We start from the raw sequence: 56,402 nt of genomic DNA, 5'->3' as shown, positions 1-56,402 counted from the left end.
GATTGTGCAGGCTGACCGTCTCCCGGACGGTCACCGCGTGCAGTTCCGCGAGCACCGGACGCAGCGCCTCGACCGCACGCAAGCCGCCGGACATCCCGCCGTAGGAGACGAATCCGACCGGTTTCGCGCGCAATTCGGGCCCGAGCATGTCGATGGCGGTCTTGAGCGGCCCCGGATAGCTGTGGTTGTACTCGGGCGTGATCACGATGAGGGCGTCCGCGCGGCCGATGCGTTCGGTGAGGGACGCGAAATCAGCGTCGGCGCCCATCGAGTGCGGGATCGTCGTCGCGGCCAGATCGAGGAGGTCGACGTCGAGGCCCGCGCCGGTCAGCCGATCGTGCACCCACGCGCCGATCCGGGCGCCGAAGCGGCCGTCGCGGACGCTGCCGATGAGTGCGGCCACTCGCAGATCGTGCACTGCGGTCTCAGGATTCATCAGATACCTTCGCTGGTCGGAGGGTTGTTCGACGGCGTTCGACCGTCACCGGCAACGGTAGAAGCTCAACAATTGTTGAGGTCAAGTCGCTGGTGCTTGCTCCGCTTGCGTCGGCCTTGCGGCGCCCACGCAATCGCGGTGCAAGCTCGGTGCAAGCAGCCCCGCGCACAGTCGTCGGCATGACTGATTACGCATCGACCGGCCCCCTCGCCATCGAGGCCGACGGCCTGGTCAAGATGTTCGGCGCCCAGCGCGCCGTCGACGGGGTGAGTCTGGCCGTGCCGCAGGGCGCGGTGTACGGGGTGCTCGGCCCGAACGGCGCCGGCAAGACCACCACCATCCGCATGCTCGCGACCCTGCTGCGCCCCGACGGCGGCAGCGCCCGCATCTTCGGCCACGACGTGCTCGCCGAACCGGACGCGGTGCGTTCGCTGATCGGCGTCACCGGGCAGTACGCCTCTGTCGACGAGGATCTGACCGCCTCGGAGAATCTGATGATCTTCTCCAGGCTGCTCGGGCTCTCCCGCGCCGAAGCGCGCCGCAAGACCGCGGACCTGCTCGACGAATTCGACCTGACCGAGGCCGCCGACAAGGCGTTGAAGAACTTCTCCGGCGGTATGCGCAGGCGACTGGATCTGGCCGCGAGCCTGATCTCCACCCCGCCGCTGCTGTTCCTGGACGAACCGACTACCGGCCTGGATCCGCGCACCCGCGCCCAGATGTGGGAGACCATCCGCCGGCTGGTCCGCGAGGGCGCGACGGTGCTGCTCACCACCCAGTACCTGGACGAGGCCGATCAGCTGGCCGACCGGATCGCGGTGATCGACCGGGGCCGGGTGATCGCCGATGGCACCGCCGACGAACTCAAATCCTCGGTCGGCCAGTCCTCGCTGCACCTGACCCTGACCGACAGCGATCAGATCGCCGAGGCCCGCCGGATCATCGGCGATTTCCTCGGCACCGATGCCGCCGTCTCGCCGGAAGCCGGGCGTCTCACCGCCGCCCTGCCCGATCCCGGTGTCACCGCGGATCTGCTGATCCGGCTGCGCGAATGGGAGATCGGCGTCGAGGAGATCTCGGTCAGCAAGCCGAGCCTGGACGAGGTCTTCCTCACCATCACCGGCCATCCGGCCGAGGACAACACCGACGACATCGAACTCGAACGGAGTGTGGCATGACCACTACCCTCACGGCGCCGGCGCGGACCACACCGGTCCCGCAGCCCGCCGGCCCCATCACCCTGAAACAGACCTTCGACAACACCCTCACCATGGCCTACCGGGGTCTGCTGAAGATCAAGCACAACCCGGAGCAACTGTTCGATGTGGTGATCCAGCCGATCATCTTCACGCTGATGTTCACCTACATCTTCGGCGGCGCCATCTCCGGTGACGTGCGCAGCTACCTGCCGGTCATCATCCCGGGCATCCTGGTGCAGACGGTCATCATGACCTCCATCGTCACCGGCGTACAGCTCAAGGAGGACATGGAGAAGGGCGTCTTCGATCGCTTCAAATCCCTGCCCATCGCCCGCATCTCGGCGCTGTCCGGTGCGCTGACCGCCGATATGGTCCGTTACGCCATCGCCTCGGTGCTGACCCTGGTCATGGGCCTGATCATGGGATTCCGGCCCGATCCGCTCGGTGCGATCGCCGGTATCGCGCTGGTGATCGTGTGCTCGTTCGCGACCAGCTGGATCTGGGCGTTCTTCGGCGTCATCGCCAACAAGGCCTCGGCCGTCCAGGGCTATTCGATGCTGGTGATGTTCCCGCTGACCTTCGCCTCCCCGGCGTTCGTGCCGAAGGAGACCATGCCGGGCTGGTTGCAGGCTTTCATCGACGTCAACCCGATCTCGCATCTGGTGTGGGCGTGCCGTGACCTGATGAACGACGGTCATGTCGGCTCGCATGTCGTGTGGTCGCTGGTGGGCGCCGCGGTGATCATGGTGATCTTCGCGCCGCTGACCGTGCGCGCCTACATGCGGCGGGTCTGAGCCCGTGCCCTACCCGACCGGGCCCGTTCGCGCGTCATCGTGCGAGCGGGCCCGGTGCGCGTGCGACCACCTTCAGCAGGGTCATGATCCGATCCGCCGCGACCAGCCTGCGCAATCCGGCCACCTCCGCCGTCGCCCGATCGATGCGGTCGCAGCCGACGGTGTCGCGGTGCAGTTCGCGATGCCGCGCCAGCGCCATCACCGGGTAGTCCTGCCTGGCCTTCGCGGCGGGGGCCAGCGCGAGCAGCTCGAGCCCGATCGCGCAGGCCGGATCCAGGCTGAGCCGCTGTGATCCCACCGCGCAGGCCACCGCGCCGATCTGCGGCACATCCCAGAACTGGATGAGCCGTTCCACCGCGATATCGGCCAGTTGCGCGGTCATCGCCGTCATGTCGGCGGCCTGCCCGTAGAGGGTGTGCGCGTCGAGCGTGGCGCTGCACAACATCATCACGCCGGGACCCGGCACGAACTCGCGGCCGGGCCAGCCGACCAGTTCGAGCGCACGACGGAACAGCTCGAGGCCACGCCCGCTGTTGCCCTCCGCCAGCTCGATCTCGGCCAGGCTCGCCGCGACGGTCGAGAGCCGGTGATTGCGCCGGACGCCGGGATCGTCGAGGGCGGCCAGCCGGGAGGCGCCGGAGTCGGTGAGCCCGAGCGCGATCTCCAGTTCGGCCCGCGCCCGCACCGTCTGCCCGGACGCGGTGAGCGAGGCGGCCAGGAAACTGCGCATCTCCAGGCTTTCCTCGTAGGCGCCCAGCCGCCGCAACTGCTCGGCGGCCAGCTCGTAATATCCGACGGACTCGGCGTAGCGCCCGTTCTGCCCGGCCAGGCCGCCGAGATGCTGGTTGATCATGGCGCCGGACCACACGTCGTTGTCGGAGATCATCGATGCCGCGATCATCGCGTCCCGCGTCGAGCCACGCAGTTGACCCGAGTTCTCCCAGGAGTTGGCGCGCACGATCAGCGCGGCCAGCGCGGTATCCCGGTCGGCCGAGCGAGTGGCGTCCGCGAGCAGGCGCGAGACGGTCCAGCCGTCGATCGGGCAGGTGATGAATCTGCCTAAGAACCGGGCCAATTCGCTGAGTTCGCCGTCACGACGCAGCAACCGCCGCGCGCGGGTGCGCACCGTCGCCGCGTCGCGCAGTTCGCTCTCCATGTACATCAGATGCAGGCCGCTGTAGACGTATCCGAGCATTTCCAGATCGGCATCGATGCCCCGGCTCTCCGGCGGGTCCATGGCGAGCATCCGGTGCACCCAGCCGACGAGTTCCATATGCGCGCCGCGCATCACCCACAGCATCGCGCACACCGGGAAGACGGTGTACATGGTGTGCGCGTCGCGGCGCTCGTCGGCCAGCCGCAGCACGGCGGTGAGGTTGTCCATTTCGGCGGCGACGGTGAGCACCAGCGCCACCTGGCCGTCGTCGTGGTCGTGGTAGCGGCGGACGGCGGTCAAGGCGAATTCGCGCGCCCAGCCGCACATTCGGGTGGCCACCAGATCCGCCTCGGCCCGCGGATCACTCGGTTCGGTGGGGCCGGCACAGGGCGACGCGGCGAGTTGCTCCTCGCCGAACTCGCGAACGGTCTCCAGCATCCGATACCGCAGCGGCAGGCTCACATCGGGATCGGGCCGATCGTCCTCGAGCACGGTGAGCAACGACTGCCCGACCAGCCCCTCCACCGCGGCGACCACATCGCCGACCTCCGGGCCACCGGCCACGAACTCCGCCGCCTCCAACGTGAACCCGGCCGGGAATCGGCACAGCCGGCGCAACGCGATCTGCTGCGGCTCGTCGAGCAGGTTCCAGCTCCAGGCGATCACCGCGTGCAGGGTGCGGTGGCGTTCCGGCGAGGACCGGTCGCCGCTGCGCAATAGAGCGAAGCGGTGTTCGAGCCTGGTGTCGATCTCCTCGACGCTCATCGAGCGGACCCGCGCCGCGGCCAGCTCGATAGCCAGCGGCAAACCGTCGAGCCGATGGCACAGCCGCGCCACCACCTCGGGGTTCAGCCGCGCGGTCGGGCGCACCGCCGTGGCGCGGGCGATGAACAGTTCAGTGGCCGGTGAGCCCGCCGCGTCGATCGTCAACGGGGCCAGCGGATACACGGTCTCGGCGGTGATGGCCAGCGGCGCGCGGCTGGTGGTGAGCACCGTCAGCTGCGCACAGCTGCCCACCAGATCGGCCACCACTTCGGCCACGGCGTCGACCAGATGTTCGCAGTTGTCCAGGATGAGCAGCATCGGCCGCTCCGAGAGCGCGTCCCGCAGCCGCTCGCGCAGTTCGATCCGGATGCCCGCCCGGATCAGCACCGGGTCACGGGCGAAATCACCGAGCCCGAGGATCGCCCCGATCGCCGCCTCGACCTCGCCGCACGCATCAGCACCGCCCTCGGCCCGCACCGAGGCGAGTTCGACCAGCACGACCGGCTGTTCACGGGCCATCCGCGCACCGAGTTCATTGGCGATTCTGGTCTTACCCGTGCCGCCCGGGCCGAGCACGGTGGCGACGCGCGAGTTGCGCAGCAGGTCCTCGAGCGCCGTCAGGTCGTCCGCTCGGCCCAGCAGGGCGTTCGGCGCCGCGCGCACCCCGATCGCGCTCGGACGCTGCGCGGAACGGGAATGCGGCTCGGCAGCGGGCACCCGTGCGGCTTCTGCGTCCGTGCGATGAACGGCGGATCCCGATGAATCGTCCACCCGCGCGCTGTACCGGTCCGGCAGGCCGAGCGACTTCGATTGCTCGGCTCGGCGCGACAATTCGGCGTGCCCACCGGGCGCGCGCTCGGCGCGGCGGTGCACCGTCCACTGCGAGGGCCGCAGGGACTCGGGATGCTCGGTGACCCCGTTTCGTTCGGCGGGACCGATCGCGGTGATCGATCGAGCGGCGTCATCGCCGGCCGGCGGAAAATCGCCACGCAGGATCGCGGTGTTCAGCTCGGCCAGCGCCGGACCGGGATCGGTGCCGAGGTGGTCGGCGAGCGTGGCGCGGATGGTGGCGAAGACATCGAGGGCCTCGTTGGGGTGGCCGGCGGCGGCCAGCAGGCGCATCAGGGTGCGGGCGTTCGGTTCGCTGAGCGGGTCCGCCGCGAATGCTTCACGCGCGAGGGCGATGGCGCCGTCCAGGTCGCCGATCGCTTCACGGGCGCTGAGTTCCAGCGCGTCCAGCTCGGCCCGGAGATCGGCCGCTGCGCCGGCGAGTTCGTCGGCCAGCGGGCCGGCAGTGAGATCGGCTCCCGGTTCGCCGCGCCACAGCGCCCTTGCCTCGGCCACCACGCCGAGACAGCGGGCGTGATCGTTCCCGGCACGAGCCTCGCGAGCCTGCTCGAGCAACATCGACACGGCAGTGAGATCGACCTGTTCGGCGGTGAGCCGCAGTCGATAGCCTGCCGGGCCGATCTCCACGGCACCGTCGGGAAGTGCGGTGCGCAGCCGGGACACCTGCGTGTGCAGCGCGTTCATGGGCGCGCGCGGCGGCTGCTCACCCCACACCTCATCGATCAGCGCCGGTGCGCTGCGGCTGCGGCCCGGCGTCACCGCCAGTGCGGCGAGCAGCATTCGGGCCCGGACGCCCGGCACCGCCGTGAGCGCACCGCCGCGGCGCAGCGAAACCTCGCCCAGCAGTCCGACCACCACCGATTCTGCGGGCGTCACCACTGGTCTTCGGCCGCTCGGACCGTTCAACTCGGAAACCATGCCGTGGTCATCGTATGCGCTGGTCCGGCCATGAAGCGCAGCGAATTACCTGCGGTCCGACCGGTCGGTCGCCTACGCTGGGCCAATGGCCGAATTCGAGGTGGTGCGCCAGATCGTCATCGCGGCCGAACCGGCACGCGTGCACGAGTTGATCAACGACTTCCACAACTGGGTCGAGTGGTCGCCATGGGAAGATCTCGACCCGGAGTTGCGCCGCATGTACAGCGGCCCCGACGCCGGAGTCGGAGCGCGCTACGCCTGGGAGGGCAACCGCAAGGCCGGGCGCGGGACGATGGAGATCACCTCGAGCACCGAGCAGGAGATCCGCGTCAAGCTCGACTTCGAGAAACCGTTCAAAGCCAGCAACAATGTCGTGTTCTCGCTCACCCCCGCCGAAGGGGGCGGCACCCAGGTGGTGTGGCGGATGAACGGTGAACAGCGCGGGCTGATGGCGCTGATGGGCAAGGTCATCTCGATGGACAGCCTGATCGGCAAGGATTTCGAGAAGGGTCTCGGCCGGCTGCGGCTGGCCGCCGAAGCCGCGTCCCGGTAGCACGCCGATTAGGCTGCGGACATGGCTACCGCAGCGCAATGGATCGAGGGCGCCCGGCCCCGCACTCTGCCGAACGCTATCGCCCCGGTCATCGCCGGCACCGGAGCCGCCGCGTCCATCGACGGCCTGGTGTGGTGGAAAGCGATTCTCGCGCTGCTCGTCTCGCTGGCGCTCATCATCGGCGTGAACTACGCCAACGACTACTCCGACGGGATCCGCGGCACCGATGACGAACGCGTCGGCCCGCTACGGCTGGTCGGCTCGGGCCTGGCCTCGCCCGCCGCGGTCCGCACCGCGGCCATCGTCAGCCTTGGCGTCGGCGCCGTCTTCGGCCTGATCCTGGTAGTGCTGACCGCGTGGTGGCTCGTCCTCATCGGCGCCGCCTGCCTGGCCGGCGCCTGGTTCTACACCGGCGGCAGCAAGCCCTACGGTTACAGCGGTTTCGGCGAGATCGCCGTCTTCGTCTTCTTCGGCCTGATCGGCGTGCTCGGCACCCAGTTCGTTCAGGCCGAACGCATCGACTGGGTCGGTGCGGTGCTTGCCGTCGCCGTCGGCGCCTTCTCCAGCGCGGTCCTGGTGGCGAACAACCTGCGCGATATCCGCACCGACACCGAATCCGGCAAGGTCACCCTCGCCGTGAAGCTCGGCGATCCGCGCACCCGCGCATTGCACCTGGTGCTGCTGGCCGTGCCGTTCGTGGCGACGCTGCTGCTGGTCGCGCGCTCACCGTTCGCCCTCGTCGGCCTGCTCGCGATCCCGCTCGCCGTCCGCGCCAACGCCCCGGTACGTGGCGGACGCGGTGGCCTCGAACTGATTCCGGCGCTGCGTGATTCCGGATTGGCGTTGCTGGCGTGGTCGGTGCTGACGGCAGGTGCGCTCGGGCTGGCGTCGCTCTGACGTTGTCGACCTCGCACAGGTTGTGACTACTGCACACAGGTTATCGACGCCTGCTGAACCCATAACTTGTGTGAAGTACCGACACCTATGTGACGAACGAACGCGGGCCGCCCGGGTTGCGGCGATGGGCCGGCGCGGGATCGGCGCAGCCTGGGCGACGGTCCGGTTCCGCGACATGTCCGGACCGAGGTGGCGACGGCCGCTGCGAGCCTGAATCTGCCGCACCCGTCGCGGCCGGGGCACGACCGATGGCAGTCCCGAATTCCCGGTGCAGGCGAATCGATCGCACACGAAAAGCGTGGCAGCGCCGTACTGTTGAAGCAGGGGCGAGGGGCTCGACGGTATGGCGCTCAGCGGTCCCGTCATCACGAGGAGGGACCATGTCGGAGGCCGACGACCGCGAAAAACGCGCGCAGCAACCCGATTCGCCGCCTCCGCCGCCGGAGTCGAGACCGCCGGATTCGCCGGCGACCGCCGAATCGAGCTCGACCACGTCGATCGGACCGTCGGGCACCAGTGCGATGCCGCCGGAACCGGCCGACTCGCCCCACGGCCCGGGGCTGCCCGCTAACCCGGATAGCGCCGATCAGAACCGGCCCGCGATACCGCAGCCACAGACGCCACCGCCCGGGCAGCGTCCGCCGATGGGATCACCGTCGCCGGCTTCCGGCCCGCCTCCTGACCACCAGCCGCCCGAGCCCAACCAGCCCCCTCCGCCCGTGCCGCCGGGCTCCTACCCGCCCGGCCCGGCGGGACCGGGCTCGTACCAGGCTCCGGTGCAAGGACATTCGGCGCCGACTCCCCCGTCGATCCCGCCGTCCGGCGAATACTGGCCGGGCGGTGAGCCGTTCCCACCGCGACCCAGCGGACAGCCACCAGCCAGCGGACCACGCCCAGCGCAACCCGGCGAACACACGCCGCCCAGCGCGCCCTTCCCGCCGCACCCCGGACCGCAGGCGCAGCACGCTGCGCCGTACCCACCACAATCCGGCGGATGGATGCCGGTCAGCGGGCCATATCCCCCGCAGCCCGGCGGCCAGAGCCCCAGCGGCCCGAATCCCCCACAGCCAGGTGGGCAGAGTCCCGACAATCCCTATCCCCCGCAGCCCGGCGGCCACGCACCCATCGGCGCACCGCCGCCACCGCAACCCGGCAGCCAGAACCCGGGCGATCCCCTTCCCCCGCAGCCCGGCGGGCAGAGTCCGGGCGGCCTCTATTCCCCGCACACCAGAGGACCGGGGCCCGGCGGTCCCTATCCACAGCATCCTGGCCCGCCTGGTCAGGGCGGACCGTTCGGCTCGCATCCTGATCCGGGATTCGGGTTCGATCCGCAGCGTGGTGCGCCGATGCTCGGCGCGGGCACGCCGGTGCGGGCGCGGCGGCGGCCTTGGATCATCGCGTCGCTGGTGATCCTGGTCGTGGCGGCGATCGGGGTGGGCAGTGCGGTGTTCGTGCTGCGCACCGGCGATGGGCCCACCGTCGAGCAGCGCGGCCGGTCGGCGTTGGCGTCCGCGCAGTTGCGGTTGCTGGATACGCCCGCCACGCATTTCACCGGGACGGTGAAACCGACAGGGGCGTCGGCCGGGCGGCTTCGGGTGGATCTCACGGTCACCAACGTCGGTGATGCGACGGGCACGGTGTCGGTGCGTGAGGGCATCGGCATGGACTACCTCGGTGTCGGCGGGAAATCCTTCCTGTGGGGCAGCGAGCAGGCGTGGCTCGCGCTCGGCGAATCCGCCGAGGACGCCGCGCGATACAAAGACGTGCCGGTGCTGATCGGGCCGGAGCGCTTCGGGTTCGATCTCGCGAGCACCCTGGCACCGGCACGGCTGGCGCTGGCGCTCGATCCCGAGGCCGAGCGCAGCGCCGACGTCACCGTGGGTGACCCGATCGAGATCGACGGGCACCCATCGACGCCGATCACCAGCGGCTCCATCACCACCTATGTGCGCAATTTCGATGCGGCAGGCGAATCGAGCGACGCGTCCGAGCCGCCGGTCATCGACCGGATCGTCAGCGCGTCCTCGTCCGGCGACTCCGCCGACTCCGGCGACGGGGACCCTGAACTACCCGAGTTCACCCTCGAACCGGAATCCGGCGAGGCCGACGACGCCCTCGGCATCTACGAGGAACTGCCGGGCCGGGTGAACGACCTCGGCAACGCGGTGGATTCGCGGATCTCGGTGGGCGGCAATATCAACGGCCAGTTCTTACAGAACCCCTGCCTCGGCGTCTGCACGATCCAGTTCGTCATCACCAATACGGTGAACACCTCGCGGGATATCCGGGTCACCACCGTCAGGTTCGACTACAGCGTCACCATGCAGTCGTCGGTGCCGGTGGCGCTCGGGGCCGGCTGCAACGGGAGCGGCACCATGCCCGCCAATGGCTCGACGACGCTGTCGTGCAGCGCGACCTACGATCCACAGCTGATCCCCGCCGGTCAGACCCGGCCGATCACGGCCACCATCCAGGTCACCGTGCGTGCCCTCGATCCGCAGCAGGTCACCGAACTCCAGGACAAGACCGTCGACCGGGGCCGCCAGGTCAAGGACATCTCCCAGGACGCCCCGAACAGCTACCGCCGCTACACCGAGACCGGTGGCACGCTGCCCCAGCCGAAGTGGACGCAGCGCTATGACCGGACGAGCAGTTCGGCCCAGGAGCGTGGCGGTGCGGGGAAGCCGATGCGCGAGGATCAGGTCGCGGCGGTGTCGAGCGTCATGGATCGCCTCGGTGTTTCCGGGCCCGATAAACAGAAAACGATTCAGGCTCTGCGCAATGCGAACAGCAGCCCGATGGGCGCCGAGGCCGCCGATATCATCGGCAAGGGGCATCTCGCCGGGTCGGAGGGCTTCAAAGATCTGGTGTCGAAGTTCCGCGGGCCGTCCGCGGCCCGGCCGGCGGCCATGCAGGAACTGCGCCTCGGTGACGAGTTGTATCGGCGCGGCCATCACGATCTGGTGTTCGGCCGGACGAAGGAGGGCCAGGGGCGCTTCGATATCGACGTCGGCATCAAGGGGCCCGACGGTCGGGTGACCTTCGCCTACCAGGCGAAAGAGGTCGCCTCGATCAAGGGCTTGCGGTCGGCGACGGCCTCGGTGGTCAAACAATTGGTGGACGCGCCCGCCGAGCGGAAGGTGGGTGTGCTCGAGGTCGCCGCGCCGTCGACGGCCCTGGATACCGATACGCTGCGTTCGCTGCACGACCGCTCCGCCTCCAGCGGCATCGCGTTCGTGCTGCGCTTTTCCGACGACAAGGAGCTGATCATTCCCGACGGCGCGAAAGTCTTCCCGGAATGACCGCGGCCGAACCGCTTCGGGCGCCGGCGTTCTCGTTCGTCTGGACCTGGTGGCCGACCGGTGTCGGACGAGGGGTGGCCGCGCAGTTCGAGCTGGCGGACCGGCTTACGAGTTGCGCAGGCAGGCACGGTCTGTTGACGGCGTCGCGGGTGAGTTGCCGCTGGCTGGTCGAGGGGCGGATCGTGCCGGGAGCGCAATCCGCGGTTGCGCTGGCCGCCGGTCTCGCCGATCCCACCGTGCCCGCGCTGCTCGATGCCGCCCGCCCGGCCGACGTTCCCGGCCATGCGACGATCGGTGCGCTCACCGTCGCTGGGCCGGGCACCCGATTCGACGCCGCCGGATCCCCGCACACCGAGGACGATCTGGTGCGCGTGGGGGTGGATCTGACCGGCACGGAACCTGTCGTCGATCTCGAGGTCCACCACGACATCTGGCTGACCCACGACTTCCGTGGCCGGGCGCAACCGGAGATCCACCGCGGCAATGCGCCCCGGCTGGCCGCTACCCTCGCCGACTTCGACGCGTTGCTGGATGTCGCCGTCGAACCCGGACCGCCCTCGAATTTCGGAACCCCGCGATCGCGCGGCATCGAGCCGCCGCTCGACGATGACGGTGCGCCCATGGACGTCACCGAGTGGTTGTGAACCGCGGGCACGGTCACGCACGAATACCAGCCAGGGCGAATAGACCTGGGCGCCCGCCCGCACCGCCGGGTAGCGGGATTCTCAGTCCCGATCGGGCACGAGCACACCCAGCAGCCAGTTCACCACCGTGACGATGATCGCGCCCCAGAACGCGGCCCAGAAGCCGTCGATGCGCAGGCCGTAATCGGTGAATTCGGTGATCCAGGCCGTCAGCCACAGCATCAGGGCATTGACCACCAGCAGGAACAGCCCGAGGGTCACGATCACCAGTGGCAGCGACAGCAGCTGCACGATCGGCTTGACGAGGGCGTTCACCGCGGTGAACACGGCCGCGACCGCCAGCAGTGTGATGATCTTGGCGCCGTTGCCCTGATCCTCCGGGCTGATGATGTCGATCTTGTCGATCCACGTCGCGGCCAGCCAGATGGCGAAGGCGTTGATGACCAACCGAAGCACAAGCTGCATGGAGCCATGCTAGAGCCCGAATCTCGGATCCGGGCGGCACCGAGCCGAATCTTCGGTGTTCAGGCGGCCCGGTCCAGTAGCGCGTGCACCCGCGTGCGCAGCGCGTCCGCCTGCTCGTCGCCGCCGATCAACGCCGCCGTCGTGGCGTTCGGCGCCCGCAGAATCGCCAGCAGGATATGCCCGGATTCGATGCCCTTGTCCTTACGTGCCAACGCCTCCCGCAGCGCGAGCTCGAGCGTCTTCTTCGCCTCGCGGGAGAACCGGATATGGCCGAAGGCCATCCCGCCGCGCCCGAACCGTCCACGCGGCTGCGGTGGTTCGGCACGGTCGAGCGCGTCCTCGCCGAAGGTGGCCTCGAGACTGTCGCGTACCGCGTCGAGGTCGATGCCGATGGAGCGCAGGGCTTCGGCGTCGCGGTCGCCCAGCGGTGCGTTCTCTCCGTCCTCCGCCAGCGCCGCCGTCACTCGCTCGTGGGTGAGTCCGGCCGAGGCCAGCGCGTCCTTCATCACGGGCTCGGCCTGCGACAGCACACCGAGCAGTACGTGTTCGACGCGAATTTCGGGCGCACGCAGCTGCCTGGCCTCCTCTTGTGCCACGACGACGGCCATGCGCGCGTGTTTGCTGAACCGTTCGAACATCAGCGGCCCCTGCCTCTCCGGTTGTATTTCTGATGTACCGCCTGCTTGCTGACCTCGAGGGCATCCGCGATGGCCTGCCACGACCAGCCCTGATCCCTGGCGTTGGCCACCTGGATCGCTTCGAGCCGTTCGAGCAGCCTGCGCAATGCCAGCACGGCCCGCAGCCCGACCTCTGGATCGGGGCTGCCGGCCGCCGCTGCCAGCGTGGTTGCTTCCGTCATGACGTCAATTTTGATTGACGACACGGCCCTTGTCAACAAAAATTGACATCACCGGCGAAAAGAAAGCGCCCCTGCCGAATCTCGACGTTCACTCGCTTCCACCCGACGGGAAGGCGAGTCCGAGAGCCGAATACCGGGGCGCTGCCGATCGCAGCCGCCGCGATCAGCCTGTCGCCGCGCCGAACTGCTCGCGCAAGCGGTACTTCAGCACCTTGCCCGACGCATTGCGCGGTAGCGCGTCGACGAACTCCAGCCGCAACGGCACCTTGTATCCGGCCAGATCGCCGCGCGCGAATTCGCGCAACTCGTCCAGCGTGAGCGAGGCGCCGGGCTGGGTGGCGACGACGGCCGTCACCGCCTCACCCCACTTCTCGTGCGGCAGCCCGAGCACCGCCACCTCGGCCACCGCCGGATGCCGGTACAGAACGTTCTCCACCTCGGCCGGGTAGACGTTCTCGCCGCCGGTGATCACCATGTCCTTGACCCGGTCGACCACGTAGACGAAGCCGTCCTGGTCGGCCTGCCCGATATCACCGGTGTGGAACCAGCCCTCGGCATCGATGACCGCGTCGGTAGCCGCCTTGTTGTTCCAATAGCCCTTCATGACCTGCGGCCCGCGCACACAGATCTCGCCACGCTCGCCGTCGGGCACCGGGTTGTTGTCCAGATCGACCAGGCGCACATCCGACAGCGGCAACACCTTGTGCCCGGCGGCGCCGATCCGGGTGGCCACATCGTCGGTGGACAGCACCAGCGCCAGCGGCGCGGTTTCGGTCAGGCCATAGCCCTGGGCGAAGGGCACCCCACGCTCGCCGTAGCGGGTGATGAGCGCCTCCGGTACCGGCGCGCCACCACAGATGAAGGTCCGCACACTCGACAGATCCGTGGTCGCGAACTGTGGCACCTGGGCCATGAACAGATACATCGCCGGCACCCCGAACATGGTGGTGACCTTGTGCTCGGCGATCAGCGCCAGCGCCTGCGCCGGGTCGAACGCGGCCATCAGCACCAGGTGCGCGCCCTTCTGCAACGACACCAGCGTCGTCACATTCAGCCCGCCGATATGGAACAGCGGTGCGCAGACCAGCGAGACGTCGTCGTGGAGGGTGTCGAAGGAAAGCAGCGCGTTGACGTTGTTCCAGAACAGGTTTCCGTGGGTCAGCATCGCGCCCTTGGGCTTGCCGGTGGTGCCGGAGGTGTACATGATCACCGCTACGTCGTCGGCGTCTGGATGTTTCGGCTCGGCGATCGGTTCCCGGGCCGTCAGCAGCTCGTCGAGGACCTCCCACCCGGGGCGCGCGGTCAGCGAAATCGACCGGTTCACCCCGGATTCGGCGAGCACCGGGTCGACGATCTCGGCCCGGTCCGTATCGGCGATCAACGTGTGCACGCCGGCGTCGCCGAGGATGTAACCCAGCTCGGCGGCCGTCAGCCGGAAGTTGAGCGGGACGAACACCGCGCCCGCCCGCGACGCCGCGAACAATGTGACCAGGAAATCGGGATGGTTCAGTCCGAGGTAGCCGACCCGGTCGCCGGGCCGCACCCCGCCCGCGACCAGTTCCGCGGCCAGCCGGTCGACGCGTTCGAGGAGCGCGCCGTAGGTCAGCGTCTGCCCGTCGAAGGTGATGGCCGGGCGGGCCGGCCCGGAAGCGGCCCTGCGGGCAATCCAGGAACCGAGGTCGGTCGGCGGGGTGATCATCGGCATACCTCCAGGTCACCGTCGTGAGCGGCGCGGCCACTGTGACGGACATCGCAGCAATGTCGCGCCAGCCTATTACGGACGTGAACCGTCGTAAATAGGAAAATGAGACCGGTGCCACAATGTGTCGGTGGTTGACACGCGACGAGCCGGGCGTCCGCGCGATCCGGAGCTGGAACACCGCGCCCACCAGGCCGCCCGCACGGTCTATGCCGAACGCGGCTGGAGCGGGTTCACGCTGGACGAGGTGGCACGGCGCTCCGGCATCGGCAAAGGGTCGCTCTACCTGCGGTGGCCATCGAAAGAGGCGCTACTGGTGGACGCGGTGCGTTCGCGGATCCGGTTCATCGCCCATATCGACACCGGCGATCTGCGGACAGACCTGATCGAGTTCGCCACCAGCTGGCTGGCGCACGAAAGCACCGATGACGGATCACTGGCACGCCAGTTGTCGGCCGACGCGCATCGGGTCGCGAAACTCGCCGACACTCTCGCCGGCGATCCCTACCCGGAGCATCTGCGCGCCACCCGCGCGATCATCCGGCGCGGCATCGAACGCGGGGAGCTGCCACCGCAGACTTCGGTCGCCCTGGTCGCCGATCTGATCGCCGGAGCGGTGTCCAATCACGTCACCGCGACGCCGCCGCATCTGCGGGAACGGGCGAAAGCCGAATCCGCCGCCTATATCGCGGCTTTGGTGGACACGATCCTGGCCGGCGTCCGCGCGACCGCCGGCACAGGGCCCGAGTCGACCGGCCGGTCGACATCGAAGGCAGGCAGGTCCGCGCGCGATCGGCAGAGCGCGGCGCGATCCGGCTAGGCCGGGACACGTGAGGAGGGCAGCCGATCAGCCGCGCCAGATGCCCGTCGCGGTGAAATCGGCCAGTACGGCGGCCGGTTCGTCCAGGTCCAGGCCCTGTCGGGCCACCCAGTCGTCGTCGAAATACGTGCCCGCGTACCGGTCACCGCCGTCGCAGAGCAGGGTGACCACGCTGCCGGTGCGACCCTGCGCCAGCATCTCGGCGATCAGCGCGAACGCGCCCCACAGATTGGTGCCGGTGGAACCACCGACGCGCCGGCCGAGCACCCGGCTCGCATGACGCGCGGTGGCGATGGAGGCGGCGTCGGGCACCTCGATCATCCGGTCCACCACCTGCGCGATGAACGACGGCTCCACCCGCGGGCGCCCGATGCCCTCGATCCGCGACGACATGCCCGTCTGGTAGCCGGGATCACCGGTTTCGTAACCGCCGTAGAACGCCGAGTTCTCCGGGTCCACGATCGCCAGTTTCGTGGCGTGCCTGCGGTAGCGGATGTAGCGCCCGATGGTGGCGCCGGTACCGCCGGTGCCCGCGCCGGTGACGATCCACTCCGGCACCGAGTGATTCTCCAGTTTCAGCTGCTCGAAGATGGATTCGGCGATGTTGTTGTTGCCGCGCCAGTCCGTCGCCCGCTCGGCATGGGTGAACTGGTCCATGTAGTGACCACCGCACTCGGCGGCCAGCCGCGCGGCCTCGGTGTACATCTCCGGTGGGCGTTGCACGAAATGGCAGCGTCCGCCCTGCGCCTCGATCAACGCGATCTTCTGCGGCGAGGTACTGGCGGGCATCACGGCGACGAAATCCAGGCCGAGCAGTTTCGCGAAGTAGGCCTCGCTCACCGCCGTCGACCCGGACGACGCCTCGACCACGGTGGTGTTCTCGGTGATCCAGCCATTGCACAGGGCGTACAGGAACAGCGAACGTGCCAGCCGGTGCTTGAGGCTGCCGGTGATGTGAGTGGACTCGTCCTTCAGATAGAGCTGGATATCCCACTCGACCGGCAGCGGATACCGCAGCAGATGGGTGTCGGCGCTGCGCTGGGTGTCGGCGTCGATGAGCCGGACGGCATTGTCGACCCAGGCACGCGGGGCGCTCCGGTCGACGTACTTCACGCCTTCGACCCGCCCTGATCGCCCGGCTCGTCACCACGCAGCCGAGCCCGCAACTGCGCCTTGTCCTGCCTGCGACGCTCGTCGACCACGGCGATGTCCTCGTTGACCTTGGTGCGCAGGCCCTTGAACAGGATCAGCGACAGCGGCATCGCGATGATGAGCGCGAACAGCGCGGCCACCACCAGCGGGATCTGCACGTCGATGAGCTTCGCCGCGACCACGATCACCGCGGTGATCAGCGCGACCAGGCCGAGCCGGGCCACGGTGTACAGGGCCAGGTTGCGGGCCAGCCGCCCACCCGTCGAACCACTGGTTTGCCGGGCGGATGCCCCTTCCGGTCGCGATGCGTCACTCACGATGTCCAGAGTAAGCGGAGGTCCTTCGGGCACTCGACCCGGCGCTCCCCCGACCTCGTTGGCCTACGGGGTCCGCTGCGGCGATCATCGCGCGGTCCGATGCGCACAATATCCGATTTGTCTATTACCTCCCCTTTACCAACAGTAGGTCATTCGAGTACCTGGGGGTCGCGGTGCGACTATGGCGGCATCTTGATGAGGGATAGTTACTGTCGAGAACGGAGAGTTTGCTATGACCGCGATCACCGTCGGCGGCCAGGACACCCTGCTGACGCCCGGCCAGGTTGCCGCCCTGTTCCATGTCGATCCGAAGACCGTCACCCGGTGGGCGCACGCCGGTCGGCTCGGGTCGCTGCGCACCCCGGGTGGGCACCGCCGGTTCCGTGAGTCCGAGGTCATGCAGCTGCTGAAGTCGCTCACCACCGAGGCCACCACGCGCTGATCGGTCTCGATCCGCCCGCCACGACACGGTCCGTCCGCAGCTGTCGTGGCGGGTATCGCACGTCTCGATGCGCGCGGGCCCGGCGCGGGTCTACCCTCGGTAGCAGGAGGTGAGCGACGTGACGTACCTGTTGGCACTCATCGCGGTCGTGGCGATCGCGGTGCTGTGCTGGAAGGCGTTCGGCCCCGACCGAGGTGCGGGTATGCCCGCGCCACCGCGACGCGCCCCCAAGCGTGTCCTCGGCCCGGATGACGACCCCGAATTCCTCTGGCGCATCTCGCGTCAGCAGCACCCGGACGGCGACCCCGGGCCCGCCGAGCACTGACGCTCGGATCAGTCGCGCGCGTGTGACGAGTCGACGTGGCCGTCCCGGTCGATTCTCGGTGCGGGCCCGTCACCGTCCTCCCGCAGCTCACCCGCGTCATCCAAGAGCGGTAATCCCTCACTGACGCGCAGCCGATCGGCGATCATCACCAGATACCGCTGCGCCTCCTCCGACAACCCGCTCGCCACCCGCACCAACCGCGCCAGGGCGCTATCGCCCGGTCTCTGTCCGAACGATTCCCCCGCGAAGTCCGCAGCATCCACGCGCAACCCTCCTCGAGCTCCCGCACGCACCGGCACAGCGCGCTATCTCGAACGACACGCTCACCCGGGCAACGGCACGCCAGATGATCTGTGATACATGTCACTCACAGTCGCGTTAATCTCCGCGCGGGGATCGCCGGGTTACCGCGCCCCGATCGGCTTACCGAAGAACGAGGCGAAGGTTTCGCCGAGCATGGAGCCCATGAAATCCAGCTGGCCCGGGGTGCCGAGCATCGAGGGGACGTCGGTGGTTGTGCAGCCGCGGGTGGCGGGGACGCCGTTGAGGCGGTCGCGCATCCACACCAGCGCGGCGGGGCCGCCGGTGACCTCGGCGACGATGTGTTCGCTCGCATGGTCGCGGGTGTAGGTGACCTGGGCGTTCGGGTCCGTGCAGTAGGTGTCGACCAGCTGGTCGGTCGCGTGCAGCGGCAAAATCTCATCCCAGGCGGAATGCCAGATGAACACGGGCATTGCGGGGACCGAGCGGCCCATGCGGGTGTCGTCGAGCATCGCCGCGACGGCCGGATCGCGCATCGGGTCACCCTGGGTGCGCATCATGCCCTTCATGTTCAGGAACGGGAACAGGCTCGACTGATACTGCACGCACAGTGGGGCTTTGAGCGTCATCAAGGTCTTGCCCAAGGGGTCGAGGTTGCGGTCGAGAAACGCGGCGAACTCGGGGTATTCGCGGGAGAGCCCCATCACCGCGGCGAAGACGAGGCCCGAGGTGGCCTGGTTGTTCGACATCTCCAGCGCCGCACCGAGATCGGCGCCGACGCCGCCCATCGCGGTCGCTGCGATGTTCAGTTCGGGCGCATAGGTCCGGTGCAGTTCGGCGGCGTGACCGGTGGCGATGGAACCGCCGGAGTAGCCGTACATGCCGACCGGTGCGTCCGGCCCGACCTCCAGCGGCGCGAACGAGGTGGCCGCGCGGATCCCGTCGAGGGTGATGCGCCCGGCCAGCGGTCCGGCCGCGTACGCCGAATTCGGGCCCTGATGGTCGGGGATCACGACCGCCCAGCCCTGTTGCAGTGCGGCCTGGGCGAAGAGGAACTCCGCGGGTGCGACGATCTGGCCGACGAACGGCGCGACCGAAAGATGTTGCAGCGCATAGGACGGCGTGCAGTAACCGGCGGTGGAATCCTCGGCGATCTGCACCGACAGCAGCTTGCGCGGTGTCGGCGCGGTGCCGCGCGGCTTGATCAGGGTGGCCACGGCCGGGATGGGCTCGTCGCGACTGTTGTTGGACCGGTAGGACACCTGCCAGGCGTCGACGTTGAGCGGGATGAGCCCGAAGTTGCCGACGTTCACCTGTCGCACCGCGATGATCTCACCGGGCGCCTTGGCGCCGAACACCTCGGCGGGCGGATGGTAGAAGCCCGGATCCAGTTCCGGCGGCAACGGCAGCACCCGAGCCGGTTCGATCGCCTGCGGCGCGGGCTCGGCAGCCGCCGGGGTGCCGACCACGGCGAATACGGCGACGGCGCTGAGGGACAACGTGCAGATCCGGCGAACCCACCCCGGTTTGGTCTTCATCGACCCACATCCTCACTTCAATTTGAGACGCCAACGTCTCAACTTCGGCGCCCACTATGGCACGGATGTGTCCCAGATCGCAATCAATCGGTCGCGGTACCAGGCAGGACCAGTGCGAGCAGCACCGTCGACAGCACCGCGAGCAGTTCGTCCACCGGCGGCCGCGGCCGCTGCTGACTCCACCGATGCACCGCGCCGTTCACCGCCCCGATGAACCCCGCCATGGCCAGCTGCCAGCCGCCCGGCGGGGTACTCACCGCGGGCACCGCCGACGCCGTTTCCGCGATCACCTCGCCCCATTCGTCACGCACCTGCGCCCGATGCCGTTCCACGGCGTCGCTGACGCCCACGATCTCCACGAACGCGACCTGCACGCAGCGCGGATCATCGGTGATCGCATGCACGTACGCGCGCAGACCCGCCTCGATCAGTGCCCGCGGTTCGGCGACGCCCGCGCTCGACAGCCCTTCCCGGAATGCCGCCCGCGCCCGCTGCTGCACGTGGTCGTACACGTCGACCAGCAGCTCTTCCCGCCCCGTGTACTGCTCATAGAACTGCCGCCGCGACAGCCCCGCCACGGCGCACACATCCGAGATCGAACTCGCGGCGTAGGTCTGCTCCGCGAAGACCGTCAGGCCCGCCTCGAGAAACAGCGCCCGGCGCTCGGCCCGCCGCTCCGCCACCGACCGCCCGGCATAGTTGTGCCTGGTCCGCGCCGTACTCACCGCCAGCGCCCGGCCTCAGTTCAGGCCGGCGTAGGAGTGCAGGCCGGAGACCACCATGTTGATGATGAACAGGTTGAACAGCATCGCCACGAAGGCGGCGACGTTGATCCAGGCGGCCTTGGTGTCGCGCCAGCCCGAGGTGGCGCGGGCGTGCAGGTAGGCGGCGTAGAGGACCCAGGCGATGAACGAGCAGGTCTCCTTGGGGTCCCAGCCCCAGAACCGGCCCCAGGCGGCTTCGGCCCAGATGGCGCCGAGGATGACGCCCGCACCGAACAGCGGGAAACCGATGATGGTGGTCTTGTAGGCGATCCGGTCCAGCGTGCGCGCGTCGGGCAGGCGACGGGCGATGGTGCCGAAGACGTTGTCCGACTCCTGGCCCTGCGGCTGCCGGATGCGGTACAGGAACAGCAGACTCGCCACACCCGACACCATGAACACACCGCTGCCGACGCTGACGATCGTCACGTGGATCGGCAGCCAGAACGATTTGAGCGCGGGCACGACGGGCGCTGCGTCGGCGTAGAGCACGGTGCCGGCCAGGAACATCAGGATCAGCAGCGGAACCAGCAGGAACACCCACATGGCCCGGTACTTCTGATCGCGCAGGAAGATCAGCCCCACCACGGCCGTTGCCGCCGTCGCCATGGTGACGAACTCGTACATGTTGCCCAGCGGGAACCGATGGGTGGCGAAGCCGCGCAGCACGATCGAGAGCACATGCAGTGCGACCGCGACGAAGAGCACCGAGAACGCCATATTGCCCAGGCGCTCCGACAGCGGCAGCCGCGGCGCTTCGACGATCTTGCCGGGGACCGCCGGATCGACGGCGACCGAACCACCGCCCGCGGCCACCAGCTCGCGCTCGACCACCTTGCGGGTGCGCACCGACGCGTACTGCACGATCAGCAGTACGAGCACCAACGCGTACACGAAGATCGCGGACATGTACGCGAAGTCGCTGTAGCGCGCGAGGGTTTCGTCGATCTGCATCATCTATCTCCCGTGGTCTTCCCGGTCGGCGTCGCCGCGTCGTCGGGCGCGCCCGCACCGAGCAGGCGTGCGCGCAACCGATCGAACTCCCCGCCCCACCCGGCCTGATCGGACCTGGCGAGTCCACCCATCTCTACTACGACGCGTCGTTGGTCAACGGTACCCGCTTCGGCCTCGGCCGGGTACACGCGCAGCCAGATTCGCCGGCGCGAGACCAGCAGCGACACCAACAGCCCTGCCATCATCGTCACCGCGCTCACCAGCACCCACTGCTGCGCCGGATCATGCGAGACCTGCAGGTTGACGAACTCCTCCGCGCCGTCGAAGGTCACCACGGTGCCGTTCGACAATGTCGTGGACTCGCCGGGACGCAGGTTGACCCTGGCTTCCTTGGTGAGCCGTTCCTGCCGGATCAGTTCCTGATCGAGCGCGAACAGCGACTGCGGACGCCCGGTGTCCAAGCCGGTGTCACCGCGGTAGATGTCGACGGCGACGGCCGGATCGTTCATCTCCGGATACGACGAGGTGAGCAGCGTGCCGTGCAGGTTGGCGGTCGGCGCGAACAGGCCCTCGATCGCGATCTGGTTGTCGCGGCGCTCCTGCTCGGTCGGGTACAGCCCGCCGGGCGGATCGAAGCGCAGGACACCACTGGACAGGAAGGTGGTGGCGTCGTCGGGGCGCCACTGCACGGTTTCGGTGCGGGTCTCGCCGTTCGGGAACTTCACCGTGAACGTCGGCGCGTAACCGTGGCCCTGCAGGTAGATGCGGTCGCCGGCGACACGCAGCGGGTGATTCACCCGGATCTCGGTCTCCCGCCAGGTATCGGTCGCGAAGTCCTCGCCGGCCTGATAGGCGATGTTGGAGCGGAACATCTCGGCCTGGCCGTTGTCGAGGTAGTCGGCGTGGAAATCCTTGACCCGCACGCAGATCGGCGTCATGCCGGTGCCGTCGTTGGCCGAACCGGTCCGGAACGAGTCGAACGCCGCGGGTGACGTACTGCAGAAACCGGGACCGTTGTTCGCGATGACGATGACGCTGCCCTCGTAGCCGAACAGCTTGCCCACCGCGATCGACACCAGCAGCCCGACCAGCGCCAGATGGAAGACCAGGTTGCCGAGCTCGCGCGAGTACCCCTTCTCCGCCGAGAGCGTCACCTCGCCGTCGCGGTCACCGTGTTCGGCTCGGCGCTCCCGGTGCCCTTCGTGGTTACGCGAGCTGCCGCCTTCGGGCCCGTCGCTCGCGCCCGGGCGCCGGACTACGGTGCGCCAGCGGCGCAGTTGGCCGGTCGCGGTGGCGATCACGTCGTCGGGGGTGCCGTCGACCGTCGCGGAGTAGTGGTGCGGCAACCGCTTCAGGTTGCGCGGCACCCGGACCGGCGGGGTGCGCAGCGCGCGGTAGTGGTCGACCGCGCGGGGCAGGATGCACCCGACCAGCGAGATGAACAGCAGCACGTAGATCGCGGTGAACCACGAACTGGAGAACACATCGAACAGCTGGAAGCGGTCCATCCAAGGGCCGAGCGTCGGCCGGTCGGCGATGTACTGGGCGACCTTCGACTCGTTGAGTTCCCGTTGCGGCAGTAGCGCGCCGGGGATGGCGGCCAGCGCCAGCAGGAACAGCAGCACCAGCGCGGTGCGCATGCTGGTGAGTCCGCGCCAGGTATTGCGCACGAAGGCCAGTACCCGACCTGGTAGCGATTGGCGCGGCGGTCGCGCCGGAGCGTCGGGACGGTCGATCACGGTCATATCGGCAGGGTCACCTCGGAAACGAACCCGTCGCGCACCCATGCCACGAACTGATCCCAGGCGCCGGTGACCAGCGCGATGCCGACGGCGACCAGCAGCAATCCGCCGATCACCTGGATGGTCCTGGAGTTGCGCCGCAGCCAGCCGACGCCGCGCAACGCGCTGGCCGACCCGAACGCCAGAATCACGAACGGCAGCCCGAGCCCCAGGCAGTACGCCACGATCAACGCGACGCCACGGGCCGCGGTGGTGCCCTCGGTGCCCGCCGCCACGGCCATCACGCCCGACAGCGTCGGACCGAGACACGGGGTCCAGCCGAGGGCGAACACACCGCCGAGCAGCGGGGCGCCGGCGATGCTGGTCAGTCTGCGCGGTTCCATCCTGGTGTCGCGCTGCAAAGCGGGAACCAGGCCGATGAACACCAGGCCCATCAGGATGGTGACCACACCGCCGAGGCGCATCAGCAACTCGCGATTGACGTTCAAGGTCTGGATGACGCCGAACACGGTGGCCGTCGCCAAGACGAACACCACGGTGAATCCGGCGACGAACAATCCGGCCGCGCCCGCGACCCGCATCCGAGCCGCCCGGACCGGGGCGCGCTGCGCCAGCGCGACCGACGACCCGGACGTGCCCTTCGCCTCGGCCACCGTCGCGGGCGGCGCCTCGGCCCCGACCAGCCCGGCCAGGTACGACAGATACCCCGGCACCAGCGGCACCACGCACGGCGAGGCGAACGAGACCAGTCCGGCGAGCAGGCAGGCGCCGAGTGCCAGCAGCAGCGGCCCGGTGGCCGCTGTCTGCTGGAACGAATCACCCACCCCGGCCAGAACCGTCACTGCTGCTCCGGATCGGGCGCCGTGTCGGCGGCCTCGTGGTCGTCATCGGGACGGGTGAGCGCCGCGGAGGCGGGGGCGGTGCGATACTCGAGCACCCAGTGGCCGAGCGAGGAGCGAACCATCACCTCCGCGCGCACACCGCGGGGCGGACGGGTCGACGGGTAGCGGCGGCGCACCGCCGTCCGGCTGCGGACCGGTTTCATCGTCTCTCCTGTGTGGCTTCCCGGAGGGTGTTCATCGCCCCTCCGGCGCTTGACTGACGGTCCCCCCGGCAGGTTCCTCGCGAGCGATGCTCTCGACGACAGGTTGTAGATCTTCGGCCAGCACCGCGCGCAGGAAGATGGCGGCCACCCGGTGCTGACGATCGAGGACCAGCGTCGTCGGGATGACGCTGGTGGGGAAGTTCCCGCCGAGCGCGAGCAGGGTGCGCATGGACGGGTCGTAGATCGACGGATAGCCGATCTTGTTGTCGACGACGAAATCCTGCGCCTTGTCGCGCTGCGGATCGCGGACATTGATACCGAGGAAGGCGACCCCGGAATCCTTGGTCTGCTCGTAGACCTGCTCCAACGCGGGTGCCTCCGCGCGGCAGGGCCCGCACCACTGGCCCCACAGATTCAGCACGACGACCTGCCCGGTGAAATCGGAGAGCGCGATATCGGCGCCCTCGTTCATCAGGTCGGGGCCGGACAGCTTCCCGATGGTGCCGCGTGAGCTGGGTGGGTTGTAGAAGATCTCGGTCCTACCGCCGGGCGAGACGAATTCGAAGGTGCCGCCGGAAGCCACCGCGTCGTCACCGGTCGCGCAACCGGTCACCGCCGCGGCGACCAGCGCCACGCAGGCCAGCAGGACCGGCATCAGCCGGGCCCGCCGTGACGACACCTTCCTTCTCATGCCCCGTGCACCGTGGGATCCGAACCGCCCGCGGGCTCGGAGTAGACGATGTCGACGAGGGTGTCGCCCTGATAGACCAGCGAGGTCAGCGACGCCAGCGAGCACTGGCGCTGGCGCGGATCGTGCCAGAGCCGCTGCCCCTGGAGGAAACGACGCAGCGTCCACACCGGCAGCTGATGCGAGACCAGCACCGCTTCCCGGCCGGTGGCCTCGGCGCGAGCCTTGTTCACCGCAGCCAGCATGCGGTGCGCGATCTGCAGGTAGGGCTCACCCCAGGACGGGGTGAACGGGTCGCGCAGCTTCCACCAGTGCCGTGGCTTGCGCAGCGCGCCGTCACCGACGGATACGCGCAGGCCCTCGAAGGTGTTGCCGGCCTCGATCAGGTTCTCGTCGGTGCGCACGATCAGCCCGTGCTGCGCCGCGATCGGCTCGGCGGTCTCCTGGGCACGCTGCAGCGGCGAGGCGATGACGGCGGCGATGTCGTGATCGGCCAGCGCCCGTGCCACCGCACCGGCCTGCGCCCGGCCCGACACCGACAGCCCGAATCCGGGCAGCCTGCCGTAGAGGATGCCCTTCGGGTTGTGCACTTCGCCGTGGCGCAGCACATGCACGATGGTCTCGACGGCGGCGCCGCCGTCGTGGATGCGCGGCTGGGTGGCGGCCACCGGCGCGGCATCGTCCTGGTCGTCGGCGGCGGATTCGGCGGCGGCCGCCGCGGCGGCGGCTTCGGCGGCGGCGGTCTCGGCAGCGGCCTCGGCGACCACGGCCTCGGCCATCGCGGTCTCGGCGGCGGTGGTCTGGGCGACGGCCTCGGCGATGACAGCGGGATCGGATTCCGCGGCGGCGACGGCAGCGGCGGTCTCGGCGACCGCCTTCGCGACCACGGCATCGGCGGCAGCGGTCTCGGCGACCGCCTTGGCCGCGGCGGCCTTGGCCGTGGCGGCTTCGACGGCCGACGCCGCGTCAGCGGTGTTGTCGGTGGGTTCGCGCTCGGAATCGGGCTGGCTCACGCGCGGGTTCCTTCGGGTGTGGCGGCCGCGGCCGCGTGTGCGGCGGCGGGCAGGGCGGCGGCGATACGGGCGAAAGCGTCCTCGTCGAGCGCCGCGGACACGAACCACGCTTCGAACGCGCTCGGCGGCGCGTACACACCGCCCTCCAGCAGGGCGTGGAAAAAGGCGGGATAACGCCAGGTCTGGCTCGCCTTGGCGGTGGCGTAGTCGATGACCGGGGAGTCGGCGAAGAACACGCTCACCATATTGCCTGCGAACTGAACCTGGTGCTCGACCCCTGCCTCACCCAGTGCCTCGGCGAACAGGATGCCGAGACGTTCGGAGTTGCGATCGAGCGTGGCGTACACCTCGTCGTCGGCGGCCCGCAGCGTCGCCAGGCCGGCGGCGACCGCCACCGGGTTACCGGACAGGGTGCCGGCCTGATAGACGGGACCGAGCGGGGCCAGATGATTCATGATCTCGGCGCGGCCGCCGAACGCCGCCGCGGGCAGGCCACCACTCATCACCTTGCCGAAGGTGTATAGATCCCCCGCGACGCCGTCGAGCCCGAACCAGCCGGAGGGGCTCACCCGGAAACCGGTCATCACCTCGTCCATGATCAGCAGCGCGCCGTGCTCGATGGTCAGCTTGCGCAGGCCCGCGTTGAAACCGGGCAGGGGGGCGACCGCACCCATGTTGCCGGCCGCCGCCTCGGTGATCACGCAGGCGATCTCGCCGGGGTTCGCGGCGAACGCGGCGGCGACGGCCTCGAGGTCGTTGTAGGGCAGCACGATGGTATCGGCGGCCTGAGCGCCGGTCACCCCTGGCGAAGTGGGCAGGCCCAGGGTGGCGACACCCGAGCCCGCGTCGGCCAGCAGCGCGTCCACGTGGCCGTGGTAGCAGCCGGCGAACTTGATGATCTTGGTGCGGCCGGTGTAGCCGCGGGCCAGCCGAACCGCGCTCATGGTGGCCTCGGTGCCGGAGTTCACCAGCCGGACCCGGTCCACCGGCGCGACCCGCCCGGCGATGTGTTCGGCGAGTTCGATCTCGGCCTCGGTCGGCGCACCGAAGGACAGGCCGCCGGTCGCCGCCTTCTGCACCGCCTCGACGACGGCGGGATGGGCGTGCCCGAGAATCATCGGGCCCCAGGAGCACACCAGATCGACGTAGTCGTTGCCGTCGGCGTCGGTGAGTGTGCAGCCGTTGGCGGAGGCGATGAAGCGGGGTGTGCCGCCGACCGAGTGGAAGGCCCGCACCGGCGAGTTGACACCGCCGGGAATCACCTCGGTGGCCCGTTCGAAGAGCTGAGCGGAAACCGGCACCGTTGCCCTGGTCACGCGCGGAGAAGAACTCACGCGTTCCAGTCTGGCAGCCCTACCCGATCGCGTCGACGACAGGGTGTAGTGGAGTGACCCACACCGCAGCCCGATCGGGCCGCGCTCAGGTGTACATGCAGGGCACGGAGGCGGAGATGGTGTGCAGCCAGCACATGAGGTTGTTGTAGACGCCCGCCGAACCGGTCTCCGGCGCGAACACCGCCGCCGGTGGTGCGGGCTCGAGCGGCAGCCCGGGGGCCGCGCTCGCGGGCGCGGCGGCGAACCCGATCGCGGCGATCACCGCTGCGGCCGCACAGGTCCTTGTTACCAGCCGATTCATGGCGTCATCCTTCGCTAGTGGTCCCCCGGGCCCAGACGGTAGCCGAATCGGATTGGGCCGCAAAAACATTCCGGTCGGAATCGTTTGCCCGGCGGGTACGCACGATCCGGGTGACGACATCGATCAGCGCCAGGCCCGCCGCCGCGATCAGCAGCGACGCCAGCACCAGCCACGGGCCCGAATAGCGGGTGGCGCTGAACCCGGGTACCTCACCCATCGGCGCGAACTCCGTGGTCTGCACGCCTTGACGCCAACTGAGCACGGCCGCAACGACACACACCACCACGATCAGCGCATCGACGGCCATCGCCACGATTCGTCGGTTCATCGCTCGGCTCCGTTCTCGTCGGGACGCGGCTCGGGCGTCGGGTCGGCGACCGCGCGTGGTCCCGCGTCGGCCTGCGCGCCGTCTTCGACGGGCCCGTCGCCGGCCCGCGGTCGCGGATCGGGCCTGCGCTCGTCCAGTGCGGTCGTCAACGCGGCGCGCAGGCCGCGATGATCGCGAGCCCACGCCTGCACCACGTCACCGTCGGTGCGCCGCAGCCCGATCCCGGTGCGGCGGCGCGGCACCCCCGACAGTTCGCCGAGCGCACGCGCGGACTCCCAGTGTTCATCGTCCCAGCTCTGCTCATCGGATTCGCCGAGGACGGCGTCGATGGCGTCGAGCGGCAGCGTCTCGGTGCCGTTACGCAGGGTTTCGGAAGTGAGTTCGACGCTGACGTGCCTGCGCGCGGCGACCACTTGCAGCGCGACGAAGCCGGCGATCAACACGCTGCAGAAGACGAGGGCGAACCAGTGCGGCGTACTTCCGGTGGCGAGTTCCAGGATGAGGATGAGCAGGCACAGCGCGGGCCCGTAGGCGACCGCGCGCCATCGTCCGCCTGGTTCGGCGAACAGGACGGTCCCGGAATCGTTCATGCAGCACCGCTCATGACGGCTGGGACCGGGACAGCGACAGCGGGGAGATCAGCCGAGGAGGCCGGGGATCAGCAGGACGGCGACGGTGACCAGACCGAACAGCACCAGCAGGCTCAACACGAGCAGATCCCGCCGAACGCTCTGTGGCTGTTGGATCACCACTCGCATTACTGCCTCCGATCTCCCGGAGCAGTCGCGACGTCCATATCCGAGCGTCGGGGCGACCACTTCGGGTTCCCACTCCTACTGTGACAACCCTCACGATACATGTCGGCGCGGCCCCGACAAACTCAGCCCCGGCCCCGACGACCGTTCACCGCCGGTTCATCTGGAAGTACCGGGTCGAGTCCGGACGGTGACTCAGATAGATCGCGCCGGCCGCGAGCACGCCCTGCACGATGGCCGCGCCACCGGCCACCAGCGAGGCGATTCCGCTCACCGCGTCCAGCGCGAACAACGACCCGATGGCCATGAAGACCAGCCACACACCGGCGAAGGTGAGCACCGCGCGCGCCCAGGCCTTGCCGCGAGCCAGCTGATGCACCACGAGCAGCCCGATCCCGGCGATCACCAGGCCGAACACCACGACGAGCGCGAACGCGATCGTCACCATGAGGTCGGCGGTCGCCTCGCTGAACTGCGGGTCGGTCGTCCGGGCCTGTTCGAGCATGTCCGCGGTGAAGCTGTCGCGCTGACCGATGGCGGTGATCACCGAGGCGATCAACTGCACCAGGCCCACCGCGATGGCGGCCCACCACAGCTGACGCGCGGTGCCGACGTCTTCGGGCATGACGGGCGCCGGGTCGGCGCCCGGCGGTTTCGGCATGTTCACGACAGCCAGTGCGCCGCCTCGGTCGCCCAGTAGGTGAGCACGATGTCCGCGCCCGCCCGGCGGATACCGATCAGCGATTCGATGATGGCGCCGCGACGGTCGATCCAGCCGCGTTCGGCGGCGGCGGTGATCATCGCGTATTCACCGGAGATCTGATAGGCGGCCACCGGCACCGTCGAGCGGTCGGCCACCTCGCGCAGGATGTCCAGGTAGGACATGGCCGGTTTCACCATGACCAGATCGGCGCCTTCGGCCAGATCCAGCTCGACCTCGCGCAGCGACTCGCGGCGATTGGCCGGATCCTGCTGGTAGGTGCGCCGATCGCCCTGGAGCGAGGAGCCGACGGCCTCACGGAAGGGGCCGTAGAAGGCAGAGGCGTATTTCGCCGCGTAGGCGAGGATGCCGGTATCGAGATGGCCGGTGGCGTCGAGACCGCCCCGGATCGCGGCGACTTGGCCGTCCATCATGCCGCTGGTACCGAGCAGATCCGCACCAGCCTCGGCCTGCGCGATGGCCATTTCCACATAGCGGTCGAGGGTGGCGTCGTTGTCGACGGAGCCGTCGGCGGCGAGCACACCGCAGTGGCCGTGATCGGTGAATTCGTCCAGGCAGGTGTCGGCCATGATCACCGTCGACGAGCCGACCTCCTCGGCCAGGGCGCGCAGGCCGCGGTTGAGGATGCCGTCCGGGTCGGTGGCCCCGCTGCCCGCGGCGTCCTTGTCCTCCGGACGCGGCACCCCGAACAACATCAGCCCGCCGACACCGGCCGAGACGGCCTCGACCGCGGCCTTGCGCAGCGAATCCAGCGAATGCTGCTGCACGCCCGGCATGGATCCGATCTCGCGCGGCTCATCGATGCCGTCGGCGACGAACATCGGCAGCACCAGATGCCGCGGCTCGAGTGAGGTCTCCGCCACCAGCCGCCGGATCGCAGGGGTACGCCGCAATCGTCGCGGACGTTCCGTTCCCGTCATAGCCCGCACGATACGCCTGCGGCGCCGGCCGCGTTCAGCCGCGTCGACGCACTCCGATCCCGGCGAGATGGGCCGAAACGGCCGGTCGGGCGGCCGAAAACCGTTGCGCACAACGAAGTTTGTCGGTGGCCGCGGGTAGAATCGAAGACATGTTCGAAGGGGCGCGCGTGCCCCGGATCACCACGGGAGGGATGTCAGATGGCTTCGAAGGCAGCTCACATCGACCACGTCCACACCGCGCCCGCACGGCGTCCGCTACCGGCCGGGCGCCCGCGCTCCTGGTACATCCTGCACAACCGGCGCCGCAAGGCGATGCGGCTGGCCATCGCTCTGCTCGATTCGGGTGTGTACGCGCCGGGCTATGCCACCGACCGCAAGATCAGGGCCGCCGCGGAGATCGCGGGCGTGCGGCCACCCTCGGATGCCACCTGCGAGCTGGTGCGCACTCTGCTACGTCAGCACCGCTGAGCGGCGGTGGGCCTGCGCCGCATCGGCCGCGCAGGCTCGCCTCCGTTGGCGCACCGCGCCGAATTACGCTCACCGGTCGGAGTTTTCGGCGGACAACACCTGTCGGCGCGCCCGCGCGCTGACTACCATCGGTCACCGCCCACGAGCGCGGTACCACCACCGCTCGCCCACAGACGAATTCGGATCAACGATGACATCCGCAGATGCCGTGCACGCCATGCTGCTCGGATTCGCCGGCCGTATCCCGGACCGGTACCTGACCGATCTTCGCTACAGCCTGAGCCTCGGTGATCAGCGCGAGGTCGCCTACGCCGTCGAGGCGATCGCGCGCCGCCGCAAGATCGCGCTACGCCCTGCCGAACTCACGACCCTGGCCGAGATCCTGGGAACGCGGTTCACTCGCTGGGGCATGCGCGATGTCGTGGCACCCGCGCCGGGCGCGCGGGTCCCGTTCGAATTCACCCCGCTGCTACCGGAATCCGCCGAACTGTCGGTAGCGCCGATGCCGCGCGCGCTCGATCTGACCGGTGCCACCGGCAGCGCCGATCACGCGCCGGACGAGATCGATACCGCTGCCATCGAAGCGGCCCGCGAGCACAGCTCGGTGATCGGCGTATGGCGGTCCTGGCGCAGGCCCGCGCAACCGTATCCGGAGGGGTGGCCGCGCACACCGCGGCGGGTTTACCTGGTGGAGGTGGGCGGTGCGGGCCTGCCGTGGATCGTCGCCGCCGATGTGGCCTCGGCGCTGCACACGGCGGGCGAGACGGACGGGCAGGTCGAGGCCTACACCACCGGTGACGATCTCCCGCGCTATCAACTCGGCGCCCGTGCGCGCTCGTGCCTGCTGTGGGCCGCGGACGATACGGCACCGCGCATCCCCGCCCCGTTCACCGAGCACCCCGTCCGCTTCCCCGCGAACCACCCGCGGCTGACCGACACCAGGGCAGCGGTGCGTTACCTGCGCACCGCGCCCGCGGTCTGCCGGGCGACCGGAGTGCCGGATACGGTCGAGCCGGAATCCGCTGTGCCGGTACCGATGACGATCCGCACCGACGGGCGCTGGGTGTGGCCGGAAGCGGTCGCGCACTATCTCGACGAGTACGGATTGGCACCGGATCCCGCACTGACCGAGCATCTGCGGACCGCTGGACCGCCACCGTTTTTCGTCGACGGTGTCGCCGTGTTCCGAGCCGGAATCAGCGGGCGGCAGGTGCCGGGGCCGCGCAGCCTGGTGAGCGCGGAAGCGCCTGCCCCGCATCGTCATCGGTATGCGCCGGTGCCTGCCGCCGTGCTGCGGGTGGCCTGGTCGCGAATGCCGGATCGACTCGATCTGACCGACCTCTCCGGAAACGACGACCTGGCCGAGCTGCTGATGGACCGCGGCGACCGAGCGGTCATCGGTGCGGTTCGCGAGCTCGGGGTGGCCGTCGGCCTCTGGCGGGCCTGGCGCTTCCCCGCGCACGAACCGCCGCGCCGCGGGCACCGGCACTACCTGGTGGAAGTGAGTTCGATGAACGCCTTCCAGCGCGCCGCCGGCCCGCACTGGATCGAACGGATCTCGCGGGCGGCGGGCCGATCCGACGGACGGCCGGCCACCATCGAGGTACTGGCCACCGGTGCTCCCCGCAGCACCGGCCAGACCCGGGTCTCGGGCAAGAGTGCACTGCTGTGGGCCCGCACGCGGCCGGAGTCGCGCACGATCACCCGGGTGCGCGCCTTCGTCACACCGACCGATCTGCAAGACGGGGTGCTGCGATTCCGCGCGGACATCGCGGCGCAGGAGCGGCACACGCCGGCCGCGGCCTACTGGGCGGAGCTGCGTCGCAACCGCGCGGCCATCGCTGATATCCCTGTGGAACCCGAGCCGACCGACGTCGACCCGCCGCGGGGATCCGCCCGACGTGCGCCCGGCGATATCGCCCGCACGCTCGGAAGATTCGTGCTGCGCACCCTCTTCGCTCTTCCCCTGGCCATCCTGGGATGGGTGCTGCTCGCGGATCATCCGGACGCCGCGCGCTGGTACCTCTACGGGATGGGCGGCTGGTTCGTCGCAACGCTGATACTCGGGCTGCTGCTGTTGGAGGTCGGCTCGCACCTGCACCGCCGTCCGCAGGAGGCGGCCGCCCGGGTGCGCAGACGCGCCGATGCCGAACGCACCCAGCGCCTGGAGAAATGGCAACGCGCGGCGACTGGTTCGATGATCGAACTGCCGGGCTCGCTCGCCGATGTGTATACCGAGCTGCGCCGCACCGAACGCACCCTCGGCTCCCTCGGCCGCGCCACCGAGGACGCATCCGCCGAAAGTGATCTCGTCGGCGGCGAGAACAGCGGTGGCCGCGAGGAGAGTTCGCGCGACGGCGGCCCGGGCGAGGGGGTCACATTCCGTACTGCTCGCAGCAGCGGTCCGCTCGCCGGCAGTTCACGCACCGTTGGCGGCGGCGGTTGGCGGCGCGCCGACGACGCACGCGCCGGCTCCGTGCCTCGCGGCGATGCACCCAGCGCCGGGAACACATCGCGCGCCAGCGGCGGCGATCCGCAGGGCAACGGCGCGAAAACCCCCGACCAGCGCGGCGGCCGAGCACGCGGCGAGACCGGACGGCGAAGCAGCGGGTCGCGCGCCAGTGGCGCCCACGGAATCAGTTCGGGCGGTGGCCGGTTCGGGAAGGATTCGCAGCGCGGAGGTTCGCGCGGTACCGACGCGGCGCGGAATAGATCACGCTCGGGCACTGCGGGTCAGAGCGTTTCACGGACGGGCCGTTCGCGCGAGGGCGGCGGTTCGTCCGCCGACAGCAGCTGGTATCGCTCGAACAGCGTCCCGGGACCGATCGACTGGGGTGCGGGCGGCGACAGCTGGAGCGGTGGGAGTTCCGGCGGCTGGAGCGGCGGCGATTCCAGCGGTGGCGGCGGAGGGGGCTGCGGTGGTGGGAGTGGTTAACTCGGACACCCCGAACACACCAGCAGCGCGATCGATGATCGCGCTGCTGGGTCGAACGGTGGTGTGCCGTGCGGCGGCCGGACTAGCGGCTGCGGCGGCTCTTCTTGCGCGGCGGGGGCAGCAGGCCCTCGGCGCGCAGCCGGGCGGCGTGCTCGGCCAGCGCCTCCACCAGCGGGCCGACCTGGGCGGTTTCGGGCTGCACGTCTACGCGCAGGCCGAACTCGATGGCGGTCTCGGCGGTCTTGGGGCCGATGCACGCGACGATGGTGCGGGCATGCGGCTTGCCTGCGATACCGACCAGGTTGCGGACGGTGGAGGACGAGGTGAACAGGACCGCGTCGAAACCGCCGGTCTTGATCATCTCGCGGGTTTCGGCGGGCGGCGGCGAGGCGCGCACCGTGCGGTAGGCGGTGACGTCGTCGATTTCCCAGCCGCGGTCACGCAGGCCCTCGGCGAGGGTTTCGGTCGCGATATCGGCGCGCGGCAGCAGCACCCGGTTCACCGGGTCGAACACGTCGTCATAGGGCGGGAAGTCGGCGAGCAGCCCCTCGGAGGACTGTTCACCGCTGGGCAGCAGCTCCGGATTGATGCCGAAGGAGCGCACCTTCTCCGCGGTGGCCTCGCCGACGCAGGCGATCTTCACCCCGGAGAACGCCCGCGCGTCCAGTCCGAATTCGGAGAACTTCTCCCATACCGCGCGCACCGCGTTGGTGGAGGTGAACACCACCCACTGGTAGCGGCCGTCGACCAGGCCCTTGACCGCGCGTTCCATCTGCGCGGGGCTGCGCGGCGGCTCGACGGCGATGGTCGGCACTTCCATGGGGATGGCGCCATGGGTCACCAGGCGCTCGCTCATCTCGGCGGCCTGATCCTTGGTGCGCGGCACCAGCACGGTCCAGCCGTACAGCGCCCGCGATTCCCACCACGACATCTTCGACCGCTGCGCGACCACCTTGCCGATGGTCACCACCAGCGGGCCGACCAGCTCGGAGGCGGCGCTGTTGAGCGTGGCCAGGGTGGCTTCGATGGTGCGCTGCTGCCGGGTGGTGCCGCGTACGGTCACCGCGACCGGCGTCTGCGGCGCCATACCGTGTTCGACCAGCGCGCTCGCGGTCTCGGCCAGGTGGCCGGAGGTGGCGTGCAGCACCAGCGGCCCGGGCGCGGCGGCCAGCGCCGCCCAATCGACCTCGCCGCGCACATCGGCCTCGGTGTGGCCCGATCCCAGTGCGATACCGGCGTAGCTCGGCACCGCCGACCCGCCGGGCAGGCCGGGCAGCACCTCGAACACCATGTGCGAGCGGGTCACGGTGGTGACCTCGGCGATCACCGCGTCGGTGGTCAGCGGATCGCCCGCGACCACGCGCACCACGTCGTGTCCGGCGCGCGCCTCGGCGATCAACGTCTTGGCGACCTCGGCCGGCTCACCGAGAGCGGGCCGCACGTCGACGGCGGACTCACCGTCGGGGCCCGGCTCGACGGCGGTGCCGATCAGGGCCAGCACACCCTTGTCGACGTCGGGGTCGGTGAAGGCGAGCGTTGCCCGGCCGAGCACCTCACGCGCCCGCACGGTGAGCAGCGCCGGATCTCCTGGACCCGACCCGACGAACAGGATTCGACCGGGATGCTTCTTAGCGGCTCGACTCATCGGTTGTTCTCCATTGGACTGGGATCGGTGACGTCTGTGGGGGCGGCCGCTGCCGGGGCGGGTTCGGCGGCGAGCAATTCGCGCGCACCGAGCTCCAGCAGCTCGCGGGCCAGCGCCCGCCCCAATTCGGCGGCATCAGCGGGCGCACCCACCACCGACGCGCGCAGCACGTCGGAGCCGTCGATGGCAGCCGCGCAGCCGCGCAGCGAGAGCTCCTCGACGATGCGACCGTCGTCGTCGAGGGATTCGACCACCTCGGCGATGGCGCCGACCGGTGCGGTACATCCGGCCTCCAGCTCGGCCAGCAACGCCCGTTCGGCGATCACGGCGGCCCGGGTCGCGGCATCGTCGAGCGTGCTGAGCAGCTCGATCAGTTCGGCGTCGTCGCTGCGGCATTCCACGGCGAGGGCGCCCTGAGCGGGTGCGGACAGCATCTGCACGGGTTCGAGGGCCTCGGTCACCGCGTCGAGGCGGCCGATGCGCGCGAGCCCGGCGCGGGCCACGACGATCGCGTCCAGTTCGCCCTCGCTGACCTTGCGCAACCGGGAGTCGAGATTGCCGCGCAGCGGCACGATCTGCAAGCCGAGGCCGAGCGCGCGCAGCTGCGCGCCGCGGCGCGGAGCCGAGGTGCCGACCACCGAACCGGCGGGCAGCTCACCGAGCACCAGGCCGTCGCGGGCGACGAGGGCGTCGCGGGGGTCCTCGCGCTGCGGGATGGCGGCGATGGTGAAGCGGTCGTCCGGCGCGGTGGGCAGGTCTTTGTAAGAGTGCACCGCGATATCGACGGTGCCCGCGGCGAGTTCGTCGCGCAACGCCGAGGTGAAGACGCCGACGCCGATCTTCTCCACCGGATCCGAGGACAGATCGCCGGGTGTCTTGACCACGACCAGTTCCGCGGGCCGACCGGCGGCGATCAGCGCGTCACGCACGGTGCCCGCCTGGGTCAGCGCGAGCAGGCTGCCTCTGGTACCGATCCGCAGCGGGGCGCGCACCTCCGAAGCCGACCGGGTGGTGGCCGTCATCGATGCATTCATGCTGACTCCTTTTGGGCGTGGACGAAACGGCAGACGTGGTTACGCAGGCTGCCGCCTCCGGCCATCGACCCGTTCACGCCTTCTGCTCCTCTTCGTCGCCGAGATGGCCGGCGGTGAAATCGTCGGCCAGGGTGACTTCGCTGTCGTCCGGGACCGCGTGGATCTCCATGGGCGCGGCAACCGCCTGCGCCGCACCGGGTTTGAGTTCGAACAACTCGCGTAGCGCCTCGGCGTAGCTGTCGCCGCCCGGCGTCGAGGCCAGCTGCTTGACCCGCACCGTCGGCGCGTGCAGCAGCTTGTCCACCACCCGGCGCACCGTGCGCGCGACCTCGTCGCGTTCCGGATCGGCCAGATCGGGCAGCCGCGAATCCAGCCGCATCAGTTCGGCTTCCACCACTTCGGCGGCCCGCTGACGCAGTGCGGCAACGGTCGGGGTGACCTCGGCCATCCGCTGGCCGGCCAGGTATTTGGCGAGTTCGTCGGCGACGATCGTGCGGGCTGCCACCGTGTCGTCGGCGGCCGCGCCCGCGGCGGGATCGCGCTGCAAGGTCTCGATATCGATGACGGTGACCCCAGGCAGCCCGGCCACCGCGTGTTCCACATCGCGGGGCAGGCCGAGATCGCAGAACACCAGCGGACGTTCATGCGCGCGGTCGCGCGCGGCGAGCGCGGTGTGCGTATCGGCCAGGTTCACCACGGCGCCGACCGCCCCGGTGCAGGTGATCACCACATCGGCGGCCGCCATGGCCTCGGGCAGCCGGGACAGCTCCATCGCCTCGGCCTCGACCCCGTGCGTGCCCGCGGTGGCGGCGAGCCGCTGTGCCCGTTCCATGGTGCGGTTGACGACGACGATGCGTCCGATGCCCGCGCGCGACAGATGCGCGACCGCGAGCCCGCCCATCGCACCGGCGCCGACCACGACCGCGGTCCGTCCGGTGAGCGGGCCGAGCACGGCGCCCGCGCGGTCGAGCGCGACCGACACCACCGAGGCGCCGGCCCGGTCGATCCCGGTCTCCGAATGCACCCGCTTGCCGACCCGCAGCGCATGCTGAGCCAGTTCGTGCAGGGTGCGCCCGACGGCCTGCTGGGCGTCGGCGGTGGCGTAGGCGCTGCGGATCTGGCTGAGCACCTGCTGCTCGCCGATCACCATCGAATCGAGTCCGCTGGAGACGGCGAACAGATGCTCGGCCGCCGCCTCGCTGTAGCGGACGTAAGCGTGCTTGGTCAGATCCGGCAGCGGCAACCCGGAGTGCTTGGTGAGCAGGTCGCCCACCTCGGCGAGACCACCGTGGAAGGCGTCGACCACCGCGTACACCTCGACACGGTTGCAGGTGGAGACGATCATCGCCTCGGACACGTGGCTGGAGGTGAGCAGCCGGTCGATCAGCTTGGGCCGGTCGGAGTCGGTGATGGCGACCTTCTCCAGCACCGAGACCGGGGCACTGCGATGGGAGATGCCGACGAGAAGAACACTCATGGTGTGACCACCGATCCCTTGCTGGTTGGCTCCGTTGCCGAATGCGAGGTTGCCGGATGCTGTGGGGTTGCCGGATGCTGGGTGGCCGCCGCCGGATGGGCGCGGCCGGGATGCGCGGGCTGCGGATGGGTATTCGCCGCCCGGCGGCCGACGCGGCCGGAACCGAGCGGATGGGCGACCGGGATCGAGTCGCCGCGCTCGCCGACCGCGGGCCCGTCGCCCGGCCATCGGTCGGTCTCGGCATTGCGCACCCGCTCGAACGACAGCATCTGCATCTCGACGGCCAGATCGACCCGGCGCACCTCGACCGTGGCCGGTACCACCAGCTCGCAGGGGGCGAAGCTCAGAATCGACTGCAGACCGGCCGCGACCAGCGCATCACAGACCTGCTGGGCAGCATCGTCGGGGACGGCGATGACCGCGATGGTCGGCTCGAGCGTGGCGATCACCGCATCGAGTTCGCCCGCGTCACGGACCCGGAGCCCGGACACCGTGCGCCCGATCAGCGCGGGATCGTTGTCGAACAGGCCGACAACGGTGAATCCGCGGCGCCGGAATCCGCCGTAGCCGACGAGGGCGCGACCGAGGTTTCCCGCGCCGACCAGCACGACGCGGTGCCCCTCGGACAGGCCGAGCACATCTTCGATCCTGGTCCGCAGCTTGGCGACGTCGTAGCCGACGCCGCGAACACCGTTGGGGCCGAGGAAGGACAGGTCCTTGCGCAGCTTCGCGGAATTGACACCCGCCGCGACAGCGAGTTCCTCACTCGATACGATGAGCACACCGTCGTCGGCCAACATGGCGAGGACTCGGAGGTAGGTGGCCAGCCGCGCCACCGTCGCCTGCGGAATGTCCTTATGGGTACGATTGGCGGCCTCGTGGTTCCGCGAGCCGCCGCCTTCGGGCCCGTCGCTCGACCGCAGAGCTTTGGAGGCGCCACCCGGCGCCTCATGGTGCTCTGTCACGTCCTCGGCTCCTCGCCCGTCCTGAAGTCAGGCCGGTTCGTCTGTGACCTCCGTCCCGGGCTGCTCCGGTGACGGGATCGAATGTCGGGTTGATTCACCGCGCGCCGGCACACTCGAGAACGCTGCTCGAGAACGCTCTCGAGAATCCTCGGCCCGCGGGTCGCGTGCCACCACCGTAACCGCTTGTGAAGCCCTGCACAAAGTCGGTGAAATTGGCCTCATTTTCCCCCGCGACCAGCGCAGCGCCGCTCGGCGCGCCGATCATCGGCTCAGGTCGGCTCGCAATCGGGGTTCGTCGACGTCGAAATAGCTGTGCTCACGACCGTTGAGCAGCACCACAGGAAGCCGGTCGCCGTATTCCGCGCGCAGGCCAGGGTCGGTGGCGGCGGCTTCGTCGACGTCGATGGTGCCGACCTGCACTCCGTAATCGGCGCAGATGGTCCGCAACTGTTCGAGTGCGATGGCACACATTCCGCAGCCGGCCCTGGTCAGCAGGGTGACCGACGGCGGCGCGCCGGATCCGGCACTTTCTGTGGGATTGGTCATGAAGGTTATTAAATCCCCTCGCCACGCCAGTGCGACTGCGCACGGTCCTGGGGTCATGAGGGCGGAATCCGGTTACTGTTGGACGTGGCTTGCGCCTGGCAGGTCACGGCCGGGCGGCGGTGGAATGTGCCACCACGCAGGCCCCCGGTCAGGCGCGAACCGACACAGCGGTCGAGCGACGGGCCCGGAGGCGGCACCTTGCGTAACCACGTAGGGGCCCCGGGAGACCGCCGGATCGACACAGCGGTCGAGCGACGGACCCGAGGCGGCAACTTGCGTAACCACGTAGGGGCCCCGGGAGACCGCCGGATCGACACAGCGGTCGAGCGACGGACCCGAGGCGGCAACTTGCGTAACCACGTAGGGGCCCCGGGAGACCGCCGGACTGACACAGCGCGACGGGCGGAGGTACTGGTGCCGGAACGATCGAGGGTGGCGAGGACCGGATTCATCGCGGGGCGGTTCGGCGAGTTTCCGGCGCGGTGGAATCTGGGCCCGCTGGGCCAGGGCCTCACCGATCAGCTCGCCCGCATCTCCCGCAGCCCGTTCGGCCCGAGCGAAGAGGAACTGCGGGCCAACCTGGCGGGTGAGGCCAGCGCCGACGCCGCGCTGGCGCTGCACGACGCGGAATTGGCCTCGGCCGCCGACGAGGAGACCGGTGGACCGGAGGTTCCGCGCGATCTCACCGCGGCGGCGTTTTTCGATGTCGACAACACCATGGTGCAGGGCGCATCGATCGTGCATTTCGCGCGCGGGCTGGCCGCTCGCAAATACTTCAAGACCTCGGATCTGGTCGATATCGCCTGGAAACAGGTCAAATTCCGGGTGACCGGCAAAGAAAACAGCACCGATATGGCCTCGGGCAAGGAAAAGGCGCTCGAATTCATCGCCGGCCGTTCCACCGCCGAACTGGCCGCACTCGGTGAGGAGATCTACGACGAGATCATCGCCGACAAGATCTGGCCCGGCACCAGGGCGCTGGCGCAGATGCATCTGGACGCGGGTCAGCAGGTGTGGCTGGTCACCGCGACGCCGGTGGAGCTGGCACAGGTGATCGCCAAGCGGCTCGGGCTCACCGGCGCGCTCGGCACGGTGGCCGAGAGTGTGGACGGCAAGTTCACCGGCCGCCTGGTCGGCGACATCCTGCACGGGCTCGGCAAGGCGCACGCGGTGCGCACCCTCGCCATCCGCGAGGGCCTCAATCTCAAGCGCTGCACCGCCTATTCCGACAGCCACAACGACGTGCCGATGCTGTCGCTGGTCGGCACCGCGGTGGCGATCAACCCGGATTCGGATCTGCGTGAGGTCGCCAAGAACCGCGGCTGGGAGATCCGCGATTTCCGCACCGGACGCAAGGCCGCCAAGATCGGCGTGCCAACGGCGCTTGCGCTCGGGGCGGCCGGCGGTGCGGTGGCGGCGGCCATCACCCGGCGGCGCGAGCTGCACTGACGCCGTCGCGATCCGAACCGCACCGGCAGCAGCGCCGGTAGGGCGGGCCGCGCTATCCCGTGAACGGGTTGCGCCGCTTGGTGAGCAGCTTGTAGAGGGTCTGCTGGATGGTTTCGCGAACCTGGTCGGTGACCTCGAACATCGTCATCGGATCGTCGGCGGCCTCTGGCTCGTATTCGGTGGTGGCGATGGGCTTGCCGAATTCGATGTACCACTTCGAGGGCAGCGGCATCGCGCCGAGCAGGCCGAGGTGCGGGAACAGCGGCGTCACCGGGAAGTAGGGCAGCCCGAGCAGACGCGCCAGCGGCTTGATATCGGCCAGCTTGGGGTAGATCTCCTCGGATCCGACGATCGAGCACGGAATGATCGGCACACCGGTGCGCACGGCGGCGGCCACGAATCCGCCGCGGCCGAAGCGTTGCAGCTTGTACCGGTCGGCGTATTTCTTGCCGACGCCCTTGAACCCTTCGGGGAACACGCCCGTCAGTTCACCGGTGCGCAGCAGCCGCTCGGCGTCGGGACGGCAGGCCAGGGTGTGCCCGGCCTTGCGGGCCAGCACGCCGAGCACCGGCGTCTCGAAGACCAGATCGGCCGCGAGTAGGCGTAGCGCGCGCTGCTGCGGGTGGTGGTCGTGGATGGCGAGCTGGAGCATCAGCCCGTCCAGCGGCACCGTGCCGGCGTGGTTGGACACGATCAGCGCGCCGCCCACCTCCGGGATGTTCTCCATGCCGCTGACCTGCACCCGGAACCAGAAGTCCGACAGCGGGCGCAGCGCGGGCAGGATCACCGATTCGAGCAGATGCTCATCGAAACCGAATTCGTCGACCTGATAGTCGCCGGTGAGCCTGCGGCGGGCGAATTCGGCGGTCTTGCTGATCTGCTTGCCGAGCGCACCGCGCATCAGCTCCGCCAGCGATTGCGGTGCGGCCGGCGCGGCGGCGGCCAGCCGATCGGTCAGCGACGTCACGGTGGGCACCGGAGTGCTCCACTCCCGTGGCGCGGGCCGTGGCCGTGGTTCCACGGCGAGGTCGTGCAGCTGGATCACTTTCGCTACATCGTTCATGTATGTGCTCCCGTACCGGCCCCTACCAGGCCGAGCAGTTTGTGTTCCGCGGCATCGATCCACGAGGGATCGACGACGGGCCGCAGCGCTGCGCCCCCGATGAAGTCGTCGAACGCCTGTACCGTCGTCCACCGCGGCTCGAATCCGAGCTCGGTGCGCATACGAGTGGTGTCCAGGCCACAACCGAAATGGAAGTAGTCGAGCTGTTCGGCGCTGAAATCGCGCATCACCGGACCCATCAGGGAGCGGCCGATGGTGCGGAACAGCGCCCACGGGACCGGCATGGCGACCCGGCCCGCACGGCGAACTGCTTGTGACAGAGCCAAGGCTCCATCGCCTGCGATGTTGAACGTTCCTCCGGGTGCACCCAGCGCTGCGTGCACCAAGGCGGCGACCGCGTCTTCTTCGTGCAACAACTGCATCCGTGCGTCGCGGCCGAGCACCGTCGGTGTCAGCGGCGAACGCAGGAACTGGGCGCCACGCCCCGCCAGTCCAGGCCCGACGATGGGCGCGAAGCGCAGAATCGGCGCGGCGATATCGGGACGACGCCTCGCCAGCCCGCGCACGAATCCTTCGATTTCGATCATGTCGCGCGCGAACGCGCCGCTGGGCGGGGTGCGGGCACCCATTTCCTCGGTGAACTTCGCCGGGTCCTTGGCGCTTCCGCCATAGACCGCCGACGACGAACGCAGCACCACCCGCCGCACCGCCGGCGCTTTCTGGCACACCGCGAACAACTGCATCGCGCCGAGCACGTTGAGGTCTTTCATCGCCGCACGACTGCCACCGGCCGGCGGATGCGAGAGCACCGCGGCATGCACGACGGTGTCGACGTCGTTGCCCGCGATCACCTTGCGGATCAATGGATTACGGATATCGGCGCGGATGAATTCGGCACGCCCCATCCGGCGGCGCAGCTCGGGGCTCGGGGTCAGCGAATCCACGGCGATGACGCGCGCGATCCGCTCGTCCTGAGCCAGCCGGGAGACCACATTGCCGCCGAAGAACCTGGCCGCGCCGGTCACCATCACCACGTCGGGCAATCGTGCGCCCCTACTAGCCTCAACGTCCATACGCACCGGGCCGTCCCACCTTCGAGCCCCCTCGGATTTATTCCCGTTCCAGACTAACTGCTGCCGTACCCTCCGCCGCGAGATTTAACCGCCTTCTAACGATGACTTCAGTCACCGGAAACACGCCAGGTTTCAAATCTTTGTATTTCAAAATGAAAGACCCGCCACCTGATCGGTGACGGGTCCTTCTGCTGTCATCAGCGCTTACTTGCCGAGTTTGCGCCGCTGCACGCGGGTACGACGAAGCAGCTTGCGGTGCTTCTTCTTCGACATGCGCTTACGGCGCTTCTTGATCACAGAACCCATAGGGTGTTCCTCGCGTTCTCTCTACTCGGCGCGCACGCACTCACGTACGCCAACTGTCCGGTCGCTCGGCAAGCCTCACTCCCAATGTTCGCGCCACCTCGGCCAACGAACATGCGGTAGCCCCGGTGCGTGAACACGAACCGAGGGTCCATCGTACCGGCCCGGGCACAAGCGCCGGTAATCGACTCATCCCGCGTCGAAGTAGGACGTCTCGAGGTATTCGTGCACCGCTTTCGCGTGCACCCGGAACGACCGGCCGACGCGCACCGCGGGTAGCTCTCCCGAGTGCACCAGCCGATACACCGTCATTTTCGACACCCGCATCAGATTCGCGACCTCGGCGACGGTGAGGAACTGCGTTCCTCCGCCGAGCACGGGTTGTCCCTGTGGCGAACCGCCACCACTTGGAGACATCTTGTTCGAAGACATCATCGCACCACTGACCTCCGGCACGTCCGCGCCGCTGGCTTCCCCACCGGCGGAACAGACACGCACGTGCTCCTTGAAGCTTAGCGGGACCAGTGGGATTGCTGCGACGGGTGTGAGAAATCAGCCGATATTGCGCGTCGACCGGCGGCTACTCGGCGGCCACACCCTGTTCCACCGACCGTTGCTTGGCCGCGTGCAGCGCTTCCAGGAACGCCGAACGCACGCCACCGCGCTCCAGCTCGCGCAATGCGGCCGCGGTGGTGCCCGCGGGCGAGGTCACCGCGGCGCGCAGATCCGCCGCCTGCTGGCCGGATTCCTCTAGCAGCGCGGCGGAACCGATCATGGTCTGCACGACCAGCTGGGTGGCCACATCGCGGGTCAGGCCGAGCCCGACGCCTGCGTCGACCATGGCCTCGACCACGAGGAAGAAGTACGCGGGCCCGGAACCGGATACGGCGGTCACCGCGTCCATCTGAGTTTCCGGCACGACCACCACCTTGCCGACGGCGCCGAGCACCTCGGAGACCAGCTCGAGCTGATCGGCCTTGGCGTAGCGACCGGGCGCGAGCACACTCATGCCCTGCCCGACCAGCATCGGCGTATTCGGCATCACCCGCACCACCGGGAAACCGGCGGGCAACTTGTTCTCCAGCCGAGCCGTCGGCACTCCGGCGGCCAGCGAGACCAGCACCTGATCGCGATCGCCGCCGAGTTCGGCCTTGCCCAGATCGGTGAGAACCGCGTCGACATCGCCGGGTTTCACCGCGATCACCAGCAGGTCGGCGCCGACGGCGGCATCGGTCACCGAATCGGTGATCCGGATGCCGAACCGGTCCGCGAGCATCTCGCCGCGATCCGGGTGGGTCTCCACGACCACCAGATCCTTGACGGCCCGTCCGGATTCGAGCAAACCCGCGATCAACGCTTCGCCGATGCGCCCGCCACCGATCACAGCAATTCTGGTCATGAGCCATAAGGCTAGACGGCCGACAGTCCGCACTGCCAACAGTCGTGAACTCGCCCGGCCGGGGGCGGCCGCTGTCAGCGCGGGACGGGCATCAACGCCAGCTGACGGCTCTGTGCGACGACGGCGCCGGTGGAGTCGATGACGAGCTGATCCTCGTCGAACATCCGCCCGCCCACCTCGTGCGTGGTGGCGATGATGCGCAGCCAGCCGGGAGCGGGCCTGCGCCGCAGGTAGGTGGTCATCTGCACGGTCGGCGCCCAGCCGAAGCTGCCGAGGTTCGCCGGCACCGGCGGGCTCATATCGGCGGCCATCATGGCGAAGTACATCGACACGTCCGGATCGTTCTGGTCACCGGCACGCGGGCGCATCCACAGGCGTAGCCGGGGAACTCCCGTTTCGCCGGCCAGGAAGCGCGCCCACTCGGAGTCGATGCACAGATCGGCGCCCTGCGCGACGTGCACGATCTGGCCCATCGGCGAGTCGGGGTCGTAGGCGAGCGCGGTGGCGCCGGGTTCGACGGGCATATCGGTATGCGACGGTGCGTAGGCGGGCGGGGTCTCGGCGTCGTCGAGGTGGCCGAAGGTGAAGGCGGTGCGCACCATGGTCTTTCCGCCCTGGCTCAGCGTGGCGTCGAGCAGACAGATCTGGCGGCCGACCTTGCGCACGCTCACCTCGTACTCGACCGCGCCGGGTTCCGGTGCGCCGAGGAAGTCCGAGCTCGCGGCGATGGGCGCCATGGCGGTGCGCTCGGGATCGACGGTGCGCAGCCAGGTGGTCGCGGCGGCCGCCGAGGCGGCGACCATGGTGCCGCCGTGCACCTTGGGGCCGATGGTCCAGATCGGATCGATGGTGCCCGCGTAGCGTCCGGTGGCCGCGTCGGTGGTGGTCAGCTCGGTGAGGGCGCACACCTGGCCGAAGGGGGCGGCGGTGGCCTGATCGGGGTCGGCGGTCAGCTCCGTCGTCATCGTCACTCCTGTCGTTCGGCCAACTCGTTCGTACAGCGTACAAGTCGGGCTGGGCGGGTCGATATTCCCGGGTGGGTGACCGCGCGGACCGATCAGGCGGATCCGCTGCGCGGCGGCTGCGGCGCCGGCGCCGGGGTGAGCCCGTTGAGATGCTCACGGGCGAAGGCGAGCGTCCGGGAGAGCATGGCCGCGCGATCGGCGGTGGTGCGCGCGTTCTGGGTATTGATCTCGGCGACGGCGTGACCGGAGAACCCGGACCGCACCAGCGCCGCGCACACCTCCACACACGGCTGGGAGCCGTCGCCGGGGACCAAATGCTCGTCGTGCGCCGCACCGCGTCCGTCGGCCAGATGCAGATGCGCCAGGCCCGCACCCATCCGCGCGGCCAGCGCCAGCGGGTCGGCCCCTGCGGTCGCGGTATGCGACAGATCGAGGGTGTAGTGCGCGAAGCCGGTATCGGTCGGATCGTAGGAGGGGCTGAACGCCGTCAGCGCCAAGCCCGGCCCGCCGCGGCGCTCCAGCCGCTTGGCGGCCCCACCGCGACGGCCGAACAACGTATCGGCGCGCATCGGGAACATGTTCTCCACCGCGACCACCACGGAACTGTCGGCTTCCAGCTCGGCCACCTGGGCGGCGAAGTTCTCCGCGTAGCGTCGCTGCCAGCGGAACGGCGGATGCACCACAACGGTGTCGGCACCGAGCGCTTCGGCAGTGCGGACACTGCGCTCGAGCTTGGCGACCGGATCGGAGCCCCACACCCGTTGCGAGATGAGCAGGCATGGTGCGTGCACCGCAAGCACCGGGACCGCGTACTTGCGAGCGTACGACTGCACGATCGCGATGCTCTGGCTGGCCGGCTCGGCCCACACCATCAATTCGATGCCGTCATAACCCAATTCGGCGGCATACCGGAACGCCGACTCGGTGTTCTGCGGGTACACCGACGCCGTGGACAAGCCGACACAGATCCGGCCGCGCTCAGGCGAGGCAGCCGGCTCCCCCGCCGCGCTCGCGTGGCCCGGCTCCACCCTGGTCTCGTCCGCCTGCCCGATGTTCCCCACAGCCGCTCCCTACTCAGTTCGTACTGAGAAGAAAGGCTAGCGGTCCGAGCGTCACAAAGATGCCGACCACGACAGCGATCACAGTGCTGAGGATGTCGTCGGTGCGACGCAGGATGCGCACCAGCGCCACCAGACCGAGGATGACGACCATGGCCAGCGCCAGCGCCACCCACGGCAGCATCTCCCACATCCGCTCGAAACCCTTGAACAGCAACATGCCCGCGACCGCCGCGCCCGCGCTCTGACCGCCGAGGATCATCCACTGCCGCTTGTTCGCCTCGTATTCGGCCTTGCGGGCGCTACGGGAGCCGCGCGTGCCCGATGCGGCGGCGCCCGACGCCAGTGCGGCGCTGGTGCCCGCGGCCGGTTTCTTGCTCAGTGCGGCCGCTTTGGCGCCGGCGAGCGAGGTCACCTTGCCGAGCGCACCGGATTTGCCGAGCGCGCCGGCCTTGCGGCGCAGCGATGACGAGGTGCGGCTCAGTGCGGCGGTGCGGCGCCCCCAGGATGATTCTCCTGGCTCGTCGTCGTCGAACTCGTCATCGAGTTCGTCGTCGAGCAGCTCGTCCTCGTCGTAGAAATCCTCGGCGTCATCGTCGAGATCGGCGTCCGCCGCCACCGGGGCATAGACATCGGTGCGCTGATCGTCGGGTTCGACGATCTCCGCCGGTTCCGGCCGGGAGGCGCCGCGCCCGGATCGGCCACGGCCCTTGCGGCCGGCTTCGGCGCGCTCGGCGCCGTCCCGCAGCAGATCGCCGGCCACGGTCTGGCCCGAGAGCAGTTGCTGATCCTGGTTGGCCAGCGACCACGCGGCCGTCGGGATGCCGCCGGTCTCGGGGCCGCCCGAACCGGAACGATGCCGTCGCGCCGACCAGGCGGGCAGGCCGTTCTCGCCCTGCGCCTCGCGCCGACGCGGCAGTTCGGGGCGGGTGTCGCGGGCGGGTGGCTCCGGCGCCGCGGTGGGACCGGGTGCGAAACCCTTGATGGTGGGTGACCAGGCGGCGGTCGCCTGGCCCTGGTCCTGCGCGGGCTGCGGGCCCGGCGCGTAGCCGTTGTCCTTGGGCGGGGTCCAGGCCGGGATCGCCGGTCCCGGCTCGGTACGCGTGGGCGCGAACCCGTTGACGGGCGGCGGCGTCCAGGCGGCGGTGGCCGGGCCCGGATCCGCGAGCCCGGGCGGGGCCGGCGGGCCGACCTGCTCGACGGGCTGCCAGGACGCCCGCGGGGTGGGGCCGTAGCCGTTGGTCGGCGGGTTCCAGGCCGCGGCGGCCGGGCTGGCGTCGGCGCGGGCGGCTCTGGCTTCGGCGACCTTGGCCTGCGCGGCGGCTTCGGCTTCGGCGGCCGCCCTGGCCTGGGCCTCGGCGGCGGCCTGCGCTTCGGCGGCGGCCTGGGCCTCGGCAGCCTCGGCGGCCCGGCGGCGGGCGGCCCGGCCACTCACGGAGCTGTCGCGACCACCGGGGGCCTCGGGGGCGGGCTGCCAGCCACGACGCACCGGATCGGTGGCGTGGCCGTTGGGTGCCTGGGGCTCGGCGTCGTACTCGTCGTCGGGATCGGCGCGCCGACGGCGACGTCCGGTGCGCCCGGAACCGAGAGCCTCGGCGACGACCGGCGATGGCGTCTCGACTCCGGTGCCGTCCTCCGACCCCGGCGCACTGTGGCGTGAGCGGCGACGTTCGCGCGGCTCGGTATCGGCGTCACCGGCGAGCGGATCGAAGCGGGTGATCGGGCCCGACATCGGCGAGTACACCGGCTCGGGCTCAGGGGCGTGCGGAGCAGGCGGTTCATAAGCGGGAGCGAGGAATTGGGTCGCCGACGAAGCAGACCCGTAGCCGTTCACCCCGTGCGAACCGTTCACACCGTTCGACCCGGCCGAACCGTTCGTGCCCACGCCGTAGGCGCCGTGCGAGCCGTTGACGCCTTCGGCCGCAGCCGGCGCTGGTGCCTCGTCATCGTCGTCGGGCGCCGAGTGCGCGGATCGTCCGCCGTCGATCACCGGAAGATCGCCGGTCAGTTCGGCGACCGAGAGCCCGCGTCCGGAGCGGCGGCGCCGGCCCCCGCCCGACGAGGCCGCTCCCTGCTGCCCGTTGCGGGCCAGCAGTTCGGCGACCGACAGCTGTTTGGATTCCTCACTCATGAAGGCACCGTTTCGATCGGGCCCGCCGACGCGGCGCTGCCGGGCGGGGCAGCGCTGACGCCGGCTGCCGTGCCCGGTGTGCCTGTGACAAGGGGTCCACCGTTCATATCGGTATCCAGTTTGCGCAGGATCAGTCCCTCCCGCAGCGCCCACGGACAAATTTCGATGCTATCCAGCGATAGAGCCCGCATACTCGCCTCCGCGACCAATGCACCGGCCACCAGTTGCTGGGACCGGTCCGCACTCACGCCCTCCAGCTCCGCCCGGTCCGAGGCGGTCATCCTGGAGATGAAACCGATCAGTTGACGAAGACCTGAGCTGGTGAGTGTACGTCGAACCCGGGGGCCCGCGCCCGAGGGCGCCGCTCCGGTGAGCCGCGCCAGCGAACGGAAGGTCTTGGAGGTGCCGACGGCCAGATCCGGTGCGCCCGCATCGATCACCTGTTTGGCGGGGGCCACCAGTTCCGCGTCCAGCCAGTCGCGCAGCACCGCGACCCGGCGCTTACCCGGCGGATCCTCGTGCAGCCATTCCCTGGTCAGCCGGCCGGCGCCGAGTTGCAGCGACAGCGCCACATCCGGGTCTTCATCGGCGCCGTTGGTGATCTCCAGCGAGCCGCCACCGATATCGAGATTCAGGATGCGGCCTGCGCTCCAGCCGTACCAGCGGCGCACCGCGAGAAACGTCAGCCGGGCCTCGTCCTCGCCGGACAGCACCTTCAGATCGACGCCTGCCTCGGCGCGTACCCGTGCGAGCACCTCGTCGGAATTGGTGGCATCGCGCACGGCCGAGGTGGCGAACGGCATCAGCTCCACGCAGCGCGAGGTCTGGGCGATGCTGGCGAATTCCTTGACCGTCGCGATCAGCCGCTGCGCGCCGGCGGGGGTGAGTTTTCCCTCGTCATCCATGTTTTCCGAGAGCCGCAACGTCGCTTTCGTCGAGCTCATCGGCATCGGATGGCCACCCCGATGCGCGTCCACCACCAACAGGTGAACGGTATTGCTTCCCACATCGAGTACCCCGAGACGCACATGAACACGGTACTCGCGACCGGGCGCGCGGACCTGATGCGGTCGACGACGACGGATGCGAGCTTCAGCTCAGGCGACCGAACTGTTAGCGTCGACAGGTGTGACGGCAGGCGCAGCGGCATCCGGCCAGACCCGGCCGCGACCAGCGGGAAAGATGGACCCGACTCCGGAAGTCGACCTCGATTTCCCGCGTGAATGGATCGAATTCGTCGATCCGGCAAACGACGAGCATCTCATCGTCGCCGACCTCACCTGGCTGCTGTCGCGCTGGACGTGCGTCTTCGGCACGCCCGCCTGTCAAGGCATCCTCGACGACCGCCCCGATGACGGCTGCTGCTCGCACGGCGCCTTCCTCGCCGACACCGACGACCGCAAACGCCTGCAAAGAGCTGTGAAAATGCTCACACCCGAGGATTGGCAGCTCATGGACCAGGCCCGCAATGCCGAGGGCAAGGTCAGCAAGAAGGGTTATCTGGAGCTCGACGAGCTCGAGGACGAGCCCGCCCTGCGCACCCGCCGCTACGACGGCGCCTGCATTTTCCTCAACCGTCCCGGTTTCGCGGGCGGGGTCGGCTGCGCGCTGCACACCATGGCATTGCGGCGCGGGATCGAACCGCTCGAGGTCAAGCCGGACGTGTGCTGGCAACTGCCGATCCGGCGCACCCAGGACTGGGTGGACCGCCCCGACGGCGTGCAGATCCTGCGCACCGTGATCACCGAATACGACCGGCGCGGCTGGGGTCCCGGCGGCCTCGATCTGCACTGGTACTGCTCCGGATCACCGGACGCCCATGTGGGCGCGCGCCCGGTGTGGCAGTCATATGGCCCCGAGCTCACCGAACTGCTCGGCAAGCCGGCCTACGACGAGCTGGCCAGGCATTGCAAGCGCCGGGAGGGGCTCGGGCTGATCGCCGTGCATCCGGCGACGGTGCACGCCGACCGCATACGTGAGCAGGCCGAAGCGGCCGAGCAGTCCGCGTAGGCCCACCCGCCGCCGTCACGAGCCCCGGCACGCCCCGCCACCGCGCTCGGCTTACTACCGCCCGCACTTTCCTACAGGGCAGCACGACGCGACTCGGCGACGTCCGGCTCAGCCCTGCCGGCCGGCCTCGGGCAGCCGGGCCGGGCGATCGTGCGAGGCGGGCGTCCGCGCGGCTGCCGCCGAGATCAGGCCTCGAGCTTGTACCCGAGCCCGCGCACGGTCACCAGGTGCTCCGGCCGCGCCGGATCGGCTTCGATCTTCGAACGCAACCGCTTGACGTGCACGTCGAGGGTTTTGGTGTCGCCGACGTAGTCCGCGCCCCAGACCCGGTCGATGAGCTGGCCACGAGTGAGCACCCGGCCGGAATTGCGCAGCAGGTATTCGAGCAGGTCGAACTCCTTGAGCGGCAATGTCACCGGCTTGCCGTTCACCAGCACGGTGTGCCGGTCGACGTCCATGCGCACCGGTCCGGCCTCGAGCACGCCGTTCTCGCTGCCGCCGTCGAGTTCGTCGCCCGCGCCGCGGCGCAGCACGGCGCGGATGCGGGCGATGAGCTCGCGCGCCGAGTACGGCTTGGTGACGTAGTCGTCGGCGCCCAGTTCCAGGCCGACGACCTTGTCGATTTCGCTGTCGCGGGCGGTGACCATGATGACCGGCACGCCGCTGCGGGTGCGCAGCTGCTTGCACACGTCGGTACCGCTCATACCGGGCAGCATCAGGTCGAGCAGCACGATGTCGGCACCGGACCGGTCGAACTCGGCGAGCGCGGACGGGCCGTCACCCACGACGGTGACCTCGAAACCTTCCTTCTTCAGCAGGAAGGCGAGCGGGTCGGCCAGCGACTCCTCATCCTCGACGATCAACACACTCGTCATCTGCGTGCCTCCACACCATTGGTTCGGCCCGGCACCGTCGGGCGCGGGCTGGTTTCCTTCTTGCTCATCACCACGCCGCCGGCCTCTTCCTCGCCGTCGGTTTCGTGATGTGCCGGTATACGCAGGGTGAAAGTCGAGCCGGTGCCCAACTTGCTCCACAGCGTGATCTCACCGTTGTGGTTGGCGGCCACGTGTTTGACGATAGCCAGCCCGAGGCCGGTGCCGCCGGTCGAGCGCGAACGCGCCTTGTCCGAGCGGAAGAAGCGTTCGAACACCCGCTCTTGATCTTCCTTGGCGATGCCGATACCGCGATCGGTGACCGCCATGGCGACGTGATCCCCGCGCAGCGACCGGCTCACCGAGACGTGCGATCCGGCCGGCGAGTACGCGATGGCGTTCTCCACCAGGTTCGACAGCGCCGTGACCAGCAGTGTCTCGTCGCCGAGCACCTCTAGCCCGCTGGGCCGGTCGGTGCTGACGGTGATGCCCGCGGCTTCGGCGGTGGTGCGGGAGCGGTCCACCGCTTGCATCACCACGGTGTCGACGTCGACCACTTCCAGTTGCGGCAGCTTCTCCGCGCCTTGCAGCCGGGACAGGGCGATCAGTTCGGTGACCATCTTGCCGAGCCTGCGCGATTCGCCGAGCACACGTTCGCCGAAGTGGCGCACGGCGTCGGGATCGTCGGCCGATTCCAGTAGCGCCTCGGCCAGCAGGCTCATCGCGCCGACCGGCGTCTTGAGCTCGTGGCTGACGTTGGCGACGAAATCGCGGCGGGTGGCTTCCATGCGTGCCTGTTCGGAATCGTCGTCGGCGAACAGGACGGTGAAGTTGGTTTCCTCGCGTGAGAGCGGCCTGGCCACGCCGCGCACCGCGATGCGGCTGCGGCCGGGCACCGGGTTCTTGGCGGTCAGGTCGAACTCCGCGGATTCGCCGCTGGCCAGCACCTTCTCCACGGCCGCCCAGGCGCGTTCGTCGAGCAGCCGGTTGCGGACCAGGCCGAGTTCCTCGGCGCGCGGGTTGACCAGCACGACGTCGCGGTATTCGTCGACGACCGCGATCCCGCTCTCCGAAGCCAGCACGATCAGGTCGAGCACCTGCGACATCGTGAGCCCGGATTCGGCCTGTCTGCGCGCGGCCTGCCTGGCGTTCATATACGGGATGAGCAGTCCACCGATCGCCAGTCCGACGACAGCCGCGACGACTGCCAGCAACACGGCCTGGGGAACACTCACATCTAGAATCGTACGGTCGCCGGATGCGGCCGCGACGCCAGGTCCGCGAAGTTTCACGCAGGTCACAGGTGCTTATGGCGACGTTAGCCAGGCGTTCACTTGTTGTTCGGCCAAAGTGTGGCGTAAGCGGGCAACACCGTGGTTACGGCGTGTCGTGCAGGGCGGCGTTGACCGCGGCACCGTGTGTCTCGACCCACGCGCCCAGGGCGTAGATCGGGACGAGCAGATCTCGGCCCGCTTCGGTGAGCACATAGTCGACCCGCGGCGGCGCCGTCGGATAACTGCGTCGCTCCACCAGCGTCATCCGCTCCATCCGGCGCAGGGTCTGGGTCAGCATCTTCTGGCTGATGCCGCCGATCGCCGCCCGCAGATCGCGCGGACGCATCGGCCCGTCGCGCAGCATGTACACCACGACCGGAAGCCACGAATTGCCGAACAGGTCCACGCCCATGCGGGCCGGGCAGTCCGATTCGAAATCGCCGTACGGGGCGAACTCCACCTGCACGTCCTCCAGAGTGCCACCGCCGTCGGGCACCCGGAGGTGCCTATCGGAATACCTACCGTCGGGGGCGACAGGTCTTCGAGCACAGGAGTTCACATGCGAATCGGGATCATCGGCGCCGGGCAGATGGCGCGCGCACTCGGCGGCGGGTGGGCCGCGGCCGGGCATGAGATCGTCGTCGGCGCTCGCAGTCTCGCAGCGGCCCGCGCGGCCGCGGACGCGATCGGCCATGGCGCGGGCAGTGGCGAGATTCGCGATGCGGCGAGCTTCGGCGCGGCGGTGCTGCTCGCCGTCCCGGTCAGCGCGCTGGACGACGTCGTCACGGTGGCCTCGGACGCGTTGATCGGCCGCACGGTCATCGACTGCACCAACGCCTTCGCCCCGGACAGCACGCTCCCGAAGGGCGCCAGCGGTTTCGTGCTGTCCGAGGATGCGGTCGCCGAGCGGATCGCGGCCACCGCCGCGGGTGCGCGGGTGGTGAAGGCGTTCAATGTGTGTGCCGCCGAGGTATTCGCCAACCCGGCAAGGGTTTTCGAGAATCGCCGACTGGCCGTGCCTATCTGCGGTGACGATCCGTCCGCGGTGAGCCTGGTCAGTGGCCTGGTAGCGGATCTGGGACTGGTCCCGGCACCGGCGGGCGGTCTGCACCGGGCGCGCTACCTCGAAGCCACCGCGGTTTTCACGGTCGGGCTGTGGTTCGCCGGATATGACGCGCGCGCCGTATTCCCGCCTGTCGAAGCGGCGTTCGCGGTCGCGGACTGATCGCTCGCCACACCGGGCGTCAGGCGCGCTGTCAGCGACAGGCGAGGCCGACCCGGCCGTCACAGGGCCGGTCGGGCGAGACTCGACCCGGACCGGGCGGACGAAGCGATGACGGCCGGCTCACCCGCGACAACGAGCGAGCGGGGCCGCGCGAGTTCGAATACTCACGCGACCCCGCTCGGCCGGCGGCTCGGCGCGGCGATTCCCCTCCGTGATCGCCGCGCCTGGTTCAGGGGCGGCCGGGGCCGGGCATCACCAGCCCGTGTTGCCGCGCACCGGGATGTTGACGAAGCTCGGGCGCTGCGGGTCCAGCTGGACGTGCTGCGGCTTCAGCGCGGTGTCGACCAGCATCGGCAGGATCGGCAGACCCTTCGGGAAGTTGCCCGCGTACACATCGACCCGCAGCCGGTGGCCCGGCTTCAGCAGCGCCTCGGTCGCCGGGAGGGTGATGTCGAGGGTGGTGGCCTCACCCGGGACGGTCGGCTTGCGCTTGTCGAGCGAGGTGTACGGGCGCGGATCGGTGTAATCGCCGTTGGCCGAGCGGGTGCTGTTGGCCTCGTCGATCTCGCGCAACGAAGCCATCAGCTGCCCGGAGGACAACACCGTGGACTGGCCGTCGGGCGCCACATCGTTGACGGTCACCACCCAGTAGCCGTCGGCGCCGTCCTGAACGGTGTTGAGCCGCACCGCGATCGGGCCGGAAACGGTGGTCGCCTCGGCGACCGGCGCGCTGGTGAAGGTCAGCCCGTTGAGCTCCTGGATGCGGGAGTCCTTGGCGCAGCCGTCGATGATCGACAGCACACCGGCGGTGCCCTGGGCGGCGTCGTTGGAGCACAGGCTGGTCAGGCCGGGCGCCACGGTCAGCCGGGCGGTATCACTGGTGGGGCCCGCGGTCAGCGAGCCGTCGTGCAGGCTGCGCGCGGTGCCGCTCGCCGCGGCGGACAGATACATCCGCCGGTGTTCGGCGCGCTCGCCGGCCGGCGCCGACTCACCGAATCCGTTGCGGGTGACCCAGCCGCCGCCCTGCTGGCGCAGGGTCACCGGACCGTAGCTATCGATGCCGTTATCGATGCCCTTGAGCCACTTGTCGAACCACGCGCGCTGCAACACATCCAGGCGCGGCGGCAGGCCCGGCTTGCCGTACTCGTTGCCGGAGTTCAGGTGATAGGTGTTGCCCATCAGCAGCTGCTTCTGGCCGGGCGGCAGCGGGATCTTGTTGTAGATCTTGGATTCGGAGTAGGTGAACAGATCGTGCCAGCCGCCGACCACGAAGGTCGGTGTGCTGATCGTGCTCGGATCACCGAGCCAGGACTGGCGTTCGGAGCTGTTGCGGTTGAGCATGCCGCGCACTCGTGGATCGAGCTCCTCCATCTTGACCTTGGTGTAGGCGTTGAGGAAGACGTCGAGGTAGGTGAACGGCGAGGCCATCCGGTCGGCCAGCCACTGCTGATCGAAATTGCCGACGACCAGCGACGAGACATCCGGCACCCATTTCAGGCCGTTGATCGCGGTCAACCACAGCGGGATGAAGTTGAAGCCGAACCCGCCGCCAGGTGCGAGCACATCGTTGACCAGGTCGCTGCCGGGCACCACCGGGAAGATCGCCTTCAGCGCGGCCGGCTGCTTTTCCGCGGCCTGCACCTGGTTGATGCCGGAGTAGGAGATGCCGTTCATGCCGATCTTGCCGGTCGACCACGGCTGGCGCGAGGCCCAGTCGATCACCTCGACGGTGTCCTGCTGTTCGCGATCGCGCAGCATGTCCCACTCGCCCTGGGAGAACCCGGTGCCCCGCACGTCGACGACGACCTGCGAGTACCCGCTCTTGATGAGCTGGCGGTCGACGGCGAAATTGCGCAGTTCACCACCGGCGAAGGCCTTGGTGAGGTCGGTGACGCCGGACAGCGGGGTGCCGCTGAGATCGACATCGCGCAGCGCCTGCAACAGCGCGTCCGACAGGCCGGGGATGGATCCGGCGTGATCGGCCAGATTCGACACCAACTTGGTGTAGGGGGTCATGTTGACGATGGTCGGCGTCTTCGTGTCGACCGGACGCCCGGACTCGTCGGCGGGACGGTAGACGTTGCCCTTGAGCACCGTGCCGTCGCTCATCGTGATCGGCACGTCCCATTCGATATGAATCTTCGGGTACGGCTGGGGGCCGTCGTGGGAAGCAGCCCAGCTTGCGCCCGCCGCACCACCGTCCGGACCGGCCGCCGCCGGCGTCGCGAGCGCGCTCTGTCCCAGCAGGGGAACGAGCAGCACCGCCGCCACCATCATCACAACGGCCCGTAAGACGTACTTCATCGGACGTGACCCACCTCTCGCACTGGTCAGACGATCAGCAGCCTACACAGCCCTTACCGTGGAGTAATAATCGTCAGTCACTTAATGTGCTCGGCGGCCGGTCGAGAGAAGGTTTTGCCGGTTCGACAGGCAGCCCGCAGCGGTGACCGACCCAGACGGATGGAGCGGATACCGCCGAAACGCCAGCGCGGGGGGGGTTTTGGGAGGGGGGGGCGGGGGGGAAGAGAGGGGGGGGGGGGGGTGTCTCTCCCTC

The 56,402-nt window shown here is 69.3% G+C and carries 54 protein-coding genes and 1 pseudogene (1 of these 55 cut by a window edge); 14 read left to right on the top strand and 41 right to left on the bottom strand.

All coding sequences use genetic code 11. The features are described from left to right. Positions 1-436, bottom strand: partial view of an NADPH-dependent FMN reductase gene (locus tag AC4HOU_RS10895; protein ID WP_194990426.1) — the 5' portion only. The gene continues 137 nt to the left of window position 1, outside the view; the window shows 436 of its 573 coding nt (coding positions 1-436); its start codon is at positions 434-436; the stop codon falls past the left edge of the window. 179 nt (positions 437-615) lie between these two features. Here AC4HOU_RS10895 and AC4HOU_RS10890 point away from each other — a divergent pair, with 179 nt between their 5' ends. Next, positions 616-1,614, top strand: a complete 999-nt coding sequence (locus tag AC4HOU_RS10890; RefSeq protein WP_194990425.1) for an ATP-binding cassette domain-containing protein — start codon at positions 616-618, stop codon at positions 1,612-1,614. Further along, a complete protein-coding gene (locus tag AC4HOU_RS10885) occupies positions 1,611-2,429 on the top strand; it encodes an ABC transporter permease (RefSeq protein ID WP_163810153.1) in 819 nt (272 codons plus the stop codon). The genes AC4HOU_RS10890 and AC4HOU_RS10885 overlap by 4 nt, the downstream gene beginning before the upstream one ends. Positions 2,430-2,463: 34 nt before the next feature. On the opposite strand, the gene AC4HOU_RS10880 is transcribed toward AC4HOU_RS10885, so the two are convergent. Next, positions 2,464-6,117, bottom strand: a complete 3,654-nt coding sequence (locus tag AC4HOU_RS10880; RefSeq protein WP_195020105.1) for an AfsR/SARP family transcriptional regulator — start codon at positions 6,115-6,117, stop codon at positions 2,464-2,466. A gap of 85 nt (positions 6,118-6,202) precedes the next feature. Between AC4HOU_RS10880 and AC4HOU_RS10875 the strand changes: the two genes are divergently transcribed. The 4 genes from AC4HOU_RS10875 to AC4HOU_RS10860 all read left to right on the top strand — a co-directional run bounded on the left by AC4HOU_RS10875 (position 6,203) and on the right by AC4HOU_RS10860 (position 11,513). Beyond that, positions 6,203-6,670 (top strand): SRPBCC family protein, encoded by a 468-nt coding sequence (locus tag AC4HOU_RS10875; protein WP_163810158.1) that lies wholly within the window; start codon positions 6,203-6,205, stop codon positions 6,668-6,670. Positions 6,671-6,691: 21 nt separating this feature from the next. Then, positions 6,692-7,567, top strand: a complete 876-nt coding sequence (locus AC4HOU_RS10870; RefSeq protein ID WP_194990997.1) for a 1,4-dihydroxy-2-naphthoate polyprenyltransferase — start codon at positions 6,692-6,694, stop codon at positions 7,565-7,567. Positions 7,568-8,913: 1,346 nt separating this feature from the next. Then, positions 8,914-10,869: a hypothetical protein gene (locus tag AC4HOU_RS10865; RefSeq protein WP_490724448.1), complete on the top strand. Its 1,956-nt coding sequence runs from the start codon at positions 8,914-8,916 to the stop codon at positions 10,867-10,869. Further along, positions 10,866-11,513 (top strand): hypothetical protein, encoded by a 648-nt coding sequence (locus AC4HOU_RS10860; RefSeq protein WP_490724447.1) that lies wholly within the window; start codon positions 10,866-10,868, stop codon positions 11,511-11,513. The genes AC4HOU_RS10865 and AC4HOU_RS10860 overlap by 4 nt, the downstream gene beginning before the upstream one ends. Positions 11,514-11,594: 81 nt before the next feature. Here the strand turns inward: AC4HOU_RS10860 and AC4HOU_RS10855 are convergent, their stop codons facing one another. From AC4HOU_RS10855 to AC4HOU_RS10840, 4 genes are all read right to left on the bottom strand, one after another. After that, the gene (locus AC4HOU_RS10855) at positions 11,595-11,978 is read right to left on the bottom strand and encodes a phage holin family protein (protein ID WP_163810167.1); all 384 of its coding nucleotides are present in this window, start codon (positions 11,976-11,978) and stop codon (positions 11,595-11,597) included. Between the two features lie 59 nt (positions 11,979-12,037). Continuing rightward, a complete protein-coding gene (locus AC4HOU_RS10850) occupies positions 12,038-12,616 on the bottom strand; it encodes a Clp protease N-terminal domain-containing protein (protein WP_163810169.1) in 579 nt (192 codons plus the stop codon). Beyond that, positions 12,616-12,837, bottom strand: a complete 222-nt coding sequence (locus AC4HOU_RS10845; protein WP_130917983.1) for a helix-turn-helix domain-containing protein — start codon at positions 12,835-12,837, stop codon at positions 12,616-12,618. Before AC4HOU_RS10845 ends, AC4HOU_RS10850 begins: the two co-directional genes overlap by 1 nt. A 163-nt stretch (positions 12,838-13,000) precedes the next feature. After that, on the bottom strand, positions 13,001-14,542 hold the full coding sequence (locus tag AC4HOU_RS10840) for an acyl-CoA synthetase (protein ID WP_490724446.1): 1,542 nt from the start codon (positions 14,540-14,542) through the stop codon (positions 13,001-13,003). A 124-nt stretch (positions 14,543-14,666) separates the two neighbouring features. Here AC4HOU_RS10840 and AC4HOU_RS10835 point away from each other — a divergent pair, with 124 nt between their 5' ends. Continuing rightward, positions 14,667-15,356 (top strand): TetR/AcrR family transcriptional regulator, encoded by a 690-nt coding sequence (locus tag AC4HOU_RS10835; RefSeq protein WP_163810173.1) that lies wholly within the window; start codon positions 14,667-14,669, stop codon positions 15,354-15,356. 27 nt (positions 15,357-15,383) lie between these two features. Here AC4HOU_RS10835 and cds1 read toward each other — a convergent pair whose 3' ends face one another. Together cds1 and AC4HOU_RS10825 are read right to left on the bottom strand one after the other, a co-directional pair. After that, the gene (cds1, locus tag AC4HOU_RS10830; RefSeq protein ID WP_163810175.1) at positions 15,384-16,469 is read right to left on the bottom strand and encodes an L-cysteine desulfhydrase Cds1; all 1,086 of its coding nucleotides are present in this window, start codon (positions 16,467-16,469) and stop codon (positions 15,384-15,386) included. Continuing rightward, the gene (locus tag AC4HOU_RS10825; protein WP_175585787.1) at positions 16,466-16,825 is read right to left on the bottom strand and encodes a DUF4229 domain-containing protein; all 360 of its coding nucleotides are present in this window, start codon (positions 16,823-16,825) and stop codon (positions 16,466-16,468) included. The genes cds1 and AC4HOU_RS10825 overlap by 4 nt, the downstream gene beginning before the upstream one ends. Positions 16,826-17,057: 232 nt before the next feature. Between AC4HOU_RS10825 and AC4HOU_RS10820 the strand changes: the two genes are divergently transcribed. Then, a complete protein-coding gene (locus tag AC4HOU_RS10820; RefSeq protein ID WP_036540564.1) occupies positions 17,058-17,267 on the top strand; it encodes a BldC family transcriptional regulator in 210 nt (69 codons plus the stop codon). Between the two features lie 118 nt (positions 17,268-17,385). Next, entirely contained in the window at positions 17,386-17,592 is a 207-nt protein-coding gene (locus AC4HOU_RS10815; RefSeq protein ID WP_195020110.1) for a hypothetical protein, read from the top strand. An 8-nt stretch (positions 17,593-17,600) separates the two neighbouring features. Here the strand turns inward: AC4HOU_RS10815 and AC4HOU_RS10810 are convergent, their stop codons facing one another. The 15 genes from AC4HOU_RS10810 to hemB all read right to left on the bottom strand — a co-directional run bounded on the left by AC4HOU_RS10810 (position 17,601) and on the right by hemB (position 29,953). Continuing rightward, positions 17,601-17,855 carry a hypothetical protein gene (locus tag AC4HOU_RS10810; RefSeq protein ID WP_195020111.1) on the bottom strand — a complete coding sequence of 85 codons (255 nt, stop codon included), beginning with the start codon at positions 17,853-17,855 and terminating at the stop codon, positions 17,601-17,603. A gap of 141 nt (positions 17,856-17,996) precedes the next feature. Next, the gene (locus AC4HOU_RS10805; protein WP_490724445.1) at positions 17,997-19,391 is read right to left on the bottom strand and encodes a lipase family protein; all 1,395 of its coding nucleotides are present in this window, start codon (positions 19,389-19,391) and stop codon (positions 17,997-17,999) included. A gap of 83 nt (positions 19,392-19,474) precedes the next feature. Next, complete coding sequence (locus AC4HOU_RS10800; RefSeq protein ID WP_490724444.1) at positions 19,475-20,116, bottom strand: TetR/AcrR family transcriptional regulator; 642 nt, start codon at positions 20,114-20,116, stop codon at positions 19,475-19,477. Positions 20,117-20,131: 15 nt separating this feature from the next. Next, positions 20,132-21,106: a c-type cytochrome biogenesis protein CcsB gene (ccsB, locus tag AC4HOU_RS10795; protein WP_163810185.1), complete on the bottom strand. Its 975-nt coding sequence runs from the start codon at positions 21,104-21,106 to the stop codon at positions 20,132-20,134. Further along, complete coding sequence (gene resB / locus AC4HOU_RS10790; protein WP_490724443.1) at positions 21,106-22,851, bottom strand: cytochrome c biogenesis protein ResB; 1,746 nt, start codon at positions 22,849-22,851, stop codon at positions 21,106-21,108. Before resB ends, ccsB begins: the two co-directional genes overlap by 1 nt. Further along, positions 22,848-23,690 carry a cytochrome c biogenesis CcdA family protein gene (locus AC4HOU_RS10785; protein ID WP_195020114.1) on the bottom strand — a complete coding sequence of 281 codons (843 nt, stop codon included), beginning with the start codon at positions 23,688-23,690 and terminating at the stop codon, positions 22,848-22,850. The genes resB and AC4HOU_RS10785 overlap by 4 nt, the downstream gene beginning before the upstream one ends. Beyond that, complete coding sequence (locus AC4HOU_RS10780; RefSeq protein ID WP_490724442.1) at positions 23,687-23,893, bottom strand: hypothetical protein; 207 nt, start codon at positions 23,891-23,893, stop codon at positions 23,687-23,689. Before AC4HOU_RS10780 ends, AC4HOU_RS10785 begins: the two co-directional genes overlap by 4 nt. A gap of 31 nt (positions 23,894-23,924) precedes the next feature. Then, on the bottom strand, positions 23,925-24,584 hold the full coding sequence (locus tag AC4HOU_RS10775; protein ID WP_194991398.1) for a TlpA disulfide reductase family protein: 660 nt from the start codon (positions 24,582-24,584) through the stop codon (positions 23,925-23,927). Then, entirely contained in the window at positions 24,581-25,360 is a 780-nt protein-coding gene (locus tag AC4HOU_RS10770) for a histidine phosphatase family protein (protein WP_490724474.1), read from the bottom strand. The genes AC4HOU_RS10775 and AC4HOU_RS10770 overlap by 4 nt, the downstream gene beginning before the upstream one ends. A 230-nt stretch (positions 25,361-25,590) precedes the next feature. Continuing rightward, positions 25,591-26,928: a glutamate-1-semialdehyde 2,1-aminomutase gene (gene hemL / locus AC4HOU_RS10765; protein WP_163810196.1), complete on the bottom strand. Its 1,338-nt coding sequence runs from the start codon at positions 26,926-26,928 to the stop codon at positions 25,591-25,593. Between the two features lie 85 nt (positions 26,929-27,013). Then, the gene (locus AC4HOU_RS10760) at positions 27,014-27,229 is read right to left on the bottom strand and encodes a hypothetical protein (RefSeq protein ID WP_163810198.1); all 216 of its coding nucleotides are present in this window, start codon (positions 27,227-27,229) and stop codon (positions 27,014-27,016) included. Positions 27,230-27,233: 4 nt separating this feature from the next. Beyond that, positions 27,234-27,557, bottom strand: coding sequence for a hypothetical protein (locus AC4HOU_RS10755; protein ID WP_490724441.1), 324 nt, complete (start codon positions 27,555-27,557; stop codon positions 27,234-27,236). Continuing rightward, positions 27,554-28,147 (bottom strand): transport-regulating membrane protein Mce1N, encoded by a 594-nt coding sequence (gene mce1N, locus AC4HOU_RS10750; protein ID WP_490724440.1) that lies wholly within the window; start codon positions 28,145-28,147, stop codon positions 27,554-27,556. Before mce1N ends, AC4HOU_RS10755 begins: the two co-directional genes overlap by 4 nt. Before the next feature lie 313 nt (positions 28,148-28,460). Further along, on the bottom strand, positions 28,461-28,973 hold the full coding sequence (locus AC4HOU_RS10745; protein WP_228806699.1) for a hypothetical protein: 513 nt from the start codon (positions 28,971-28,973) through the stop codon (positions 28,461-28,463). Between the two features lie 2 nt (positions 28,974-28,975). Next, positions 28,976-29,953 (bottom strand): porphobilinogen synthase, encoded by a 978-nt coding sequence (hemB, locus tag AC4HOU_RS10740; protein WP_163810207.1) that lies wholly within the window; start codon positions 29,951-29,953, stop codon positions 28,976-28,978. Positions 29,954-30,151: 198 nt separating this feature from the next. Between hemB and AC4HOU_RS10735 the strand changes: the two genes are divergently transcribed. After that, positions 30,152-30,421 carry a hypothetical protein gene (locus tag AC4HOU_RS10735; RefSeq protein WP_163810209.1) on the top strand — a complete coding sequence of 90 codons (270 nt, stop codon included), beginning with the start codon at positions 30,152-30,154 and terminating at the stop codon, positions 30,419-30,421. A gap of 190 nt (positions 30,422-30,611) precedes the next feature. Beyond that, positions 30,612-33,356 carry a hypothetical protein gene (locus AC4HOU_RS10730; protein ID WP_490724439.1) on the top strand — a complete coding sequence of 915 codons (2,745 nt, stop codon included), beginning with the start codon at positions 30,612-30,614 and terminating at the stop codon, positions 33,354-33,356. An 82-nt stretch (positions 33,357-33,438) separates the two neighbouring features. On the opposite strand, the gene AC4HOU_RS10725 is transcribed toward AC4HOU_RS10730, so the two are convergent. The 5 genes from AC4HOU_RS10725 to AC4HOU_RS10705 form a co-directional block, all read right to left on the bottom strand. Beyond that, the gene (locus tag AC4HOU_RS10725; protein WP_163810212.1) at positions 33,439-35,001 is read right to left on the bottom strand and encodes a bifunctional uroporphyrinogen-III C-methyltransferase/uroporphyrinogen-III synthase; all 1,563 of its coding nucleotides are present in this window, start codon (positions 34,999-35,001) and stop codon (positions 33,439-33,441) included. Continuing rightward, positions 34,998-36,035 (bottom strand): hydroxymethylbilane synthase, encoded by a 1,038-nt coding sequence (gene hemC, locus AC4HOU_RS10720; RefSeq protein WP_163810214.1) that lies wholly within the window; start codon positions 36,033-36,035, stop codon positions 34,998-35,000. Before hemC ends, AC4HOU_RS10725 begins: the two co-directional genes overlap by 4 nt. A 73-nt stretch (positions 36,036-36,108) precedes the next feature. Next, positions 36,109-37,512 carry a glutamyl-tRNA reductase gene (locus AC4HOU_RS10715; protein WP_490724438.1) on the bottom strand — a complete coding sequence of 468 codons (1,404 nt, stop codon included), beginning with the start codon at positions 37,510-37,512 and terminating at the stop codon, positions 36,109-36,111. Further along, positions 37,509-38,477, bottom strand: coding sequence for a redox-sensing transcriptional repressor Rex (locus AC4HOU_RS10710; RefSeq protein ID WP_195006824.1), 969 nt, complete (start codon positions 38,475-38,477; stop codon positions 37,509-37,511). The genes AC4HOU_RS10715 and AC4HOU_RS10710 overlap by 4 nt, the downstream gene beginning before the upstream one ends. Before the next feature lie 261 nt (positions 38,478-38,738). Next, positions 38,739-39,023 (bottom strand): glutaredoxin family protein, encoded by a 285-nt coding sequence (locus AC4HOU_RS10705; protein ID WP_163810220.1) that lies wholly within the window; start codon positions 39,021-39,023, stop codon positions 38,739-38,741. A 489-nt stretch (positions 39,024-39,512) separates the two neighbouring features. Between AC4HOU_RS10705 and AC4HOU_RS10700 the strand changes: the two genes are divergently transcribed. Further along, positions 39,513-40,472 (top strand): HAD family hydrolase, encoded by a 960-nt coding sequence (locus AC4HOU_RS10700; RefSeq protein WP_228807032.1) that lies wholly within the window; start codon positions 39,513-39,515, stop codon positions 40,470-40,472. A gap of 52 nt (positions 40,473-40,524) precedes the next feature. On the opposite strand, the gene AC4HOU_RS10695 is transcribed toward AC4HOU_RS10700, so the two are convergent. From AC4HOU_RS10695 to AC4HOU_RS10655, 9 genes and pseudogenes are all read right to left on the bottom strand, one after another. After that, positions 40,525-41,535, bottom strand: a complete 1,011-nt coding sequence (locus tag AC4HOU_RS10695; RefSeq protein WP_490724437.1) for a lysophospholipid acyltransferase family protein — start codon at positions 41,533-41,535, stop codon at positions 40,525-40,527. Further along, a complete protein-coding gene (locus tag AC4HOU_RS10690) occupies positions 41,532-42,578 on the bottom strand; it encodes an NAD-dependent epimerase/dehydratase family protein (RefSeq protein WP_416382026.1) in 1,047 nt (348 codons plus the stop codon). Before AC4HOU_RS10690 ends, AC4HOU_RS10695 begins: the two co-directional genes overlap by 4 nt. 234 nt (positions 42,579-42,812) lie before the next feature. Beyond that, positions 42,813-42,914, bottom strand: coding sequence for a 30S ribosomal protein bS22 (locus AC4HOU_RS10685; protein ID WP_003402602.1), 102 nt, complete (start codon positions 42,912-42,914; stop codon positions 42,813-42,815). Between the two features lie 186 nt (positions 42,915-43,100). After that, positions 43,101-43,346, bottom strand: a complete 246-nt coding sequence (locus AC4HOU_RS10680; RefSeq protein ID WP_036540611.1) for a helix-turn-helix domain-containing protein — start codon at positions 43,344-43,346, stop codon at positions 43,101-43,103. Between the two features lie 145 nt (positions 43,347-43,491). Further along, positions 43,492-44,310: a pyrroline-5-carboxylate reductase gene (gene proC / locus AC4HOU_RS10675; protein ID WP_194992506.1), complete on the bottom strand. Its 819-nt coding sequence runs from the start codon at positions 44,308-44,310 to the stop codon at positions 43,492-43,494. A 74-nt stretch (positions 44,311-44,384) separates the two neighbouring features. Further along, positions 44,385-45,275: a thioesterase family protein gene (locus AC4HOU_RS10670; RefSeq protein ID WP_490724436.1), complete on the bottom strand. Its 891-nt coding sequence runs from the start codon at positions 45,273-45,275 to the stop codon at positions 44,385-44,387. Between the two features lie 92 nt (positions 45,276-45,367). Continuing rightward, on the bottom strand, positions 45,368-46,243 hold the full coding sequence (locus AC4HOU_RS10665; protein WP_163810535.1) for a sugar phosphate isomerase/epimerase family protein: 876 nt from the start codon (positions 46,241-46,243) through the stop codon (positions 45,368-45,370). 106 nt (positions 46,244-46,349) lie between these two features. Then, positions 46,350-46,601, bottom strand: a pseudogene (locus tag AC4HOU_RS10660) (Rv0497 family membrane protein); the annotation flags it as partial. 1,859 nt (positions 46,602-48,460) lie between these two features. Beyond that, a complete protein-coding gene (locus AC4HOU_RS10655) occupies positions 48,461-49,492 on the bottom strand; it encodes a Ppx/GppA family phosphatase (RefSeq protein WP_163810231.1) in 1,032 nt (343 codons plus the stop codon). Between the two features lie 154 nt (positions 49,493-49,646). On the opposite strand from AC4HOU_RS10655, the gene AC4HOU_RS10650 reads away from it, so the two are divergent. After that, positions 49,647-50,474 carry a DUF3109 family protein gene (locus AC4HOU_RS10650; protein ID WP_490724473.1) on the top strand — a complete coding sequence of 276 codons (828 nt, stop codon included), beginning with the start codon at positions 49,647-49,649 and terminating at the stop codon, positions 50,472-50,474. 185 nt (positions 50,475-50,659) lie between these two features. Here AC4HOU_RS10650 and AC4HOU_RS10645 read toward each other — a convergent pair whose 3' ends face one another. The 3 genes from AC4HOU_RS10645 to AC4HOU_RS10635 all read right to left on the bottom strand — a co-directional run bounded on the left by AC4HOU_RS10645 (position 50,660) and on the right by AC4HOU_RS10635 (position 53,116). Further along, complete coding sequence (locus tag AC4HOU_RS10645) at positions 50,660-51,349, bottom strand: response regulator transcription factor (RefSeq protein WP_014353185.1); 690 nt, start codon at positions 51,347-51,349, stop codon at positions 50,660-50,662. Further along, entirely contained in the window at positions 51,346-52,581 is a 1,236-nt protein-coding gene (locus tag AC4HOU_RS10640) for a sensor histidine kinase (RefSeq protein ID WP_163810234.1), read from the bottom strand. The genes AC4HOU_RS10645 and AC4HOU_RS10640 overlap by 4 nt, the downstream gene beginning before the upstream one ends. Positions 52,582-52,723: 142 nt before the next feature. Continuing rightward, the gene (locus AC4HOU_RS10635) at positions 52,724-53,116 is read right to left on the bottom strand and encodes a winged helix-turn-helix transcriptional regulator (RefSeq protein ID WP_280213306.1); all 393 of its coding nucleotides are present in this window, start codon (positions 53,114-53,116) and stop codon (positions 52,724-52,726) included. 63 nt (positions 53,117-53,179) lie between these two features. On the opposite strand from AC4HOU_RS10635, the gene AC4HOU_RS10630 reads away from it, so the two are divergent. Next, positions 53,180-53,845: an NADPH-dependent F420 reductase gene (locus AC4HOU_RS10630; protein WP_195020124.1), complete on the top strand. Its 666-nt coding sequence runs from the start codon at positions 53,180-53,182 to the stop codon at positions 53,843-53,845. 252 nt (positions 53,846-54,097) lie between these two features. On the opposite strand, the gene AC4HOU_RS10625 is transcribed toward AC4HOU_RS10630, so the two are convergent. Beyond that, complete coding sequence (locus AC4HOU_RS10625) at positions 54,098-56,149, bottom strand: CocE/NonD family hydrolase (protein WP_194989266.1); 2,052 nt, start codon at positions 56,147-56,149, stop codon at positions 54,098-54,100. Between the last annotated feature and the right edge of the window lie 253 nt (positions 56,150-56,402).

The organism is Nocardia sp. JCM 38205 (assembly GCF_058222935.1).
The sequence above is the reverse complement of the archived record's forward strand: the minus strand, read 5'-3'. Positions and strand labels throughout refer to the sequence as shown.

What these genes read in the sequence shown, in the direction of transcription:
- AC4HOU_RS10890 (WP_194990425.1), top strand. Translation starts at nt 616, where the DNA reads ATGACTGATTACGCATCGACCGGCCCCCTCGCCATCGAGGCCGACGGC.
- AC4HOU_RS10885 (WP_163810153.1), top strand. Translation starts at nt 1,611, where the DNA reads ATGACCACTACCCTCACGGCGCCGGCGCGGACCACACCGGTCCCGCAG.
- AC4HOU_RS10880 (WP_195020105.1), bottom strand. Translation starts at nt 6,117, where the DNA reads ATGGTTTCCGAGTTGAACGGTCCGAGCGGCCGAAGACCAGTGGTGACG.
- AC4HOU_RS10875 (WP_163810158.1), top strand. Translation starts at nt 6,203, where the DNA reads ATGGCCGAATTCGAGGTGGTGCGCCAGATCGTCATCGCGGCCGAACCG.
- AC4HOU_RS10870 (WP_194990997.1), top strand. Translation starts at nt 6,692, where the DNA reads ATGGCTACCGCAGCGCAATGGATCGAGGGCGCCCGGCCCCGCACTCTG.
- AC4HOU_RS10865 (WP_490724448.1), top strand. Translation starts at nt 8,914, where the DNA reads ATGCTCGGCGCGGGCACGCCGGTGCGGGCGCGGCGGCGGCCTTGGATC.
- AC4HOU_RS10860 (WP_490724447.1), top strand. Translation starts at nt 10,866, where the DNA reads ATGACCGCGGCCGAACCGCTTCGGGCGCCGGCGTTCTCGTTCGTCTGG.
- AC4HOU_RS10855 (WP_163810167.1), bottom strand. Translation starts at nt 11,978, where the DNA reads ATGCAGCTTGTGCTTCGGTTGGTCATCAACGCCTTCGCCATCTGGCTG.
- AC4HOU_RS10850 (WP_163810169.1), bottom strand. Translation starts at nt 12,616, where the DNA reads ATGTTCGAACGGTTCAGCAAACACGCGCGCATGGCCGTCGTCGTGGCA.
- AC4HOU_RS10845 (WP_130917983.1), bottom strand. Translation starts at nt 12,837, where the DNA reads ATGACGGAAGCAACCACGCTGGCAGCGGCGGCCGGCAGCCCCGATCCA.
- AC4HOU_RS10840 (WP_490724446.1), bottom strand. Translation starts at nt 14,542, where the DNA reads ATGCCGATGATCACCCCGCCGACCGACCTCGGTTCCTGGATTGCCCGC.
- AC4HOU_RS10820 (WP_036540564.1), top strand. Translation starts at nt 17,058, where the DNA reads ATGACCGCGATCACCGTCGGCGGCCAGGACACCCTGCTGACGCCCGGC.
- AC4HOU_RS10805 (WP_490724445.1), bottom strand. Translation starts at nt 19,391, where the DNA reads ATGAAGACCAAACCGGGGTGGGTTCGCCGGATCTGCACGTTGTCCCTC.
- ccsB (WP_163810185.1), bottom strand. Translation starts at nt 21,106, where the DNA reads ATGCAGATCGACGAAACCCTCGCGCGCTACAGCGACTTCGCGTACATG.
- resB (WP_490724443.1), bottom strand. Translation starts at nt 22,851, where the DNA reads ATGACCGTGATCGACCGTCCCGACGCTCCGGCGCGACCGCCGCGCCAA.
- AC4HOU_RS10780 (WP_490724442.1), bottom strand. Translation starts at nt 23,893, where the DNA reads ATGAAACCGGTCCGCAGCCGGACGGCGGTGCGCCGCCGCTACCCGTCG.
- AC4HOU_RS10775 (WP_194991398.1), bottom strand. Translation starts at nt 24,584, where the DNA reads ATGAGAAGGAAGGTGTCGTCACGGCGGGCCCGGCTGATGCCGGTCCTG.
- AC4HOU_RS10770 (WP_490724474.1), bottom strand. Translation starts at nt 25,360, where the DNA reads ATGGCCGAGGCCGTGGTCGCCGAGGCCGCTGCCGAGACCGCCGCCGCC.
- AC4HOU_RS10760 (WP_163810198.1), bottom strand. Translation starts at nt 27,229, where the DNA reads ATGAATCGGCTGGTAACAAGGACCTGTGCGGCCGCAGCGGTGATCGCC.
- AC4HOU_RS10755 (WP_490724441.1), bottom strand. Translation starts at nt 27,557, where the DNA reads ATGAACCGACGAATCGTGGCGATGGCCGTCGATGCGCTGATCGTGGTG.
- mce1N (WP_490724440.1), bottom strand. Translation starts at nt 28,147, where the DNA reads ATGAACGATTCCGGGACCGTCCTGTTCGCCGAACCAGGCGGACGATGG.
- AC4HOU_RS10745 (WP_228806699.1), bottom strand. Translation starts at nt 28,973, where the DNA reads ATGCCGAAACCGCCGGGCGCCGACCCGGCGCCCGTCATGCCCGAAGAC.
- hemB (WP_163810207.1), bottom strand. Translation starts at nt 29,953, where the DNA reads ATGACGGGAACGGAACGTCCGCGACGATTGCGGCGTACCCCTGCGATC.
- AC4HOU_RS10735 (WP_163810209.1), top strand. Translation starts at nt 30,152, where the DNA reads ATGGCTTCGAAGGCAGCTCACATCGACCACGTCCACACCGCGCCCGCA.
- AC4HOU_RS10730 (WP_490724439.1), top strand. Translation starts at nt 30,612, where the DNA reads ATGACATCCGCAGATGCCGTGCACGCCATGCTGCTCGGATTCGCCGGC.
- AC4HOU_RS10725 (WP_163810212.1), bottom strand. Translation starts at nt 35,001, where the DNA reads ATGAGTCGAGCCGCTAAGAAGCATCCCGGTCGAATCCTGTTCGTCGGG.
- hemC (WP_163810214.1), bottom strand. Translation starts at nt 36,035, where the DNA reads ATGAATGCATCGATGACGGCCACCACCCGGTCGGCTTCGGAGGTGCGC.
- AC4HOU_RS10715 (WP_490724438.1), bottom strand. Translation starts at nt 37,512, where the DNA reads ATGAGTGTTCTTCTCGTCGGCATCTCCCATCGCAGTGCCCCGGTCTCG.
- AC4HOU_RS10705 (WP_163810220.1), bottom strand. Translation starts at nt 39,023, where the DNA reads ATGACCAATCCCACAGAAAGTGCCGGATCCGGCGCGCCGCCGTCGGTC.
- AC4HOU_RS10695 (WP_490724437.1), bottom strand. Translation starts at nt 41,535, where the DNA reads ATGAACGATGTAGCGAAAGTGATCCAGCTGCACGACCTCGCCGTGGAA.
- AC4HOU_RS10685 (WP_003402602.1), bottom strand. Translation starts at nt 42,914, where the DNA reads ATGGGTTCTGTGATCAAGAAGCGCCGTAAGCGCATGTCGAAGAAGAAG.
- AC4HOU_RS10680 (WP_036540611.1), bottom strand. Translation starts at nt 43,346, where the DNA reads ATGATGTCTTCGAACAAGATGTCTCCAAGTGGTGGCGGTTCGCCACAG.
- proC (WP_194992506.1), bottom strand. Translation starts at nt 44,310, where the DNA reads ATGACCAGAATTGCTGTGATCGGTGGCGGGCGCATCGGCGAAGCGTTG.
- AC4HOU_RS10670 (WP_490724436.1), bottom strand. Translation starts at nt 45,275, where the DNA reads ATGACGACGGAGCTGACCGCCGACCCCGATCAGGCCACCGCCGCCCCC.
- AC4HOU_RS10650 (WP_490724473.1), top strand. Translation starts at nt 49,647, where the DNA reads ATGGACCCGACTCCGGAAGTCGACCTCGATTTCCCGCGTGAATGGATC.
- AC4HOU_RS10645 (WP_014353185.1), bottom strand. Translation starts at nt 51,349, where the DNA reads ATGACGAGTGTGTTGATCGTCGAGGATGAGGAGTCGCTGGCCGACCCG.
- AC4HOU_RS10630 (WP_195020124.1), top strand. Translation starts at nt 53,180, where the DNA reads ATGCGAATCGGGATCATCGGCGCCGGGCAGATGGCGCGCGCACTCGGC.
- AC4HOU_RS10625 (WP_194989266.1), bottom strand. Translation starts at nt 56,149, where the DNA reads ATGAAGTACGTCTTACGGGCCGTTGTGATGATGGTGGCGGCGGTGCTG.